59 protein-coding genes and 1 riboswitch (1 of these 60 only partly in view) are annotated in these 54,711 nt (G+C 72.0%); of the genes, 25 read left to right on the top strand and 34 right to left on the bottom strand.

Annotated elements, in window-relative coordinates; genetic code table 11:
* Both AB4030_RS18540 and AB4030_RS18535 read left to right on the top strand, forming a co-directional pair.
* Nucleotides 1-1,101: the 3' portion of an aminopeptidase C gene (locus AB4030_RS18540; RefSeq protein WP_442280688.1), read on the top strand. It extends 234 nt beyond the left edge of the window; only the last 1,101 of its 1,335 coding nucleotides appear in the window; its start codon lies beyond the left edge, outside the window; its stop codon occupies nt 1,099-1,101.
* Between the two features lie 24 nt (nt 1,102-1,125).
* Nucleotides 1,126-2,022, top strand: a complete 897-nt coding sequence (locus tag AB4030_RS18535) for an amidohydrolase family protein (protein ID WP_442280687.1) — start codon at nt 1,126-1,128, stop codon at nt 2,020-2,022.
* Here the strand turns inward: AB4030_RS18535 and AB4030_RS18530 are convergent.
* Nucleotides 2,015-3,103: an alpha/beta hydrolase family protein gene (locus AB4030_RS18530; RefSeq protein WP_442280686.1), complete on the bottom strand. Its 1,089-nt coding sequence runs from the start codon at nt 3,101-3,103 to the stop codon at nt 2,015-2,017. The two genes, AB4030_RS18535 and AB4030_RS18530, sit on opposite strands and share 8 nt — an antisense overlap.
* A gap of 168 nt (nt 3,104-3,271) precedes the next feature.
* A complete protein-coding gene (locus AB4030_RS18525) occupies nt 3,272-4,408 on the bottom strand; it encodes a glycoside hydrolase family 76 protein (protein ID WP_442280685.1) in 1,137 nt (378 codons plus the stop codon).
* A 151-nt stretch (nt 4,409-4,559) separates the two neighbouring features.
* On the opposite strand from AB4030_RS18525, the gene AB4030_RS18520 reads away from it, so the two are divergent.
* The 4 genes from AB4030_RS18520 (at nt 4,560) to AB4030_RS18505 (ending at nt 8,282) form a co-directional block, all read left to right on the top strand.
* On the top strand, nt 4,560-4,955 hold the full coding sequence (locus AB4030_RS18520; RefSeq protein WP_442280684.1) for a YciI family protein: 396 nt from the start codon (nt 4,560-4,562) through the stop codon (nt 4,953-4,955).
* Between the two features lie 3 nt (nt 4,956-4,958).
* The gene (locus tag AB4030_RS18515; protein WP_442280683.1) at nt 4,959-6,197 is read left to right on the top strand and encodes an RNA polymerase sigma factor; all 1,239 of its coding nucleotides are present in this window, start codon (nt 4,959-4,961) and stop codon (nt 6,195-6,197) included.
* Complete coding sequence (locus AB4030_RS18510; protein ID WP_442280682.1) at nt 6,194-7,102, top strand: alpha/beta fold hydrolase; 909 nt, start codon at nt 6,194-6,196, stop codon at nt 7,100-7,102. Before AB4030_RS18515 ends, AB4030_RS18510 begins: the two co-directional genes overlap by 4 nt.
* 73 nt (nt 7,103-7,175) lie before the next feature.
* Nucleotides 7,176-8,282, top strand: a complete 1,107-nt coding sequence (locus AB4030_RS18505; RefSeq protein ID WP_442280681.1) for an SGNH/GDSL hydrolase family protein — start codon at nt 7,176-7,178, stop codon at nt 8,280-8,282.
* A 38-nt stretch (nt 8,283-8,320) separates the two neighbouring features.
* Here AB4030_RS18505 and AB4030_RS18500 read toward each other — a convergent pair whose 3' ends face one another.
* Nucleotides 8,321-9,202, bottom strand: coding sequence for a DUF429 domain-containing protein (locus AB4030_RS18500; protein WP_442280680.1), 882 nt, complete (start codon nt 9,200-9,202; stop codon nt 8,321-8,323).
* A 267-nt stretch (nt 9,203-9,469) separates the two neighbouring features.
* Between AB4030_RS18500 and AB4030_RS18495 the strand changes: the two genes are divergently transcribed.
* From AB4030_RS18495 to AB4030_RS18485, 3 genes are read left to right on the top strand one after another with little or no spacing between them, the layout of a single operon-like run.
* Entirely contained in the window at nt 9,470-10,864 is a 1,395-nt protein-coding gene (locus tag AB4030_RS18495) for a sigma 54-interacting transcriptional regulator (RefSeq protein ID WP_442280679.1), read from the top strand.
* 9 nt (nt 10,865-10,873) lie between these two features.
* Nucleotides 10,874-12,877: a hypothetical protein gene (locus AB4030_RS18490; RefSeq protein WP_442280678.1), complete on the top strand. Its 2,004-nt coding sequence runs from the start codon at nt 10,874-10,876 to the stop codon at nt 12,875-12,877.
* A gap of 51 nt (nt 12,878-12,928) precedes the next feature.
* Nucleotides 12,929-13,693 carry a GNAT family N-acetyltransferase gene (locus tag AB4030_RS18485; RefSeq protein WP_442280677.1) on the top strand — a complete coding sequence of 255 codons (765 nt, stop codon included), beginning with the start codon at nt 12,929-12,931 and terminating at the stop codon, nt 13,691-13,693.
* Between the two features lie 139 nt (nt 13,694-13,832).
* Here AB4030_RS18485 and AB4030_RS18480 read toward each other — a convergent pair whose 3' ends face one another.
* Complete coding sequence (locus tag AB4030_RS18480) at nt 13,833-14,777, bottom strand: phosphotransferase family protein (RefSeq protein WP_442280676.1); 945 nt, start codon at nt 14,775-14,777, stop codon at nt 13,833-13,835.
* A gap of 186 nt (nt 14,778-14,963) precedes the next feature.
* On the opposite strand from AB4030_RS18480, the gene AB4030_RS18475 reads away from it, so the two are divergent.
* Complete coding sequence (locus AB4030_RS18475; RefSeq protein ID WP_442280675.1) at nt 14,964-15,350, top strand: iron chaperone; 387 nt, start codon at nt 14,964-14,966, stop codon at nt 15,348-15,350.
* A gap of 30 nt (nt 15,351-15,380) precedes the next feature.
* On the opposite strand, the gene AB4030_RS18470 is transcribed toward AB4030_RS18475, so the two are convergent.
* On the bottom strand, nt 15,381-16,052 hold the full coding sequence (locus AB4030_RS18470) for a class I SAM-dependent DNA methyltransferase (RefSeq protein WP_442280674.1): 672 nt from the start codon (nt 16,050-16,052) through the stop codon (nt 15,381-15,383).
* Nucleotides 16,053-16,180: 128 nt separating this feature from the next.
* Between AB4030_RS18470 and AB4030_RS18465 the strand changes: the two genes are divergently transcribed.
* Together AB4030_RS18465 and AB4030_RS18460 are read left to right on the top strand one after the other, a co-directional pair.
* Entirely contained in the window at nt 16,181-16,552 is a 372-nt protein-coding gene (locus AB4030_RS18465; protein ID WP_442280673.1) for a DUF6578 domain-containing protein, read from the top strand.
* Nucleotides 16,553-16,584: 32 nt separating this feature from the next.
* Nucleotides 16,585-16,893, top strand: coding sequence for a hypothetical protein (locus AB4030_RS18460; RefSeq protein ID WP_442280672.1), 309 nt, complete (start codon nt 16,585-16,587; stop codon nt 16,891-16,893).
* Here AB4030_RS18460 and AB4030_RS18455 read toward each other — a convergent pair.
* Genes AB4030_RS18455 through AB4030_RS18440 form a run of 4 tightly spaced genes read right to left on the bottom strand, consistent with a single transcriptional unit; the run spans nt 16,865 to nt 19,531 of the window.
* Complete coding sequence (locus tag AB4030_RS18455) at nt 16,865-17,467, bottom strand: dihydrofolate reductase family protein (RefSeq protein ID WP_442280671.1); 603 nt, start codon at nt 17,465-17,467, stop codon at nt 16,865-16,867. The genes AB4030_RS18460 and AB4030_RS18455 overlap by 29 nt on opposite strands.
* A gap of 17 nt (nt 17,468-17,484) precedes the next feature.
* On the bottom strand, nt 17,485-18,585 hold the full coding sequence (locus AB4030_RS18450) for a DNA glycosylase AlkZ-like family protein (protein WP_442280670.1): 1,101 nt from the start codon (nt 18,583-18,585) through the stop codon (nt 17,485-17,487).
* Nucleotides 18,586-18,623: 38 nt separating this feature from the next.
* Nucleotides 18,624-19,046 (bottom strand): hypothetical protein, encoded by a 423-nt coding sequence (locus AB4030_RS18445; RefSeq protein ID WP_442280669.1) that lies wholly within the window; start codon nt 19,044-19,046, stop codon nt 18,624-18,626.
* Nucleotides 19,043-19,531, bottom strand: a complete 489-nt coding sequence (locus AB4030_RS18440) for a DUF4440 domain-containing protein (protein ID WP_442280668.1) — start codon at nt 19,529-19,531, stop codon at nt 19,043-19,045. Before AB4030_RS18440 ends, AB4030_RS18445 begins: the two co-directional genes overlap by 4 nt.
* 249 nt (nt 19,532-19,780) lie before the next feature.
* Here AB4030_RS18440 and AB4030_RS18435 point away from each other — a divergent pair, with 249 nt between their 5' ends.
* Together AB4030_RS18435 and AB4030_RS18430 are read left to right on the top strand one after the other, a co-directional pair.
* The gene (locus AB4030_RS18435; RefSeq protein WP_442280667.1) at nt 19,781-20,239 is read left to right on the top strand and encodes an SRPBCC family protein; all 459 of its coding nucleotides are present in this window, start codon (nt 19,781-19,783) and stop codon (nt 20,237-20,239) included.
* 9 nt (nt 20,240-20,248) lie between these two features.
* Nucleotides 20,249-20,602 (top strand): cupin domain-containing protein, encoded by a 354-nt coding sequence (locus tag AB4030_RS18430; RefSeq protein ID WP_442280666.1) that lies wholly within the window; start codon nt 20,249-20,251, stop codon nt 20,600-20,602.
* A 53-nt stretch (nt 20,603-20,655) separates the two neighbouring features.
* Here the strand turns inward: AB4030_RS18430 and AB4030_RS18425 are convergent, their stop codons facing one another.
* The 5 genes from AB4030_RS18425 to AB4030_RS18405 form a co-directional block, all read right to left on the bottom strand.
* Entirely contained in the window at nt 20,656-21,534 is an 879-nt protein-coding gene (locus AB4030_RS18425; protein ID WP_442280665.1) for a methyltransferase family protein, read from the bottom strand.
* A 54-nt stretch (nt 21,535-21,588) separates the two neighbouring features.
* Nucleotides 21,589-22,608, bottom strand: a complete 1,020-nt coding sequence (locus AB4030_RS18420) for an alpha/beta fold hydrolase (RefSeq protein WP_442280664.1) — start codon at nt 22,606-22,608, stop codon at nt 21,589-21,591.
* A gap of 90 nt (nt 22,609-22,698) precedes the next feature.
* A complete protein-coding gene (locus tag AB4030_RS18415; RefSeq protein WP_442280663.1) occupies nt 22,699-23,583 on the bottom strand; it encodes an ABC transporter permease in 885 nt (294 codons plus the stop codon).
* Nucleotides 23,570-24,529, bottom strand: a complete 960-nt coding sequence (locus AB4030_RS18410) for an ATP-binding cassette domain-containing protein (protein WP_442280662.1) — start codon at nt 24,527-24,529, stop codon at nt 23,570-23,572. Before AB4030_RS18410 ends, AB4030_RS18415 begins: the two co-directional genes overlap by 14 nt.
* 17 nt (nt 24,530-24,546) lie before the next feature.
* A complete protein-coding gene (locus tag AB4030_RS18405) occupies nt 24,547-25,767 on the bottom strand; it encodes a hypothetical protein (protein ID WP_442280661.1) in 1,221 nt (406 codons plus the stop codon).
* A gap of 93 nt (nt 25,768-25,860) precedes the next feature.
* Here AB4030_RS18405 and AB4030_RS18400 point away from each other — a divergent pair, with 93 nt between their 5' ends.
* Genes AB4030_RS18400 through AB4030_RS18390 form a run of 3 tightly spaced genes read left to right on the top strand, consistent with a single transcriptional unit; the run spans nt 25,861 to nt 28,400 of the window.
* Complete coding sequence (locus AB4030_RS18400; protein ID WP_442280660.1) at nt 25,861-26,511, top strand: response regulator transcription factor; 651 nt, start codon at nt 25,861-25,863, stop codon at nt 26,509-26,511.
* Nucleotides 26,508-27,941 (top strand): sensor histidine kinase, encoded by a 1,434-nt coding sequence (locus AB4030_RS18395; RefSeq protein WP_442280659.1) that lies wholly within the window; start codon nt 26,508-26,510, stop codon nt 27,939-27,941. The genes AB4030_RS18400 and AB4030_RS18395 overlap by 4 nt, the downstream gene beginning before the upstream one ends.
* Before the next feature lie 24 nt (nt 27,942-27,965).
* Complete coding sequence (locus AB4030_RS18390; protein WP_442280658.1) at nt 27,966-28,400, top strand: VOC family protein; 435 nt, start codon at nt 27,966-27,968, stop codon at nt 28,398-28,400.
* Nucleotides 28,401-28,467: 67 nt separating this feature from the next.
* Here the strand turns inward: AB4030_RS18390 and AB4030_RS18385 are convergent, their stop codons facing one another.
* From AB4030_RS18385 to AB4030_RS18365, 5 genes are all read right to left on the bottom strand, one after another.
* Complete coding sequence (locus AB4030_RS18385; protein WP_442280657.1) at nt 28,468-29,595, bottom strand: VWA domain-containing protein; 1,128 nt, start codon at nt 29,593-29,595, stop codon at nt 28,468-28,470.
* A 1-nt stretch (nt 29,596) separates the two neighbouring features.
* Nucleotides 29,597-30,586, bottom strand: coding sequence for a VWA domain-containing protein (locus AB4030_RS18380; protein WP_442280656.1), 990 nt, complete (start codon nt 30,584-30,586; stop codon nt 29,597-29,599).
* Between the two features lie 38 nt (nt 30,587-30,624).
* Complete coding sequence (locus AB4030_RS18375) at nt 30,625-31,650, bottom strand: DUF58 domain-containing protein (protein ID WP_442280655.1); 1,026 nt, start codon at nt 31,648-31,650, stop codon at nt 30,625-30,627.
* Nucleotides 31,629-32,684: an AAA family ATPase gene (locus AB4030_RS18370; protein WP_442280654.1), complete on the bottom strand. Its 1,056-nt coding sequence runs from the start codon at nt 32,682-32,684 to the stop codon at nt 31,629-31,631. Before AB4030_RS18370 ends, AB4030_RS18375 begins: the two co-directional genes overlap by 22 nt.
* A 93-nt stretch (nt 32,685-32,777) precedes the next feature.
* On the bottom strand, nt 32,778-33,731 hold the full coding sequence (locus tag AB4030_RS18365) for a S1C family serine protease (protein ID WP_442280653.1): 954 nt from the start codon (nt 33,729-33,731) through the stop codon (nt 32,778-32,780).
* A gap of 106 nt (nt 33,732-33,837) precedes the next feature.
* On the opposite strand from AB4030_RS18365, the gene AB4030_RS18360 reads away from it, so the two are divergent.
* A complete protein-coding gene (locus AB4030_RS18360) occupies nt 33,838-34,767 on the top strand; it encodes a CHAD domain-containing protein (RefSeq protein WP_442280652.1) in 930 nt (309 codons plus the stop codon).
* A 51-nt stretch (nt 34,768-34,818) separates the two neighbouring features.
* Here AB4030_RS18360 and AB4030_RS18355 read toward each other — a convergent pair whose 3' ends face one another.
* The 4 genes from AB4030_RS18355 to AB4030_RS18340 form a co-directional block, all read right to left on the bottom strand.
* Nucleotides 34,819-36,339, bottom strand: a complete 1,521-nt coding sequence (locus AB4030_RS18355; RefSeq protein WP_442280651.1) for a sulfatase family protein — start codon at nt 36,337-36,339, stop codon at nt 34,819-34,821.
* Nucleotides 36,336-36,962, bottom strand: coding sequence for a DinB family protein (locus AB4030_RS18350; RefSeq protein WP_442280650.1), 627 nt, complete (start codon nt 36,960-36,962; stop codon nt 36,336-36,338). The genes AB4030_RS18355 and AB4030_RS18350 overlap by 4 nt, the downstream gene beginning before the upstream one ends.
* A 64-nt stretch (nt 36,963-37,026) precedes the next feature.
* Nucleotides 37,027-37,866 carry a membrane protein insertase YidC gene (gene yidC / locus AB4030_RS18345; protein ID WP_442280649.1) on the bottom strand — a complete coding sequence of 280 codons (840 nt, stop codon included), beginning with the start codon at nt 37,864-37,866 and terminating at the stop codon, nt 37,027-37,029.
* A 99-nt stretch (nt 37,867-37,965) separates the two neighbouring features.
* Nucleotides 37,966-38,307, bottom strand: coding sequence for a hypothetical protein (locus tag AB4030_RS18340; protein ID WP_442280648.1), 342 nt, complete (start codon nt 38,305-38,307; stop codon nt 37,966-37,968).
* Between the two features lie 172 nt (nt 38,308-38,479).
* On the opposite strand from AB4030_RS18340, the gene AB4030_RS18335 reads away from it, so the two are divergent.
* The 3 genes from AB4030_RS18335 (at nt 38,480) to AB4030_RS18325 (ending at nt 40,818) form a co-directional block, all read left to right on the top strand.
* Entirely contained in the window at nt 38,480-39,349 is an 870-nt protein-coding gene (locus AB4030_RS18335; RefSeq protein WP_442280647.1) for an alpha/beta hydrolase, read from the top strand.
* Nucleotides 39,346-39,912 (top strand): AAA family ATPase, encoded by a 567-nt coding sequence (locus AB4030_RS18330; protein ID WP_442280646.1) that lies wholly within the window; start codon nt 39,346-39,348, stop codon nt 39,910-39,912. Before AB4030_RS18335 ends, AB4030_RS18330 begins: the two co-directional genes overlap by 4 nt.
* A gap of 189 nt (nt 39,913-40,101) precedes the next feature.
* The gene (locus tag AB4030_RS18325) at nt 40,102-40,818 is read left to right on the top strand and encodes a potassium channel family protein (protein WP_442280645.1); all 717 of its coding nucleotides are present in this window, start codon (nt 40,102-40,104) and stop codon (nt 40,816-40,818) included.
* A gap of 6 nt (nt 40,819-40,824) precedes the next feature.
* Here AB4030_RS18325 and AB4030_RS18320 read toward each other — a convergent pair whose 3' ends face one another.
* The gene (locus AB4030_RS18320; protein ID WP_442280644.1) at nt 40,825-41,823 is read right to left on the bottom strand and encodes a TIGR00341 family protein; all 999 of its coding nucleotides are present in this window, start codon (nt 41,821-41,823) and stop codon (nt 40,825-40,827) included.
* 79 nt (nt 41,824-41,902) lie between these two features.
* On the opposite strand from AB4030_RS18320, the gene AB4030_RS18315 reads away from it, so the two are divergent.
* Nucleotides 41,903-42,439: a GNAT family N-acetyltransferase gene (locus tag AB4030_RS18315; RefSeq protein WP_442280643.1), complete on the top strand. Its 537-nt coding sequence runs from the start codon at nt 41,903-41,905 to the stop codon at nt 42,437-42,439.
* A gap of 204 nt (nt 42,440-42,643) precedes the next feature.
* On the opposite strand, the gene AB4030_RS18310 is transcribed toward AB4030_RS18315, so the two are convergent.
* The 8 genes from AB4030_RS18310 to AB4030_RS18275 form a co-directional block, all read right to left on the bottom strand.
* A complete protein-coding gene (locus AB4030_RS18310) occupies nt 42,644-43,714 on the bottom strand; it encodes an alkene reductase (RefSeq protein WP_442280642.1) in 1,071 nt (356 codons plus the stop codon).
* A gap of 251 nt (nt 43,715-43,965) precedes the next feature.
* On the bottom strand, nt 43,966-44,733 hold the full coding sequence (locus tag AB4030_RS18305; protein ID WP_442280641.1) for a CHAP domain-containing protein: 768 nt from the start codon (nt 44,731-44,733) through the stop codon (nt 43,966-43,968).
* 103 nt (nt 44,734-44,836) lie between these two features.
* Nucleotides 44,837-45,023: riboswitch (cyclic di-AMP (ydaO/yuaA leader) on the bottom strand.
* Nucleotides 45,024-45,297: 274 nt separating this feature from the next.
* Complete coding sequence (locus AB4030_RS18300; protein ID WP_442280640.1) at nt 45,298-46,107, bottom strand: sortase domain-containing protein; 810 nt, start codon at nt 46,105-46,107, stop codon at nt 45,298-45,300.
* 17 nt (nt 46,108-46,124) lie between these two features.
* Nucleotides 46,125-46,949 carry a hypothetical protein gene (locus AB4030_RS18295; protein ID WP_442280639.1) on the bottom strand — a complete coding sequence of 275 codons (825 nt, stop codon included), beginning with the start codon at nt 46,947-46,949 and terminating at the stop codon, nt 46,125-46,127.
* A 143-nt stretch (nt 46,950-47,092) separates the two neighbouring features.
* The gene (locus AB4030_RS18290) at nt 47,093-47,467 is read right to left on the bottom strand and encodes an iron chaperone (protein ID WP_442280638.1); all 375 of its coding nucleotides are present in this window, start codon (nt 47,465-47,467) and stop codon (nt 47,093-47,095) included.
* Nucleotides 47,468-47,651: 184 nt separating this feature from the next.
* On the bottom strand, nt 47,652-48,329 hold the full coding sequence (locus AB4030_RS18285) for an alpha/beta fold hydrolase (protein ID WP_442280637.1): 678 nt from the start codon (nt 48,327-48,329) through the stop codon (nt 47,652-47,654).
* 197 nt (nt 48,330-48,526) lie between these two features.
* Entirely contained in the window at nt 48,527-49,543 is a 1,017-nt protein-coding gene (locus tag AB4030_RS18280; protein WP_442280636.1) for a zinc-dependent alcohol dehydrogenase family protein, read from the bottom strand.
* 41 nt (nt 49,544-49,584) lie between these two features.
* Entirely contained in the window at nt 49,585-50,559 is a 975-nt protein-coding gene (locus tag AB4030_RS18275) for a pirin family protein (protein WP_442280635.1), read from the bottom strand.
* A 62-nt stretch (nt 50,560-50,621) separates the two neighbouring features.
* On the opposite strand from AB4030_RS18275, the gene AB4030_RS18270 reads away from it, so the two are divergent.
* Nucleotides 50,622-51,902, top strand: coding sequence for an MFS transporter (locus AB4030_RS18270; RefSeq protein WP_442280634.1), 1,281 nt, complete (start codon nt 50,622-50,624; stop codon nt 51,900-51,902).
* Between the two features lie 160 nt (nt 51,903-52,062).
* Here the strand turns inward: AB4030_RS18270 and AB4030_RS18265 are convergent, their stop codons facing one another.
* Nucleotides 52,063-52,731, bottom strand: coding sequence for a hypothetical protein (locus AB4030_RS18265; protein WP_442280633.1), 669 nt, complete (start codon nt 52,729-52,731; stop codon nt 52,063-52,065).
* 269 nt (nt 52,732-53,000) lie between these two features.
* On the opposite strand from AB4030_RS18265, the gene AB4030_RS18260 reads away from it, so the two are divergent.
* Together AB4030_RS18260 and AB4030_RS18255 are read left to right on the top strand one after the other, a co-directional pair.
* A complete protein-coding gene (locus AB4030_RS18260; protein WP_442280632.1) occupies nt 53,001-53,285 on the top strand; it encodes a hypothetical protein in 285 nt (94 codons plus the stop codon).
* A 1-nt stretch (nt 53,286) separates the two neighbouring features.
* Entirely contained in the window at nt 53,287-54,561 is a 1,275-nt protein-coding gene (locus tag AB4030_RS18255; RefSeq protein ID WP_442280631.1) for a hypothetical protein, read from the top strand.
* A gap of 10 nt (nt 54,562-54,571) precedes the next feature.
* On the opposite strand, the gene AB4030_RS18250 is transcribed toward AB4030_RS18255, so the two are convergent.
* The coding region (locus tag AB4030_RS18250; protein WP_442280715.1) for an integrase core domain-containing protein at nt 54,572-54,711 on the bottom strand (140 nt) is incomplete at its 5' end.

Below are 54,711 nucleotides of genomic sequence, written 5' to 3'. Positions count from 1 at the left end.
CTGCGGGCCGGAGCCCGGGAGAAGCTGGCGGTCAAGGACTTCGAGTTCTCGCAGAACCACCTGCTCTTCTGGGACAAGTTCGAGAAGGCGAACCACTGGCTCGAGTCGATCATCGCGACGGCCGACCGGGACGTCGACGACCGCACCGTCGCGCACCTGCTCGCCACCCCGGCCGAGGACGGCGGGCAGTGGAACATGTTCGTCGCCCTCGTCGTCAAGCACGGTCTCGTGCCGAAGGTCGCGATGCCGGAGACGAAGAGCTCGAGCAACACGCGCCTGATGAACCGCGATCTCAGCACGATCCTGCGCCAGGCGGCGCGTGACCTGCGGGCACAGGCGGCGGACAGCGCCTCCGAGGAGGACCTGCGTGAGACCAAGGAGCAGGTCCTCGCGTCGATCCACCGTCTCCTCTGCATCCACCTCGGCACGCCGCCGGAGTCGTTCGTCTGGCAGTGGAAGGACACCGACGGCGGCTTCCACCGCGACGGCGCGATGACGCCGCTCGAGTTCGCGGAGCGCTACGTCACCGTGCCGCTCGAGGACTACGTCTGCCTCGTCAACGACCCCCGCGCGACGAGCCCGTACGGCCACACCTTCACCGTCGAGCACCTCGGCAACGTCGTCGGCGCGCCCCCCGTCACCTACCTCAACGTCGAGTCGGACCTCATGAAGTCGCTTGCGGCGCAGGCGATCGCCGGCGGTGAGCCGGTGTGGTTCGGGTGCGACACCGGCCAGATGTCCCACGCCGACCTCGGCCTCTGGGACGCCGCGCTCTACGACCACGGCTCGATCTACGGCACCGAGCCGAGCCTCGGCAAGGCGGACCGGCTGCTGCACCACGAGTCGCTCATGACGCACGCGATGCTCTTCACCGGAGTCGACCTGCACGACGACGTGCCGCGGCGCTGGCGCGTCGAGAACAGCTGGGGCCCCGAGAAGGGCGACAAGGGCTTCATGACGATGAACGACTCGTGGTTCGCCGAGTTCGTCTTCGAGGTCGCCGTGCGCCGCGACGCCCTGCCGGCCGAGCTGCAGGAGGCGCTGCTCCAGGACCCGATCGTGCTCCCGGCCTGGGACCCGATGGGCGCGCTCGCCGACTGACCTACGTCACCTACGCTGCAAGGCGTGACGACGACGACGCCCGGGCCGGCGACGGATGCCGACGTGCCGGCATACGTCGCCTCGCTCGGACTCCCCGGGCTGGCCGACGTGCACGTCCACTTCCTGCCCGATGCCATGCAGCGCAAGGTGTGGGCCTACTTCGACGAGGCGGAGACGCACTACGGCGCGCCGTGGCCGATCACCTACCGCCTGAACGAGGAGCGTCGGCTCGAGACCCTGCGCACGCTCGGGCTGCGGGCGGTCCCGGCCCTCGTCTACCCCCACAAACCGGGCATGGCGACCTGGCTCAACGCGTGGTGTGCGGACTTCGCCCGGCGCGTGCCCGACGCCGTGCACTGCGCGACCTTCTATCCCGAGCCCGGCGTCGGAGACTACGTGGGCGCGGCGCTCGACGACGGTGCCCGCCTGTTCAAGATGCACGTCCAGGTCGGTGACTTCACCCCGGACGACGAACGCCTCGAGCCGGCATGGGCCCGGCTGGGGGCGGCACAGGTGCCTGTCGTCCTACACGCCGGATCGGCACCCATCCGCGGCACCCACACGGGGCCCGCGGCCGTGCGGGAGGTGCTGCGTCGCCACCCGGACCTGGTCCTGGTCATCGCCCACCTCGGGATGCCGGAGTATCACGAGTTCGCCGACCTCGCAGACGAGTTCACCGGCGTCCACCTCGACACGACGATGAACGGCACGGACTTCACCAACCGGTTCGCGCCCTTCCCGGACGGCTACGTCGACCGCCTCGCCGGCTTGCGCGACCGGGTCGTGCTGGGCTCGGACTTCCCGAGCATCCCCTATGCCTACGCCCACCAGATCGACGCGCTGGCGCGCCTGGGTCTCGGTGACGACTGGATGCGAGCCGTGCTGTGGCACAACGGTGCCCGGCTGCTCGGTCTCACTTGAGGTTGCGGGCCAGGAACGCCTCGGTGCGCTCGATCGAGGTGTCCCACTGAGGTGACGTCAGCGTGTGGCGGCCGGCGGGATAGATCTCCAGATCGACCGACTTGCCGTCGGCCCGGAGGGCTGCCACCGACTCCTGCGACCAGGCCAGTGGGCAGTCCTCGTCGGCCGTCCCGTGGTGGATGAGGAGGGGTTCGGTGATGCGGCCGAAGTAGGTTCGGGGGCTCGTCGCCGCCCATCCGGTCGGGTTGGCCTCCGGGGTGCCGAGTCGCGCGATGACGACGCGCGCCGCGCTCGAGCGAGACGCGTCGTGGCGGACCCACTTGTCGAAGTTGTCGATGCTGTCGGAGCTCACCGGCGCATAGGCCACGGCCGCGCGGAAGAGCCCCGGGCGTACGACCAGGGCGGTGTAGACGACACCGCCGCCCATCGAGCGACCGATGAGGGCAAGGCGGTTGGGGTCGACGAACCTGGCCTGCTTGAGCGCGAGTCCCGCGTTGATGGCATCGACGGTGTAGCCCGCGCGGAGGTTCGCGTCGTTGTTCGGGTCCTTGTCGGACTGCGCGTGGTTGCGATAGTCGATGTGCAGCGTCACGTAGCCATGGCGCGCGAGGTGGTCGCGCTCGCGAAGCATGGTCTCGCCGTTCGTGTAGACCGCAGGGTCGACGTAGCCGTGCGCCAGGACGACGGCAGGGAAGGGGCCCGCGCCGCGCGGGATGTTGATGCGGCCCGAGATCTTCAGGCCGTTGCTCTCGTACGTCACGAAGTACTGCCGGTACGCGTCCGTGCTGCCGCTCTCGCGCCCCAGCGTGAGGTTGCCGCCCTCGTAACGGGTCGCGATGAGCGCCTCGATCGACGCCGGGTCGGGTGCCGGCTTCCGAGCACTCGACGAGGGAGTGGGGGTGGGGGTGGAGCTCGGCGGCACGCTCGTGACGGGCGGTGTGGTCGTGCTGCTGCCGGCGTATGCCGTGGGGCCGGGGCCCGTGGTCCCGGCACCCCGGTCGTCGGTGGGCCCCACGGCCGTGCAGGCGCCGAGCAGGGCGCCCGCAGTCAGGCCGGCGGCGAGGGCTCGGGCGGTGTGCACCACTCGAGTCTCACCCGGGACCGCCGAGATTCCCAGCCCGCTCCCAGCCTCGTGGCCGATCCGAGATGTGCACGTGCCGACCGACGACCGTTGGTGGACGCAACCCACTGACACGCCGGCGACACGCCGGGAACGGGCGGAACGGCATACCAACGGTCGTCGGTCGGATCAGGCGAGCGTGGCGGCGGCCTCGAGGACGGTCCAGGCCTGCAGCTGCGGCGACAGCTCGAGCGGCGGCTGCGGGGCGGTCCCGCCGGGCTCGAGCGGGAAGACCGAGGGGTCCCGCTGCCCCGCGACGGTCAGGCTCCCGCGTCCACGCCACAGCGACTCCGCCGTGTTCAGGACGAGCCGTCGCGCGGTGGCCCGCGTCTGATCGGCGAGACCTGAGCCCGAGGTGGCTGCGACAGCGAGGTGACGCACGAGGATGCCGGTGAAGAGCCCGCCGTCGCCGCCACCGTGCGTCCGCAGCACCTGCGCGCCGCCGACCTCGACGGTCAGCCGGGCGTCGACCGCGGCGACGAGCGCGGCCGCGCGGGCGAGGCTCACGCGGTCACCGAGCGTCACGAGCGCGGCAAGCACCGTGCCCTGGTTGTAGGACCACACGTCCGGCACGAGGACCTCCTCGCCGCCGCGCAGCCGTATGCCGTCCAGCACGAGTCCGCTCTCGGGCGACCAGAGCCGTGCATAGAGCCAGTCGACGAGCCGGCGTGCCTCGTCGGTCTCGCCTAGACGGGCCAGGTGCAGGGCCGCGGGCGCGGTGGCGGGACTGTTCTTGAAGTCGCGGTCGCGGCTCCAGAAGAGGCCACCGCCGAGGTCGTCCGTATGGGCCGAGCGGAGCTGCGTCGTGAGGTGGCGGCCCGCCGAGCGGAGGCGTCGGCGCCGGGCCGTGCGCCCGAGCTGGCCGTGCAGGTCCTCGAGTCGACCCGAGGCGAGCGCGAGCCAGGCCATGTCGTCGTAGAAGTCGTTGACCCAACGGACCCGGTTGCGCAGCCGGATCGTCTGGAGCAGCCGGTCCCCCTGCGCGGCATGCCGATCGGCGCCTCTGCGGTCACCCGTCCGGAGCGCGCGGAGGCCTGCGTCGACGACGGCGTCGACGTAGTGCGCCTGCCACCAGTAGTGCCAGGTCCCGAGCAGACCTCCGAGCGTCCGTGACGCGGCGGGCGCGGGGTGCACGATGCGTGCGAGGTGCGTTCGCGGCATACCGCCGAGGGAGCCGGCGAAGAGCGCCGTCACGGACCGCTCGGCCTCAGCGGCGCGCTCGTCGAGGGCGGTCGGGAGGTGGGAGGGGACGTCGCCGGCGGACACGCAGCGACGCTACCGCGAGCCGATCCGCACGCCGGTGTGGAAGGGTCGGCAACGGTGTCGAGATCGTGCCGGCCGCTCCGACGTCCCGGACGTCCCGGACGACAGGACGATGCCGAGGCCGTGCGGCGAACGGCGTGACGAAGGAGTCGAGATGAAGTACCTGCTCATGATCTGGAGCAACCCGCAGACGTGGGGGCACCCGATCTTCCTGCGCACGCCCGAGGCCGCCGCCATGTCCGAGGACGCCCGCGCAGGGATGCTGCGCGACTTCGAGGAGCTCATGACCGAGATCAGCGAGTCGGGCGAGCTCGTGACCGCCCAGGCGCTCGCGGACCCGCTGACCGCGCGGAGCGTCCGAGTGCGTGAGGGCGAGAGCCTCGTCACCGACGGGCCGTTCATCGAGTCGAAGGAGCAGATGGCCGGCTACTTCGTCGTCGACTGCGCGACCCCGGAGCGCGCCGAGGAGATCGCCGGGCGCTTCCCCGACGCCCGGTTCGCAGCCGTCGAGGTGCGGCCGCTCATGGGCGGCTCAACCGAGGACCTCTGAGCCGTGGGCGGATCCGTCGTCACCGACGACCTGTGGCGCAGCGTGACGCCGCAGGTCATCGGTGCGCTCGTGCGCCGCTACCGCGACTTCGACCGCGCCGAGGAGGCCGCACAGGAGGCCCTGTTCGCGGCGGCCGCCCAGTGGCCCGAGGAGGGTGTGCCCGACGATCCCAAGGCGTGGCTCATCCGCGTCGGATCACGGCGCCTCATCGACGGGCTGCGCAGTGACGAGGCACGGGCGCGCCGTGAGCTCGCCGACGTGACGCGGGCGCCCGCTGACACCCTCGTCGCCCCGCCGCCGTATGCCGCGGGCTCGGCCGACCGCGACGACACCCTGACGCTCCTCCTCCTCTGCTGCCATCCTGCGCTCACCCCGCCCGCGCGGATCGCCCTGACCCTCCGGGCGGTCGGCGGCCTGACGACCGCGCAGATCGCGCACGCCTTTCTCGTGCCGGAAGCGACGATGGCCCAGCGGATCAGCCGTGCCAAGCAGCGGATCCGCGAGTCCGGTGCCGAGTTCCGGATGCCGCCGCACGACGACGTGCCGGACCGGCTGCGCGAGGTCCTGCACGTCCTCTACCTCGTCTTCACCGAGGGTCACACCGCCAGCAGCGGACGCGAGCTGCACCGGATCGACCTGACCGCAGAGGCGATCCGGCTCGCGCGTCAGATGCACGCGCTGCTGCCCGACGACGGTGAGGTGACCGGCCTGCTCGCGCTCATGCTGCTGACGGAGGCGCGACGGCCGGCCCGCACGAACGCCGCCGGTGAGCTCGTCCCGCTCGCCGAGCAGGACCGCTCCCGGTGGGACACGGCATACGTGAGCGAAGGGGTCGCTCTGGTCAGCGACGCGCTGACGCGCACACGGCTCGGGCCCTACCAGGTGCAGGCGGCGATCGCGGCCGTGCACGACGAGGCGCCCTCGGCGGCGGAGACCGACTGGGAGCAGGTGCTCGCGCTCTACGGGCTGCTCGAGCAGCTCTCGCCGGGGCCCGTCGTGACGCTCAACCGTGCGGTCGCGCTCGCCATGGTCGAGGGGCCGGCCGCCGGGCTCACGGTCCTGGACGACCTCGCTCAGGACAAGCGCCTCGCCCGGCACCACCGTCTGCACGCCGTGCGCGCCCACCTGCTCGAGATGGCAGGCGAGACCGAGCAGGCCCGTGACAGCTACCTGCTCGCGTCGCGCCTGACGACGAGCATCCCCGAGCAGGACCACCTCCGACGAAAGGCCGAAGCCCTGTGAGCGACACCCCGACTCCTCCTGTCACCGTCACCGAGTCCGACGTCGATCTCGGCGACGGGCACGTGCTGCACGCCTACGACACGGGCGACCCCGGCACCCCGGACGTCGAACCGCTCGTCGTCATCTGGCACCACGGGACGCCCAATCTCGGCGCGCCTCCCCGACCGCTCTTCACCGCCGCAGCTCGGCTCGGCGTCCGGTGGGTGTCCTACGACCGGCCTGGCTACGGCGGCTCCACGGCCCGACCGGGGCGCGATGTCGCCTCCGCCGCGCGTGACGTGGCGGCGGTCGCCGACTCTCTCGACGTGGGTTCCTTTGCGGTCATGGGTCACTCGGGCGGGGGCACGCATGCGCTCGCGCCCGCCGCGTTGCTCGGTGACCGGGTGCGCGGGGTCGTCAGCATCTCCCCGGTGGCGCCGTTCAGCGCGTCAGGCCTCGACTGGTTCGCCGGCATGGCACCGGGCGGTGAGGCGTCGCTGCGTGCTGCTGCTGCCGGGCGTGCGGTCAAGGAGGCGCACGAGGCCGCCGCGGGCCAGGCCGCCGAGGGCGAGATCGACTTCGGGTTCGTGCCGGCCGACGAGGCCGCCTTCTCCGGGCCGTGGGGCTGGCTCGGCTCCGTCGTCGGTCCGGCCATGGCAGCCGGCCCGGCCGCCCTCATCGACGACGACCTCGCCTACGTCTCCGACTGGGGCTTCGAGCCCGGCGACGTGGCGGCACCGACCCTCGTCGTGCACGGCGGCGCCGACCGCATGGTGCCGCCCTCGCACGGTGAGTGGCTCGCCGGGGCGATCGCCGGCGCGCAGCTGTGGCTGCAACCCCAGGACGGCCACATCTCGGTGCTGCGTACGGCCGAGGAGGCCCTCACCTGGCTCGCGGGAGCCGCCCGTGCGTCCGGTTCGAGGTGATCGCGGGAGCGTGACCTCATCGGCGGCGGCCTCGTTGTCCTTCGAGACCGACACCGGACGAAGGAGTCCCGCCGTGCCCCGTTCACCCCGAACACCACGCACCACCCGTCTCGCCCGCGCTGCCCTGGCCTTCGTCGCGGCACTCTCTGCCACCGCGACCGTCGCGTCGGTCGCACCCAGCGCATCCGCGACGCCCGCCCCGCATGTGGTCCAGCTCGGTGACTCCTACTCGGCCGGCAACGGCACGGGCACCTACGAGGAGCGCAGCTGCTACCGCTCGCCCGACAACTACGGCTCGCAGGTCGCGGCCTCGATCGGCGGCACCTACACCGACGCGGCGTGCAGCGGTGGCGTCGTCGCCGACATCCTCCATCCCCGTGATCTGGGCAGCGCGTTCCCCAAGACGGCGACCTACTCGATCGACCCGGCCCGCTACCCCGACCAGAAGAGCGAGTGGCTGCGGCGCGCTCAGACCGAGCGACTGTGCGGCGTGCCGGCGCAGCCCGACTTCTCCTACACCTACACGTTCGTCGCGGGGGCGGGCGTCAACGACGCTTACACCGGCACCGTCACGTGCCAGCTGAGGACCCGTCCGCAGATCGACTCGGTCACGCCGGACACGGACTACGTCTTCGTCACCATCGGCGGCAACGACATCGGCTTCTCGACCATCGTCGTGGACTGTCTGACCCTGCGGGACCCGTCGAGCTGCAAGCAGGCGCTGGACGCGGCCACTGCCAAGGCGCCCCCGATGGTCGAGAGCACCAAGGACGCCCTTCGTGCTGTCGAAGCCCGCTCGGGCGGACATGCGCAGGTCTACCTGCTCAGCTACCCGTTCCTCATCAACACCGAGAGCTACGGCATCCCCGAGGCGGCGCCTGTCTATGACGCGGGCACCGCACTCAACAACCTCCAGCGGCTCGGCGACGCCCTGCAGGCACGCGGCATCGCCGAGCTCAATGCTGAGCCCGGCGCCGACAACTACCACTTCGTCGACACCGTCAAGGCAGCCTGGGGCGGACGCGTCCACGGCCTCGACCCGCACGTCGTCGCCGACAACTCCAAGGCGTGGCTCGTTCCGGTCGGCACGCCCGGCCGGGACACCGCCGAGTTCGTCCACCCGACCCAGCCCGGGTGGAACGCCACCGCCGGAGCCCTACGCAGCGCCGTCACCGGCTGACCGTCGGAGCCCGCACGGTTGTTGCCGACGCGGGTGGTTCAGGCCCAGATGGCGGCGGGGATGCCGTCGGAGAAGACCTCCGGCGGATCGGGGACAGGCCTCGCCAGACCGGCTGCGTGCCGGGCGGCCGACCATGCGACCGCACAGGCGTCGAGGACGTCGTCGGCGGCATACCCCTGGCCCTGGAGGACCGACGGCCGGGCGATGCCCGCGGCAGCGAGGGCATCGAGGCGCCGGTCGCGGCCGTCGTCGGTCCTCTTGCTCGCGAGGATCGGAGCACCCGTCATGGCCGCGAAGGACACCTCGGGGTGTGTCTCGAGGACGGTCACCGTCGGTCGGGTGCGCAGCCAGGCGTCGACCTCGACGATCTTGTCGCGCAGCGCGAAGGCCTGCGCGCCGACGCCCTGACCGACGAGGTCGCGGTTGACGCTGTCGGCCTCGAGACGCGTGGCCGCGGCATACGCGGAGCGGGTCAGCGTCGAGAAGACCGACGACGCCTTGCCGGGGAGTGCCCGGCGAGCGAGGACGTCGGCCTGGCGAATCGTGTTGTCGGGCAGACCGATCGGGATGTCGATGCCGACGACACGGATGCCGGTGGACTCGCGGACCATGGCCACGAGGTCGGTGATCGTCGGTGCCACGAGGATGCGCGGCCGGGGTGCACCGGGCTCGAGCAGAGCACCGACCCAGCCGGCGGCGCAGCCGTCGACGCCGAGCACCGGCGCGACGAGCTCGACCGGTGCGGGCCTGTCGGCCATCGCGCCGGCGTCGGGCGCTCGATCGAGGAGGTCCGCGAGGCGGCGCAGAGCCGCGACGCTCACGGCTACCGCGGTCCTCACCTCGTCATCGGCGGCGCTCGAGAGCCCCGCGGACAGCTCCTCGGCCAGCTCGCGGATCCGTCGCTGCGCGTCCTGGTCCATGACCCCAGCCAACCCCATCCGAGAAGACAGGTCTCCGCCGGTGGCTGGGCGGCGGCTCACTGTCACCGCGCCGAGCCGTCGATTTGCCCGAATCGAACATTTCGATCTGAAGGCGCCAAACGCCCAGTGTCAGCCAACGATCCCCACGTCAGTGCTCCGCTGGGCGCAGCAGTGTCCTTGCGGTCCGGGACGGCACCGCGGCGCGGACCGACGCACGCGGCATACGCACCCTTCGACAGTGTCGGGAGTCGGACGTAGCGTGAAGCAATGACCCACCCCGACACCGGTGCCACCACCCTCGGCGAGCTGCGTGCCTCCGGCCACGTCCACCGCAGCGTCAAGAGCGAGATCCGCGAGAACCTGCTGGCCCGGCTGCGGGCCGGTGAGGAGGCGTTCCCCGGGATGGTGGGTTTCGAGGAGACGGTGCTGCCGGAGCTCGAGACGGCGCTGCTCGCAGGACACGACCTCGTGCTCCTCGGCGAGCGTGGCCAGGGCAAGACCCGCCTCATGCGCACGCTCGCAGGGTTGCTCGACGAGTGGAGCCCGGTCGTCGAGGGCTGCGAGATCGGTGACGACCCGCACCAGCCCTCGTGCGTGCGTTGCCGGCGGATGACCGCCGAGCTCGGCGAGGACCTGCCCGTCGCGTGGCGCCACCGCAGCGAGCGCTACACCGAGAAGCTCGCTACGCCTGACACGAGCGTCGGTGACCTCGTCGGCGACGTCGACCCGGTCAAGGTGGCACAGGGCCGCACTCTCGGCGACCCCGAGACGGTGCACTACGGCCTCGTGCCGCGCAGCAACCGCGGCATCTTCGGGCTCAACGAGCTGCCCGACCTCGCGGAGCGCATCCAGGTCGCCCTCTTCAACGTGCTCGAGGAGCGCGACATCCAGATCCGCGGCTACTCGCTGCGCCTGCCTCTCGACCTCCTTCTCGTGGCCACGGCCAACCCCGAGGACTACACCAACCGCGGCCGCATCATCACCCCGCTCAAGGACCGTTTCGGCGCCGAGATCCGCACCCACTACCCGACCGAGGTGAGCGACGAGGTCGCCCTCATCGCCCAGGAGTCCGCGCTCGTCGCCGACGTGCCCGAGCACCTCCTCGAGGTCATCGCGCGGTTCACCCGTGGGCTGCGGGAGTCCTCCGCGGTCGACCAGCGGTCCGGGGTCTCTGCGCGGTTCGCCATCGCCGGGGCCGAGGGCGTCGCCGGCTCCGCGCTGCGTCGCGCTGCCCGGTCGGGGGAGGCGTATGCCGTCGCCCGCGTCTGCGACGTCCCCACCGTCGTGCCCACCCTCCTCGGCAAGGTCGAGTTCGAGATGGGCGAGGAGGGGCGCGAGCGCGACGTGCTGACGCACCTGCTGCGCCTCGCCGTCGCCGAGACCTACCGGTCGCGGCTGTCCGGTCTCGACCTCACTGGCTTCACCAACCTCTTCGCCCAGGGCGCCGTCGTCGAGACGGGTGAGCTCGTCCCGGGCGCCGACCTGCTGGCCCAGGTGGGTCCGGTCTCGGGGCTGTCGAAGGTGCTCGACCGGCTCGGCCACGGCGACGACGCGACCCCGGGTCAGGTCGCGGCCGCCATCGAGTTCGTCCTCGAGGGGCTGCACCTGACGCGCCGCATCGACAAGGACTCCGTCGCCGGCCGCACCGTCTACGGGGCCTAGGTCGTGCCGATGACGCCGCGGGGCCCGGGCGAGGGCGGGGACGTGCACGGGCGCTTCCGCTACACGCCCTGGCACGGCGGACCCGATCCGCTCGCGCCGCCGTTCGACGTGCGGTCCGCCCTCGACGAGGTCGGGCAGGACGTCCTGGCCGGTGGCTCGCTGCGCGAGGCGCTGCGCGAGCTCATGCGCCGCGGGATGGACGGGCGGCGCGGGCTCGACGACCTCGCCGACCGCGTACGCCGTCTGCGGGAGGCCGCCCGTCGGCGGGGTGACCTGGGCGGCACCCTCGACCAGGTGCGGGCGATGCTCGACCAGGCGCTGGCCGAGGAGCGCGACACGCTCGCGGGTGAGTCCGGCGACGACGCCCGACTGGCGGAGATGGACCTCGCGACGATCCCCGACGACGTCGCCGGGGCCGTGCGGGCGCTCGGGGACTACGCGTGGCACTCGCCCGAGGCGCGCGCCACGTACGAGCAGATCCAGCAGATGCTCCAGCGTGAGGTCGTCGGGGCGCAGTTCGAGGGGCTCAAGCAGGCCCTGTCGGGCAGCGACCCTCAGGCGATGCAGGCGGTCAAGGACATGCTCGCCGACCTCAACCGGCTCCTCGCCGCGCACGCGCGCGGCGAGGACACCGAGGACCAGTTCCGCGACTTCATGGACAAGCACGGTGACCTCTTCCCCGAGCAGCCTGAGAACGTCGACGAGCTCATCGACGCACTGGCCCGCCGACAGGCGGCGGCCGAGCGGCTCATGGCGTCGCTGACCCCCGAGCAGCGTGAGCAGCTCGGCCAGCTCATGTCCGACGCCCTCGGCGACCCCGACCTCGCCTCGCAGATGGCGCAGCTCGCCGACAACCTCCGCGCATTGCGGCCCGGGCTCGACCGTCGCAGTCCCGTGCAGCAGGGTCAGGGCGGCGAGCCGATGGGCTACGGCGACGCCGTCGGCGCGGTGGCGGAGCTGGCCGATCTCGAGCAGCTGGGAGAGCAGCTCGGACAAAGCTACTTCGGCGCGACCCTCGACGACGTCGACGTCGAGCGGCTCGAGCAGTACCTCGGCGCTGACGCTGCTCGGGACATGGAGGCCCTGCGCCAGCTCGAGCGTGAGCTCGAACGCCAGGGCTACGTCTCGCGTGGTGACGACGGCCTGCGACTCACTCCTCGGGGCGTGCGACGGCTCGGGGAGACGGCGCTCAAGCGGGTCTTCGAGAGGGTCGAAGCCGCCGGCCGCGGCGGCCACGACGACCGCGCCGCAGGTCAGGCCGACGAGCTGACCGGGCTGAGTCGGCAGTGGGAGTTCGGCGACGAGCTGCCCATCGACACGGTCCGGACGGTGTCGAACGCCCTCCAGCGAAACGCCCGAGGGGGCGGACGGATGCACTCCACGGGTGGGGTGGAGCTGCTCGTCGAGGACTTCGAGGTGGCCGAGACGGAGCGACGTTCGGTGGCGGCGGTCGCGCTGTGCGTCGACATGTCGTTCTCGATGCTCCACGAGGGGCGGTGGGGGCCGATGAAGCAGACGGCGCTAGCGCTCTCGCACCTCGTACAGACCCGGTTCCGACACGACGCCCTGCAGATCATCGGTTTCAACCTCGCCGCCCGGAGGCTCACCCCGACCGAGCTCACCGAGGCCGAGCCGGAGTGGGTGCAGGGCACGAACCTCCAGCACGCGTTGATGCTCGCGTCGCGGCACCTGCGGCGCCACCCCGAGGCCGAGCCGGTCGTGCTCGTCGTGACCGACGGCGAGCCGACGGCCCACCTCGAGGTCGACGGACGGCCGACGTTCCACTGGCCGGCGACCCAGGAGACCGTGCGGGCGACGGTGGCGCAGGTCGACGAGCTGCGGCGCTCCGGTGCCCAGCTCAACATCTTCATGCTCGGCGACGACCCGGGGCTCGCACGGTTCGTCGACGCAGTCGCGCGACGGGCCGGCGGTCGCGTCTTCACGCCCGACATCTCGCGGCTCGGCGAGTACGTCGTCGCCGACTACCTCCGAACCCGCCGCGGACGGCGCTGAGCCTGCAGAAATCGGTCGCTGGCGGTGGCCACCGACTGCCATGGTGGCGCGATGGGGCGAACTCCTGACGCGCGGCTGGACCGCATCGAGGCCTACTACGACTGCGTCCCGCGCGCGGTCGCCACGGTCGAGCACGTCGGCCCCTTCACGCTGTTCGTCGCCGACGAGGGCACGGGGTGGCAGTTCTACGCGCGGCCGCGGCTGGGCGGCCATGGCGTCTTCACCGCTGAGGACGTATGCCGTGTGCTCGAGCGCCAGCAGGCCCTCGGGGTGCCGCGGGCCATCGAGTGGGTCGACGCGGTGACACCGTCGTTGCTACCGGCCGTGCGTGCGGCGGGTCATGAGCCGCACCGCTACCCGTTGCTCGTCATGCCCGGCAACGTCCCGGTTGCCGCTGACCCGCGGGCTCGGGAGCTGCATCCCGCCGAGCCGCACCTGTCGCTCGCTCTCGGGTCGGTGTCGGCGGGGTTCGCCGGCCACGACGAGGTGCTGCCCAAGGACCCGGGCCGGCAGCCGGAGCTGATGGAGCGCGGCGACCTCGTCGTCGTGGCGTCGTTCGACGGCAACCGCCTCTGCGGCGCCGGGTCGGCGGCACCCCGGGGCGACGTCGCCGAGCTCATGGGCATCGCCGTGCCGCCCGGTCACCGCGGCCGCGGGCACGGCACCGCGATCACGAGCACCCTCGTCGCCGCCTGCCGGGAACGCGGCGTCGAGACCGTGTTCCTGTCGGCGGGGTCGGACGCCGCGGCAGAGATCTACCGACGCGTGGGCTTCGTGGACGTCGGCACCGCGTGCATCCTCGAGCTCGACGACTGACCTGCCCGACTCAGTGACTCGGCTCCGGCAACGGCCCTACGTCAGTGCTGCGTGGAGCGCAGCACTGACGCAGGCCCGTGTCGATGGCGAGATCGACCGCCGGTCCGCGCAACGACCAAGGAGTCGACAGCGCCTGCCGTCAGCTCGTGTGGTCGACTGCGTCGGCGAGGTAGGCGCGGAGGGACTCGGCCCATCTCGCGCTGGTCGCCGGAAGGGTCGGGAGGCTCTGAGGGGCGGGTTCAGTCGACCTCGACACGAACGACATGGCCGCGGCCGCAGCGAGGGCGAGCAGGTCTGCGGGGTCCCGTTCGCGCAGCACAGGGTCGGTGCGCGCCAGCTTCGCCGTTGACGTCTCGCTGCCGCTCATCGAGCAGTCGAGCGCGAGCATCGCGTGGTCCATCCAGGCCGCACCGCGTCGCGCCTGGCCCCAGTCGACGAGGACCGTGCGATCCGCTGTCAGCACGACGTTGTCGGCTCGGATGTCCCAGTGGACGACGGCGTCACCGTCGATGAGGCCCGCAGCACGCTCGGCATGGTCGGCAAGCGCATCGTGGTGATCGGCCCACCAGGGGTCGACGAGGTCGAGCCGGTCAGCCAGCTCCCGCCACCGGGTCAGGAAGATGGGCGAGGAGTCCCGAGCCGACGGCAGGTCCTGGAGCTCGACAGCGTCCAGCACCGACCGCACGTCGGCGAGCGCCGCGCTCACACGGGCCAGGTCGGCGTGACGCCACGGCGCTGGCGGCGACGCCCCGGGCAGGTCCTCGATGAGCAGGACGACCCAGTCGCCGTCATCGTGGACCTCGAGCAGGCGCGGGAGGCTCGGGTGCTCTGGCAACGCGGCCAGCACTCGCGCCTCGGCGCGCAGCAGCACCGGAGTGTTCGGGTTGAGGTCGGTGCCGCACGCCTTGACGAACGCGGCGGCCCTCGACGCGGTCCGGACGCGTGCGGCCGGTCCGGGCGACATCCCCCCGATGCAGTCGACGACCTCGGCAATCTCGCCGCCGAGCCGGCCCTCGACCCACCGCTGCACCCGAGCCGGGGCCTGTGCGTAGGGAATCCGGACTCCGACGGCGTGACCACTCATCGGCCGAGCATGCCGACTCGGGCGTGGGGGCTCAACCCCATATGTCCAAGTGGTCATCGTGCCACCCGTCCCCTGACGATCGGCTCGCTGCAGGGACGCCCCACGCGGCTTTCCGGGGAATCGACGTGGGCGCGCTTTCGGCCGGTCACACTGAGTCGATCAGACAGCGAGCACCCAGGGACGGCGATGAGCGAGCCGGTGACCACACCCACGGCGAAGGTCATGGGTGCGCCGGCGACCGTCGACGCATACGTCAAGGGCTTCCCCGACGGGCAGCGGGAGGTGCTCGAGCAGGTGCGCGCAGCGCTGCGTCGCGCGGTGCCGGGTGGCGAGGAGAAGATCCGCTACGGCATCCCCGCGGTGATGTTCACCGACCGCTACGGCATCCACTTTGCGGGCTGGAAGAAGCATGTCGGGCTCTACCCCGTCGGTGAGCTCGACCCGGACCTCGAGGCCGAAGTGGGGCCGCACCGGGCGAAGAAGGACACGGTGCAGTTCTTCTATGTCGACGGCGTGCCCTTCGACCTCATCGAACGGATTGCGCGCGCGCTCGCGGCGCGCCACCGTGCCTGACCGGGACCACCCCGTGGAGTCACGGTCGTCTCAACCTCGACGGCGGGCGAGGAGGAAGGCCTGCGGCGTCTTCTCGTAGTCCTGAGCGGCGCGCTCGGTGTGGACGGTGACCCGGAAGCCGGCATCCGCGAGCTGTCTGGTCACGTGATCCGGGTCGTGCCGGTGCGCCTCGAAGGTCACCTCGTGACCGTATGCCTGCTCGTGCCGTACCGAGAACCCTCCGGCCTGGAAAGCCAACAACAGCAAGCCGTTCGACCGGACGACACGGTGCAGCTCGGCGAAGACCTCGGGCAGCAGCGCGGGCGGCGTGTGGATGATGGAGTACCACGCGACGACACCTCCCACCGATGCGTCGGCGAGGTCGAGCGAAGCCAGGCAGCCGGTGCGGAAGGCGATGTCGGGATGCCGCCGTTGCGCCTCAGCGACCATCCCCGGCGAAAGGTCGATGCCGCTGACCTCGAGACCGAGGGTTGCGAGATATCCGGTGATCCGGCCCGGCCCGCAGCCGACGTCGACGACCCGCCCGCCGCCCTCGAGGCCGACGAGCTCGGCGAAGTGCCCCAGAAGCGCGCGGTCGAGCGGGCTGCGCGCGAGCTCGTCTTCGAGCAGGCGCGCGTAGTCGACGGCCACCGTGTCGTACGCCGTCCGCGTCTCCGTGACGTGCAGGGGCTCGCTCATGCCGTCTGTGGGCGGCACACTCATGCAGGCTCCTGGGTGGTCGAGGCGGGACGGGGCGGCACAGGTGACGGTACGTCCCGTCATCGCTTCCCAACGGCCCGCCGCGCGGAAACATGTTGGCCCGGCTGGGACTCGAATCGGCAGAGTGGGGCATGCGGTACGTCGTGTGGGTCGATGCCTGGCAGATGCAGTGCTGCGGCGAGCCCTTCGCGGCCGGTGACCGGGTCGGGTGGACGCTGCGCGACCTACCCCGGGGGTGCCTCTTCGACGATGTCGTCGGCAGTGAGGTCGCGGCTCGCATCACGCACGCGGAGGAGCACCACGGCGCAGTGCCGGAGGACGCGCCCGTGGTCCACGGCACGGTGCGGGCGATCGTCGCCGCGCACGCCCGCTACGTGCGGGAGTCACGATGGGTGCCGGGTGAGCTGCGGACCGTCCGGTCCGCCGACGGCACGGACGAGGTGTCGGGGCTCAGCTTCAACGGCTACGTCGTCGACCTCGATGTCGCCGCGCCGACGTCCTGAGCCGGCTGCGGGGACGTGCCTAGGCTGGGCCCATGGCTGAGCTGCCCAGGAGCGTGCGGGGGAAGTGGTCGATCGCGTCGCGGGACTCGTTCCTGTCGATCGGGTCGACGGGGTCGGTGCTCTCGATCGGCAGCGTCGGGTCGGTGCTGTCGATCGGCAGCGTCGGATCATTCGCCTCGTTGCTGTCGATCGGGTCGTCGATGAGCGCGCTGTCGCTGCTGTCGAGCATGTCCCGGCTGTCGGTGCTCTCCCACCAGAGCGACGGATCGCTCCTGTCCGCGCAGTCGAGGCGGGCGGTGCGCGGCTACCGCGTCAACGGGACGCTGGGCCGGCGTCCCTAGGGCGGTAGACGAGCCAGAGTGCGCCGGTCGGTGTCGGCGTCGCGCTGACCAGCGTCAGTCGCTGCAGGTCGGTGGCGCGCTCGAAGAGCCGACGGCCCTCGGGGTCGACCGCGGGCGCCACGGCGAGGTGCAGCTCGTCGACGAGGCCTTCGGCGATCAGGGACTGGGCGAGCTCGATGCTGCCGTGGACGCCGATGTCGTTGCCGGGCAGCGCTTTGAGCTCGCGGACGATGTCGGCGAGCGAGCCCTGGACGGCCTCGGCGTCGCCCCACCCCTTGATGGACGACGTGGGGAGCGGGGTGGACGTGACGACGTACTTCTTGACGCCGTTGATGAAGTCGGCGAAGGGCTGGACGTCGGAGGTCGGCCAGTAGTGCGACCACGCGTCGTACATGTGGCGGCCGAGGAGCACGGCGTCCTGCTGCGCGATGAGCGCGTTCTCGCGCTCGATGAGCTCGTCGTCGAAGGTGGGCGGCTGTGGCTGGTCGGGGTCGACATCGGCTGGGAACAGCCGGTTCGGGTCGTCGACCGACCCGTCGAGCGAGGTGATGACGTAGACGACGATCTTGCGCATGTGTCTCCCAGGGTCGGTCAGGGGGCGGCGGGGCCGCTGAGGGTGAGGCCGAGCCACGCTGCGAGGTCGGTGATCTCGCGGTGGACGGCGGTCGTGGTCGCCTTGGTGAAGCGGACGTCCTCGTGGATGGCGTTGACGACGAGCGTGCCGGCCTTGCGGTCGGCCTGGGCGTCGAGCTTCCCGACGAGCCGGTCGTGGTGCAGGATCGGCAGCGCGAAGTAGCCCCACCGGCGCTGGTGCTTGGGCTTGTACATCTCGAGGATGTACTCGAAGCCCCAGAGCTGCTCGGCGCGGACGCGGTCGTGGATGAGGCGGTCGAACGGGCTGAGCAGTGCCGTGCGGCCCTCGAAGTCGCCCGCGACGTCTAGGTATGCCGGGTGGACGCGCCACGTGCCCGGCACCCCTTCGACCTCGGCGGGCTCGCCGGCGTCGCCGGCGAAGGGACCCTCGCCCGGCATCACCGTGCCGGTGGGGCGGGCGATGCCGAGGGCGGCGAGGCGCCGCTCGTTGCGGTGCGCGATGGCCTCGTCGAGGGTGAGCGTCGGCAGGTCGGGCGGGTAGACGCGCTCCGGCAGGTCGAAGTAACGCTGGCGACCCTTGCGCCCGGCGATGGCGACCTCGCCGCGCAGGGCCAGGGCCTCGAGCATCTTGGTGATGTTGCGGTTGTTGGTCCAGCCGGTCGAGGGCCACGGGACGACGCTCGTGTCGGCGATGTCGCGCGAGAGCAGTGGCCCGTCGGCCTCGAGTCTGGCGAGGATGTCGCGGCGGAAGGAGTCGTTGGCCTCGAGCCAGTCGGCCATGAACGGGTAGGGCTCGGCCTCGCGGACCTCTGCGAGGACGGCCGGGACGTCCTTGGGGCTGCGCACGTAGGCGACGGTCTCGACGAGGGTGCGGTCGTGTTCGATGGCCGTGGTCAGGTGAGCGGGGTCGTAGGTGCGGCCGAGCCGGCTCCACAGCACGAGGTCGGCGCTGGGCGCGACGGCCGCCGTCGGGTCGATCTGCAGGATGGTCAGCCGCTCGACCGTCGCGACGAGGTCGGTCGGACGCGATTGGTCGAGCAGCTGCGCGTGCACAGCGATGCGCCGTGCGTGCTCGACTGTGAGCTGGTGGACCACCATGTCGCCGACCCTAGCCACCACCGCCGACACGTGGCGGCCTAGCGCGCCGCCCAGCCCGTCACGTCAATGATCCGCAGCACGAGGACGCGGTCGAAGGGCCGATCCCGGTACTGGGGATAGCGGGCGGCCAGCAGTGCGACCAGGCCGTCCTCGCGCTGCGGCCAGGGGTCGGGCTCACGTTCCATCGAGGCGCGCACCCACCACAGTCGCGACCAGTCGTCTGGGTCCCAATGCTCGACGAGCAGCGTTGCGCGCGGGTCGGACTCGAGGTTGCGCTCGCGCTGGAGTCGGGTCGACGACTTCGGCTTGACGCGGTCGACGGGCACCCCGACGAAGCCGTCGGCATCGACGGCGAAGACGCACGGCACTGCGTCGACCCCGCGCGTGGCGTGGACGGTGCAGAGGATGCCGTGATCGTGGGCGACGAGCCGCGACATCGCCTCGCCGGGGCCGAGCTTCATCGCCGGACGGAGGCCGCGGGCAGCGTCAGGCCGTCGCGTTCGTCGTCCCACGCGGCAGCGCTGATGCGCCAGCCCTCGGCGGTACGGATGAGCTGGATCGACTTCATGCCGCGCCCGGTGAACGGCACACCGTCCTGCAGGCCCGCCTTGGCGTAGCTGCCGAACCAGTGCGCGATGTCGCCGAACACCTCGGTGCGGCCCGCGACCAGCCACTCGCGGAAGTCCGTGAGCGACTCGCCCGTCAACAACGCCTCGCGCGGCGCGATGAACTCCTCGACGGTCATGACGGAGGGTTCCAGGCCACAGGTCCGCACGACGACGGCCCGCGGGACGAAGAGCTCGCGCAGCTCGGTCATCCGCGCAGCGCAGCCGGGGCCGGAGACGAAGGCCCCGAAGAACGCGTCGACCACCGACCGGATCATGGCTTCGTCGTCGGTGTCGGTGTCCCTCTCGGCGTCGGCTCGTCCAGGCTGCTCGGTCGTCACGGCACCACCGTAGCGATGGCACGGGCGCGTCCGGCCGAACCGACGACGGTGAGAGCGGCGGCTCGCGGCAGCGGTTGGGCCTGGTACTTCGACAGGACCCAGGCGGTGGGCACCCGGGCCGGAGGGCACCCAGCAGCAGCACGGTCACGAGCACCCACAGCAGCCCGGCCAGCCCGGTGAGCAGCCACGCCACGGCTCCGAGCACCCAAGGGGTTGAGGTTGCCGGTGTGGCGGCTCATGCTGAGGACCATGGGAGTCGTCGACTTCGAGCTCGAGCGCAGGATCCAGGCGCCACCCGGCGACGTCTTCGCCCGGCTCGCCGGGATCGAGGCGTACGACGAGTGGATGCCCGCGAAGGGCAGTATCAGGCGGCATACGCGGCAGACGTCGCCGGGAGAGCCGGCGCTGGGAACGACGTACGTCGACGAGACGCGCTTCGGCCCGACCCCCGGCGAGATCGTGGAGTTCGATGCGCCGCACACGTTGACGTATCACTGGTGGAGCGGTTCGAGGTCCGGCAAGCTCAAGACGGAGGGGTGGCCCGGCTACTCGTTGGAGGCCGCGGACGACGGCACGACGCTGGTGCGCCACCACGCGAAGCTGCACACCTACGGCTGGTACCGGCTCGCCACGCCGGCACTGGGATGGATGGCCCGACGCGAACGCACCGCCACCGTCGATGCGCTCCGGGCCTCGTTCGAAGGATGAGAGGAACCCATGTCCGCCAAGCAGAGCATCGACGCCCCCCACGAGCGGCGGCCCTTCAAGGCCCACGGCCACATGGACGTGGTCACGTTCGGCGACTTCACCCTCGGCCGGGGCGTGTTCGAGCCGGGCTGGCGCTGGTCCGACGACGTCAAGCCCATCGCCGGCACCGACTCCTGTCAGACCCACCACACCGGCATCTGCCTGTCGGGCAGGATGACCGTCCGCTTCGACGACGGCACCGAGATCGCCATTGGGCCCGGCGACGTCATGGACCTCGCCCCCGGACACGACGCGTGGACCGAGGGCGACGAGCCGTGCCTGCTGCTCGACACCGGCATCAAGGCGTATGCCAAGCCCGAGTGAGGATCTCGCGGGTCGAGAGCGGTTCGGTATTGGAACCAGCGCTGCGCGTTGGGTCACCCAGCGTCTGGTGGGGTGTCGGCGGCTACGTCAGTGCTCCGGTGGGTGGAGCAGTGACGTAGCGCGCCCTCGACGACAGTGGGACTCGCGGCGCCTCGCCTCCGGCGGAGTCCGGGCACAAGCGCGGGGACGAGCGCGGGGACGAGCGCGGGGACGCGGGAGGCGTACTCGTCGTACGACGCCCCGAACGTCCGGCGGAGGTCGCGCTCCTCGAACACGATCCCGACGCCGATGTAGGCGGTGGCGGCAACGGTGAACAGCAGGTGGGGTGCGCTCATCCGAGGGGTGGCCCAGAAGGCGAGCACGAGCCCCGTCATCAACGGGTGCCGCACGAAGGCGTAGAGCCCGTCGACCTGCAGGTCGGAGGACGGCCCCGTGTCACGGGTGCTCGCCCAGCCGGCCTGGCGGAGCCCGACGAGCTCGAGGTGGTCGACGGCGAAGGTCGACGCGATCGCGAGGACCCAGCCGGACGCGCAGAGCGCCCAGAGGACGGCTGCGGCCGCGCCGTCGACGCGCCAGATCTGCTCGTCCCACGGTTGCCAGAGCGCCAGCAGCAGCGCGAGACAGAGATTCGTGGCGAGGACGTAGGTGGTGCGCTCCAGCTCGACCGGGACGAGTCGACGGAGTCGGGCCTTCACCGCGCGACGTGCCATCACCGAGTGCTGGACGGCGAAGAGCAGCAGGAGTGACAGGTCGATGGTGACCGCCCAGAAGGTCGTCGTGTGCGGTGGGCCGTCGACCGTGCGGTTGAGCGCGACTCCGGCGAGGAAGGCCATGGTCCACACGATGATCGCGAGGAACCCGCACCACGCGATGCCGGACAGGACGAGGTATGCGTGGCGGTATGCGTGGAGGTATGCGTGGCGTCGGGTCATGTCTTCATGCTGTCGGCGCAGGGTGGCCGGCACAGCCGTGGAACTACCCCACTTCTAGGCCTGGTGCGCGACGTACCAGACGGCCACCTGCGCGCGGGAGGTGAACCCGAGACGCAGCCGGATCCGCTCCAGGTGCGACTCGGCCGACCGCTCGGAGATGCCCAGCCGCTCTGCGAGCTGACGGTTCGTGAGGCCCTCGGCTACGAGTGCCGCGACCTCCGTCTGCCGCGCGGTGAGCCCGGTCGACACGGCTCGATGCAGCGGCGTCAGACCGAGGAACCGTCGCACGTGGTCGACCACGGACTGCGCGTCGCCGCTCGCGGGAAGGTGCGAGCGGCCCTCGAGCTCGACGAGCTGCGCCCCGGGGATCGCCCGCGCGAGCATCCGGCCTCCGCCCGGCGGGGCGGCCCGGTCTCCGCGCCGGTGCAGCACGAGCGTCGGCGCCTGGACCCGCCCGAGGCTCGGCGACACGTCCAGCTCGTAGGCGAGCCGCAGCAGCGCGACCGCGGTGTCGGCCGACGAGGCAGCGCGTTGGTAGCGCGCAACGATCCGACGGGTGCCGGCGTCGGCCTCCGGGGCGAAGAGCTCGGTGAGCACGTCCGAGCCCAGGCCCCAGTGGGTCGCCAGCAGGCCGAGCAGGTGACGCCTGCTGTCCTCGTCACCGAGCGAGCCCCCGGTGACCCAGCCGCCGTAGAGCACGAGCCGCGAGACCGTCTCCGGTCGCTCGGCCGCCCACTGTGCCGCCACCGGGGCACCCAGTGACCAGCCGAGGACGTCGAAGCGCGAGGCGCCCACCGCGTCGGTGACGGCGGCGATCGTCTCGAGCTCGAGCGACATCGTGCGGGGACCCTCGTAGGCGTCGGACAGGCCGCACCCGGGACGGTCGTAGCGCACGAGGGTGCGCCCCGACGACAGCGCCTCGTGGAACGTCCGCTCGGCGGGAATGGCCCACCCCATCTCGAGGTGACTGAGCCAGCCCGGCACGACCAGAAGGTACGGGCCGCTGCCCGTCAGGGCGTATGCCACGCGCGCGCCACTCGCGAGCGGCGCCCTTCCGAGGTGCTGCACTGCCACACCACCAGTGAACAGCCGGACGGGGTCAGCTGGTGATGTGAGCTGGTGATGTCAGCTGGTGATGTCAGCTGGTGATGTCAGCTGGTGATGTCAGCTGGTGATGTCCTTGCCCGCGAACCGGGCCCAGGCGAGCGACCCGAAGACGACGGCATACGCCAGGTCGACCCACAGGCCCTGGCTGACGTTGTCCCAGAAGGGCGGGTCGCGGAGCAGGTCGCCGAACGCCATCCACTGGTCCACGAGGAGCCACGGGTGCAGCCAGGCGATCTGGGGGACCGAGTCGGCGATCCACGACAGGATGGTGAAGATCATGAGCGCGACCGTGGCGGCCAGCGGCTGCTCGGTCAGCGTCGAGATGAAGAGGCCCACGGCGCCGAGGGCCGCCAGTCCTGCCGCGATGTAGAGGCTGACGAGCACGACCCGCCAGACGGCCGAGCCGAACGGGATCTCGGTGCCGGACAGGGTCAGCATCGGTCCGGTGCCGAAGAGGGCGATGCCGGCGACCGTCCCGGCGAGGACCACGACGGCGACCCCCCACAGCGCGCCGATCATGAGGGAGACGTACTTCGTGACGAGCAGCCGGGTCCGGCCCACCGGCACGGTCAGCAGGTAGCGGAGGGTCCCGAGGTTCGCCTCGCCGGCCACCGAGTCCCCCGCGAGCATCGCGATGGCGAGGGGGAGGAAGAGCCCCAGCTCGACACTGAGGGCAGCGAGCGGCACGAACAGTCCGTTCGAGGTGATGGAGGACAGGAAGTCCGGCCCCCGCCCTTCGCGTGGCGACGAGATCCGCACCGCGACCGCGATGAGGACGGGCACGGCGGCCAGGACGAGCAGCCCCATCTGGTTGCGCCGGCGGCCGGCGATGAGGCGCAGCTCGGACCGCAGGAGCCGCGTGGACAGCCGCCGCCTCGGTGGCGCGCCGGCCGGGCCGGTCGTGGCAGGAGCGTCGGTGAGGACCGGCTCAGTCGCTGACATCGAAGCCCTCCCCGGTGAGGGACAGGAAGAGGTCCTCGAGACTGGGGCTGGTCACGGTGAACTCCTTGACGCCGACGCCGCCCTCGACGAGCGATGCGACGATCTTCTCCGGTGCGATGCCGTCCGGCGCCCCGCGGACCCCGCCGGGCACCGCCTCGACGCCGCTGAGGCCGAGCTGCGACATGATCTCCGCCGCGACGGTGGGCTGTTCCGTGAGGACCCGCGCCGTCGGTGCCGCCCCGCCGCGCACCTCGGAGGCGGAGCCCTGGGCGACGAGCCGACCGTCTCGCATGACGCCGAGATGGGTGCACATCTGCTCCACCTCGGACAGCAGGTGGCTCGAGACGAAGACCGTCGTGCCGTCCGACGCCAGCGACGCGACGAGGTGGCGCACCTCGCGAGTTCCTTGTGGGTCAAGGCCGTTCGTCGGCTCGTCGAGCACGAGCAGCTCCCTGGGCCGGAGCAGGGCGGCGGCGATGGCCAGCCGCTGGCGCATGCCCAGGGAGTAGGCGCGGTAGCGCTTGCCCGCGGCTGCCAGCAGCCCCACCCGATCGAGTGCGGCGTCGATGCGCTGCCTGGCGGTTCGTGGGTCCGCAGTGAGGTCCGCCGCGTCGAGCCGTTGCAGGTTGGCCGGGCCGGACAGGTAGGGATGGAAGGCAGGACCCTCGACGAGGGATCCGACGCGGGGCAGCACGATTTGGCCACCCTGCGGGATCCGTTCGCCCAGAAGGCTGCTCGTGCCGGCGGACGGTCGCACGAGACCGAGCAGCATCCGGATCGTCGTCGTCTTGCCCGAGCCGTTCGGCCCGAGGAAGCCGTACACCGAGCCCCGTGGCACGACGAGGTCGACGGCGTCCACGGCGGCCTTGCCGCCGAAACGCTTGGTCAGCCCCCGGGACGCGATCGCGAGATCGGGCCGGTTGGTCCCGGGGGCAGACGTCCGCACCGCCTCGAGTGGTCGGGTCACTTCGCCGCCAGGGCCCGGTACAGCTGGTCCGGAGCGACGGCTCCGACGGCGACCCGGCCGTCGTCCGTCAGGACGAGCGTGAACAGGGTGCCCTCGAGCACGTGCCCGCGGCCCCAGGTGCCAGACGTGGTGGGAAGGGCCTTGAGTATGCCGTTCAGCTGGGCCGCACTGTCAGCCGCCGAACCGCCGGCGCCCTTCTGCGAGGTCGACGGCGAGCTCGACGTCGAGGTCGGGAGGGCGAACGGGGCCACGACGACCGTGCTCCACCCGGAGCCGACGATCCGCGGGGACCCCGACGCCTTGGGCACGGCGCCGGACGAGGGCGCGGTCGGCTTGGTGCCGGCGCCCTCGCGCCGGGGGGTCGCGGCGTCGGACTGGGTGACCGTCGTGCCGGCCGGCGGCGTGAACGCGAACTGGCGAGCGTCCGGCTTGGCGAAGTCGACGGCCGTGAAGCCGACCTCGAACGCCGGGTTCGTCCGCTTCGTCGAGTAGACCTGGACGCGCAGCGGGACGTGCTCCTGGCTGTCGATGGCGATCCGCACGGATCCGACGAGGGTGGTCCTGTCCTTCGGGGTGAGGACCAGCTCGTACGCGGAGCGGCCCGCGACCGACGCCGTGCCCGACGTCGTCACCGCCGTGTCCTTGCCCATCACGGCGAGGGCCGCGGCGGCCGCCTCGTCCGGCGTGCGGGGAACGCCGGACGGCAGCGGACCCGGGACTCCGGCCGAGGGGGCGTTCTCCGGGTGCTTGCCGGTCGCGCCGGCGCGCGCCTGGTCGGCATCCAGCGTGTGGTGCACCGCAGACTTGTCCGCGCTGGACCACAGCCAGACGTCCGCGCCGTTGTGGATGACGTCGGACTCGCCGTTGCCGCCGATGAGGGCGAGCCGCTGGCGAGTGGGGCCGTCGAGCCAGATCCGCCAGGTGTGCGTGCCGGAGACGAGCGAGGTCATCGAACTGCTCGCCGAGCCCGGCCGCCCCGAGCCGGCCAGGCCCGGGATCTCGGGCAGACCGAGATCCGAGCTCTGCACGACGGTGCCGGAGAGGCTCGAGACGTTCGCCGTGCGAACGTCCGCGAGCAGCTGGGCAGCGGTGCGGGACGGCAGTCCGCTGTCGGCGTTGGCCGTCTGGTTGACGGTCAGGGCCACGGCGCCGATGACACCCACCGCTGCGACGGGCAGCGCCCAACGGGTCCGGGGGTGGTCGAGGAAGATGCTCATGGGTCCATCGTGCGTGCCGGCTGCTGAGAGCCCCCTGAGACCGCGCATCCGCGACGAGCCGCACGTCGTCTCGCCCCGTGGCATCGTGGCAGTGTGCGGGTGCTGCTGGTGGAGGACGAGGCCCGGATGGCCGCCGCCGTCGTGCGCGGGTTGACGGCCGAGGGGTTCGTCGTCGACCACGTCGCGGACGGACAGGCTGGCCTCGAGGCGGCGCGTTTCGGCACCTACGACGTCGTCGTCCTCGACATCATGCTGCCGCTGATGTCCGGCTACACGGTCGTCAAGACGCTTCGGGCCGAGCAGAACTGGGTGCCGGTGCTGCTCCTCACCGCGAAGGACGGGGAGTACGACGAGGCCGACGGACTCGACTACGGCGCGGACGACTACCTGACCAAGCCGTTCTCCTTCGTCGTCCTCGTGGCCCGGCTCCGGGCCCTCGTCCGCCGTGACCCGACGCCTCGTCCGGCGGTGATCGAGGCCGCCGGCGTGACCCTCGATCCGGCGGCCCACCGGGTCGAGGTCGACGGCGCGGAGGTCTCGCTGGCTCCCCGGGAGTTCCTCCTCCTCGAGCACCTCCTGCGTGCGCATCCCGCCGTCGTCCCCAAGGAGGACCTCCTCCTGAAGGTCTGGGGGGACCTCGATGACGCCAACGTCGTCGAGGTCTACATCGGCTACCTGCGCCGCAAGCTCGGCAGGACGCGGATCGAGACGGTGCGCGGCGTCGGCTACCGGATGGCGACGTGACCGGCGAGCCCGGCGAGCCCGGCGAGCCCCGTGACTCCGGCGACTCTCCCCGCAGGTCGGTGCGGCACCGGTTCGCCAGGCTGAGCATCCGGGCCCGCCTGCTGCTCGTCGGGATCGCAGGCCTCGCCGCCGCGCTCCTCATCGGTGGCCTCGTGCTCTACGCGGTCCTCACCGCCTCGCTCGGTCGCTCCATCGAGGGTTCGGCCCGGGCCAGCGCCCAACAGGTGGCCCTGCTCGTCGATGCGGGGCGCATGCCCGACCCGGTGCCGGTCTCCGGGTCCCAGGTCGTCCAGGTCCTCGATGCCCAGTCACGCGTCGTGTCCGGGTCGGTGACGGCGGACCGGTTGACCCCGCTCGTCACGCCCGACGAGCTGCGGCGCGCCCTCGCCGGCGAGCAGGTGATCGTGCCGGGCAGCCGCTCCGGCCTCTCCGGCCGTCTGCAGCTCGCGGCGGTTCCGGCCGGAGCGGCCGTGGCGACGGGCCGTGAGTACGCCGTCGTCGCGGCGGCGCCCACCGGGGACATCGAGCAGAGCGCCAGGACGCTTCGCACCCTGCTGCTGTGGATCTTCCCCCTGCTCCTCGCAGTCCTGGCCGTCATCGCCTGGCGCGTCATCGGAGCTGCCCTCGCGCCGGTCGAGGCGCTCCGACGCGGCGCCGAACGGATCGACGAGTCGTCCTCGGAGAGCGAGCGGCTGCCGGTGCCACCGACGCGGGACGAGGTCAGCGCCCTGGCGGCGACGCTCAACGCGATGCTCGACCGGATCACGGTCGCCCGGCGGAAGCAGCGCTCCTTCATCGCCGACGCCGCCCACGAGCTGCGCAGCCCGCTCGCCAGCATGCGCACCCAGCTCGAGGTGGCTCATCGGCTCGGTGAGGGTGGCGACCTGCCGGTGGGGCTGCTGGCCGAGGTGGACCGCCTGACGGTGCTCGCGGACGACCTGCTCCTGCTGGCGCGGGCGGAGGACGCCGCGACGTCTCGCCCGTCTGCCGGCGTCGACGTCACCGCGCTCCTCTCGGACGTCGCCGACCGGTATGCCGGCGCTCGTGTCCCGGTGCGCACGTCGCCCGGGCTGGCTGGTCGCCGGCTGCGGACCCTCGCGCCCGCCGTCGACGTGACCCGCGCCCTGACGAATCTCGTCGACAACGCGGTCCGGCACGCGCGCAGCCTGGTCGTCCTCGACGCCACGGCCGTGGGACACCAGGTCGAGGTGACCGTCACCGACGACGGGCACGGCATCCCGATCGAGGACCGCGACCGGGTCTTCGACCGGTTCCTGCGGCTCGACGAGGCTCGCGACCGGGACAGCGGAGGCAGCGGACTGGGCCTGCCGATCACGCGGGCGCTGCTGCGGCGCAGCGGTGGCGACGTGCGCCTCGAGGACGCCGGACCGGGTCTGCGGGCCGTGGTCTGCCTTCCGCCCGACCGCTGACCCGAACACCCCTAGGGTGGAGCGATGGCGACGGTCAGGCAGGTCCAGGTCACCTTCGACTGCGCAGCACCGGAGCGCGTCGCTCGTTTCTGGTGCGAGGTGCTGGGCTACGTCGTGCCTCCCCCGCCAGAGGGGTACGCCTCGTGGGAGCAGCTCGACCGGGAGCTGCCGGCGGAGCGCCAGGGCTCGGCCTTCGCCTGCATCGACCCCACCGGGGTGGGGCCGCGCCTCTTCTTCCAGCGCGTCCCCGAGGGCAAGGTCGTCAAGAACCGGGTGCATCTCGACGTCCGGGTGGGCACCGGCCTCGTGGGCGAGGAGCGTCTGGCCGCGCTGGAGGCCGAGTGTGCACGACTCGTCGCGCTCGGTGCGGTGCGCGAGCGACTGATGCGCGCCGATGGCTTCAACGAGTCGTGCATCGTCATGCAGGACATCGAGGGCAACGAGTTCTGCCTCGACTGAACCACCGTCGCGGAAGAGGACCGACGTCCTGTGCCGCCCCGCGTGTTTCTGCGCGGCGCAGCGGTGCTCAGAGGGGGCGGTGGCGACCGATCGAGAGCGCGAGGCCCGTCAGCAGGACGAGGGCGGCCAGCAGGCCGAAGGCGGCGCTGAGGTCGATGTCCTGCTCGCTCACCGTGACGTGCTTGGGGAGGTCGGCCAGCACCTTCGTCAGGCCGTCGGCGTCGGTGGCGGCGAAGTACGTGCCACCCGTCTTGTTGGCGACGTTCCGCAGGGCGGCCTCGTCGACGACGAGGAAGCTGCGGCCGCCCAGCGCCCCGGCCCCGGCACCGGTGAGGTCGCGGTTGCTCGGGACGGAGAAGCTGCCGTACTGGTCGCGCGTGCAGGCCATCTGGGTCGGGTTCGTCGTGCCGAAGCCGATCGGATAGACCCGCACCCCGCGCGCCGCGGCCTGCTCGGCCGCCTGGGACGGCGTCACGCCACGGGTGTTCGCCCCGTCCGTGAGCAGCACGATGATCTCCGGCGCCACGTCCACCGCTCCACCAGCGGGCCCACCGGCGGGCCCACCGGCCGTCGACCTCGGTGTGGGCGTCGGGCCACCGATGCCGGGCCCGTCCGTCGTCGGCTCGTCGACGGGATCCGACGGCGCCACGTTCGGGTCCAGCTCGGCGATCGCGTCGATCGACCGCAGGATCGCCGATCCGATCGTCGTCCCGCGGCCCGTCGTCACGGCATCCAGGGCCGCCAGGAGCTCGTCCCGGTGGGTCGTCGGCGCCACCGCCAGCTGGGCGAACCCGGAGAACACGACGAGGCCGATCTTCGTCTCCCCGTCCTGCCCCTGCACGAACGACCGCACGGCCGCCTGCGCGGCGCTCAACCGGTTCGGCAGGACGTCCGTCGCGCACATCGACCCCGACACGTCCAGGGCGAGGATGACCGTCGAGCTCGACGCCGGCACCTCGGCCCGCACGGTCGGCCGGGCGCTCGCCGCCCCCAGCAGTCCCAGGGCACCCAGCACCAGGACGACCGGCACGTGCCGCCGCCATGACCGGGCCCCGACACCCGCAGTCCTCAGCAGGGCGACGTTCGAGAAACGGACCGCCTGCCGACGTCGACGCCGCAGCTGCCACACGTAGACGCCGAGCAGCACCGGGACGAACCCGAGCACCAGCAGCATCCACGGCAGCCCGAACGTCACGTCAGATCACCCGCCCCTGTCGCAGGACCGACAGCGTGGCCCCGCCGAGCAGCAGGGCGGCACCGAGCGCCGCCAGCCACGAGGTCACCTCGTGCGGGACCGTCCGCGCCGTCCACGTCAGCTCGATCGCGTCATAGACCGCCGCCAGGGACGCCGCGTCCGACGCTCGCCGGTACGTCCCGCCAGTGGTGGCCGCGATGGCCTGCAGGGACGACTCGTCGAGGGCCGTCGCGATGCTGAAGCCGTCCACCTCGATCGTCGTCCCGTTCGGTGTCCCGAGCCCGATCGGTTCGATCCGGACTCCCGCCGCCGACGCGAGATCGGCCGCGCCGGAGGGCCCGGTGTCCGACGTGTCCTCGCCGTCGGTGAGCAGCACGATCGCGGTCCCGCCGTGGTAGCCGATCGGCGTCTCCCCGTCCGTCCCCTTCTCCGCGTCGCCGGGCGGCTTGACCGGCCGGCCGACGATCGCACCGAGCCCGCTGAGGATGCCCTGACTGAGCGACGTGTCCCCCGAGGGCTTCAGCCGCGCCACGGCGGCCAGCACCGCGGCCCGGTCCTCGGTCGGCCGTTGCGTCACGAGCGCGGACCCGCCGAACGCCACCACCGCGATGCGCACCGATGACGGCTGCTTCGCGACGAACGATCGCGCCGCAGCCTTCGCCGCCTCCAGCCGTGACGGCAGCACGTCCGTCGCGGCCATGCTGTTCGACACGTCGAAGGCGAGCACGACCGTGCCCTCGCGGTGCGGCTCCGCGATCGAGGCCACCGGCCGCGTCAGCGACAGCGCCATGACGGCCAGGGCCGCGATGAGCAGCGCGGGTCCCACGTGCCGCCACCGTCCGCGAGGCGGCGGCACCACGAGACCCTGTGCCGCCAGCTCCCGCCGTCGCGCCTCCGCGGTCTGCAGGGCCCGCCGGTAGGCGACGACGAGCAGCGGCACGACGAGCAGCCCCGCGAGCGCCCAGGGCCACGTCAGCGACACCCCGCTCATCGCCGTCTCCTCATCGCCGTCTCCTCATCGCCGCCACCTCATCGCCGTCTCCGGCGCCGCAGCTCCGAGATCCGCATGAGTGACCGCACGAGGTCGTCGTCAGTCCGCAGCGGGCACAGGTCGACACCGACCTTGCGCGCCCGGGCCTCGAGGTCCGCCTGCCGCGCCTCCGCCGCCGCGGCCAGCCGGGCCCGGAAACCGACGTCGCTCGTGTCGACGAAGATCTGCTCGCCCGTCTCCGCGTCCTCGACGTAGACCCCGCCCGCGTCGGGCAGCTCGCTCTCGCGCGGGTCGATGACCTGGATCGCCACGACCTCGTGCCGGCGCGCCAGTCGCGACAGCGGGGCCTCCCACCCGTCCGTCGTGATGAAGTCCGACACGACGAGCACGAGCGACCGCCTGCGCGCGATGCCGTATGCCGTCGCGAGCAGCGCCCCGAGGTCCGTGACGGCCCCCGAGGGGGCTGGGCTTCGGACGCGTCCTCGACGACCCGGCACACGGCGCACGCCCGGAGGGTTGGGCCCGGCGGTCTCCGCCCGGCGTGGGCCCCGTCGACGCTGGGGGGTCGCCGGCTCGAGAGCAGCGGCCCGGGCCTCGCGCCGGTCGAGCAGGGTCTTCGCGATCCGCAGCACCTGGTTGCGGCCCGACGCCGGCGGGATCACCGCGTCGACGCCGGTGTCCATGATGATCGCGCCGACCCGGCTCCCGCCGCGGGTCAGCACGTGTGCCAGCGTCGTCGCCACCTCGGCGAGCACGAGGTCCTTCTGCCGGTCCACCGGTCCGAAGCCCATCGACGCCGAGTGGTCGAGCAGCAGCCACGCCGTCAGCTCGCGGTCCTCGACGAACTGCCGCACGTAGGGCTCGTCGAGCCGCGCCGTGACGTTCCACTCGATGTGGCGCAGGTCGTCGCCCGGCACGTACTCGCGCAGGTCGGTGAAGTCGAGCCCCGATCCGCGGAAGAGGGTGCGGTAGTCGCCCTGGAGTCGCCCGTCGAGTCGCCGCACGACCCTCCACTCGAGGCGTCGCAGCAGGCGCTCGGCGCTCAGCGGGGCGGTCGCGCCCATGTCGAGTCCCCAGCAGCACCAGGCAGGCCAGCCCCGTCGAAGCCGCTCGTCCGCTCTCCCAGCGGCGCGGTCGGCACGGGCACGGCCTCGAGGAGCGGCGCCAGCAGGTCGTCGGGCGACAGGTCCTCGGCCAGCGCCTCGTAGGACAGCACGATCCGGTGCCGCAGCACGTCCCGAGCGAGGTCGCGCACGTCGCCGGGCAGGGCGTAGTCCCGTCCTCGCAGGAACGCCAGCGCCCGAGCGGCGAGGACGAGGTTGATCGACGCCCGCGGGCTCGCGCCGTAGGTCAGCAGCCGGGCCAGGTCGTGCCGGCCGATGCCCGCAGGATCGCGGGTCGCGGTGGCCAGCCGGACGGCATACTCGATCACCGCGGGGTCGACGTAGACGGCGTCCGCCTCGCGCTGGAAACCGCGCAGCATCTCCGGGTCGAGCACCTTGACCGTCGCGACGGCGGCGGCGATCTGCCGCTCGACGACGACGAACTCCTCAGCGGCAGAGGGATATCCGATGAGCACCTTGAGCATGAAGCGGTCGACCTGAGCCTCGGGAAGCGCATACGTCCCCTCCGACTCGATGGGATTCTGGGTCGCCATGACGAGGAACGGGTCCGGCGCCGGGAAGGTCTCGCGCCCGATCGTCACCTGCCGCTCCTGCATGACCTCGAGCAGCGCGCTCTGCACCTTCGCCGGCGCGCGGTTGATCTCGTCGGCGAGCACGAGGTTGGCGAAGACCGGCCCGAGAGAGACCTGGAACTCGCCCTCCTTCTGGTTGTAGATCCGCGTCCCGACGAGGTCGGCCGGCACGAGGTCGGGGGTGAACTGGATCCGCTGGAAGTCGCCGCCGATGGCCTGCGCGAGCGTCTTGACCGCCATCGTCTTCGCCAGCCCCGGCACGCCCTCGACGAGCAGGTGCCCCCGCGCGAGCAGCGCCACGAGCATCCGCTCGACGAGCACGTCCTGCCCGACGATCGTCCGCTTCACCTCGTAGAGCGCCTGCTCGAGCGCGTGCCGACCAGTAGGTGCGTCGCCGTCCATGCCGTCCTCCTGGTCGTTGCCGAGTGTGGTTCGCGTATGCCGTGTGGTTGTCCGTGTGGTTGTCCGTGTCGTCGCCCGGCCGGTTGGGTCGCCTCAGCGGGGCGGGCTGCCCGCCGCCCCAGCCGCCGTCGCGATCGGGACCGCGAAGCCGATGCCGACGAAGAGGCTCTGGTCGGTGGGGTTGGCCAGCCCCGTGACGATGCCGACGACCTGCCCGGCCTTGTTGAGCAACGGGCCGCCGGAGTTGCCGGGGTTGACGGCTGCGTCGATCTGGATGAGGTGCTCGAGCTTGCGGTTGCCGGTGACGCTCACCGTCCGGTCGAGCGCCGAGACGACCCCGGCCGAGAGCGAGTCGACGAGCCCGAGCGGGTGGCCCACGGCGAAGACCGGCGCCCCGACCGCCACCCCCGCGCCGAGCACCGCCGGCACGACCGTCTCCGGCAGGGTGGCGGGGGTCAGCGTCGCGATGTCGCTGTCCGGTCTGCGGCTCGCGATCCTCGCCGGGGAGGTCGTGCCGTCGGCGAAGGTGACGGTGATCGCGCTCGCCCCGTCGACGACGTGCAGCGCCGTGAGCACGGTGCCGTCGGCGTTGACGACCACACCGGCGCCCGTGCCCTCGGCAGGGCGGCTGTCGACGGTCTCCCGGGTCTGGATGAGCACGAGCGAGGGCGCGATCGCCGCGTGCGCGACGGACCCGTCGGCCGGGGCGGCCGCGTCCGCCTCGGCCTGCTTCGCGATGCCGCGCTGGACACTCGTGTCGACGTCGCGCTGGGTGAGGACGGGCGGTCCCGGAGGTCGCGTGACGGCATACGTCGTCACCAGCGCGACGACGACAACGAGCGCGACGAGACCCCACAATGCCCTGCGTGGCACCCGGGCCAGCCGGGCGCGGACGCGGTCCCACCGGCGGGGCGGCGGAGGTTCGTCCCGCTGCGGGGTGGGAGCGAGCAGGGGAAGCCGGGCACCGGCGGCGGCAGTGTTGGCGGCGGTTTCGACGGCAGTGTCGACGGCAGTGTCGCGTGCGGAGGGAGCGGTGACCCGTGCCACCTTCTCGACGATACGTTTCATCGACCGGGGCGGAAGGGGCTTGTCGAGACTTCACAGGATCACGCGAAGCAAGGACGCCGGCCCCGGCACACGGTAGATAAGGGGTATGTCGTCCGTCGGGACCCTCGTGCGTCAGCGCCTTGCCGACCAGCGGGATGCCCTGCGGCTGGCCGAGACGGCCGCTCGCGGGGGTGGTTCGTCGGGTGTGCACGACCTCCGGGTGGCGATGCGGCGCATCCGGTCGGTGCTCGCGACCTTCCGGCCGGTGTTCGACACGTCCGTGACCGAGCCGCTCCGCGCCGAGCTCAAGGCCGCGTCCGTGCAACTCGGGCAGTCCCGGGATGCGGAGGTCGCGGCCGAGATCACCGACCACCTGCTCGACGACCTCGCGCTCGCGGGGCGGGACGAGGATGCCGCCGTGGCCGGTCTGCGCGCCCGGCTGCGCCTCGACGCGACCGCCGCCGGCGACGTCGTCGACGAGACGCTCGACTCCACCGCGTATGCCGCCCTGATCATCCTGCTCGACGAGGTCGTCACGCACCCGCCCCTCACGGACGTGGCGCTGCGCGACGCCCGCCCGGTGGCCCGCAAGCGGGTGCGCCACGAGGCCCGCCGCTTCGCCCGGCTCGCGGGCGCAGCCCGGGACGGCTCAGACGGCGACGTCCGGGGAGCGACGGGGGAGCACGGGTCGTCGCCGCACGACGACGCCGACCGTGCCGCCCGGCTCCACGAGGTGCGCAAGGCGGCCAAGCGGCTGCGCTACGCGGCCGAGACCGCGCGCCCCGTCGGGGGCAAGCGGATGGGGCGGATCACCGACCTGTCCAAGGCGGTGCAGATGGCCCTCGGCGAGCACCACGACGCCGTCATGACCCGTGCGACCCTGCGCCACCTCGCCCTCGACGAGGCGGTCGGGGAGGCAGCTGCCTTCCTCCTCGGCCATCTCGACGCTGACGAGCAGCGCGCGATGTCGACCCTCGAGAAGCACGCCTGGCACTCGATCGACGACCTCCTGGACGAGATCGACGTCACCGCCTGACCGTTCTCCACCGCCTCGTCCGCGAGCCGGCACGAGTGGCTGGGAGCTGGCTCAGGGGTGTTTGCGGTTTCCAGCTGAGACGAGGCGCGGGACGGGCTGGTCCGGATGGGGGTCGTCGCCGACCTCCTTCTGGGCCAGCCACATCCGTGCCTCGAGCTCGTCGCGCACCTGCGCGTAGGCCGGGTCGTCGGCGACGTTGAGCAGCTCCTCCGGGTCGGCCTCGAGGTCGTAGAGCTCCCACTCCTGGGCGAAGCGGCGGTCGGAGCAGCCGGGCAGCCCGAGCCCGTCGTTGTAGAAGAAGATCAGCGTGTAGCGGTGCGTGCGATAGCCGTAGTGCGCCCCGACCTGGTGGCTGCGGTCGTCGTGCATCCAGTAGCGGTAGTAGAAGCCCTCGGTGTCCCGGTCCCGATCGCTCTCCCGATCGGCCTGCCCCTCAGCCGCGCCCGTGACGTCGCGCCAGAACGACCGCCCCTGCATGCGCGGCGGCACCTCGACCCCGGCCGCCTCGAGCAGGGTCGGCGCGATGTCGACGTTGGTGACGATCCGGTCGAGCGACTGCCCCGACTCGACGGCTCGCGGGTAGGAGAGCACGAACGGCATCCGGATGGACTCCTCGTACATGAACCGCTTGTCGAACCAGCCGTGGTCGCCGAGGAAGAAGCCCTGGTCGGAGGAGTAGATGACGATCGTGTCGTCGAGGTCGCCGCGCTCCCGCAGCCAGTCCGTGACGCGGCCGACGTTGTCGTCGACGGAGGCGACGCACGCGAGGTAGTCCTCCATGTAGCGCTGGTACTTCCACAGCGCTTCCTCGTCGTGGGTCAGCCCCTCGGGCACGGGCTGCTTGAGGTCCGCGGCCGTCAGGTGGTCGGCGACGCGCATCGCCGCCCGCCGTGCCGTGTCGGAGCGGCCGGCGAGGTCGTCGGTGAACGTCGCGGGCACCGGGATCGGCGCGCCCCCGAGGGCCCCGCCCTCGGCATACAACCCCTCGTGGGCGGCGTCCGGTTCCCACGGACGATGCGGCGCCTTGTGCCAGACGAGCACGCACCACGGCTCCTCGCCCGAGCCCTCGTCACCTGCGAGCGACTCGACCCAGTCGATCGCGAGGTCGGTGATGAGCTCGGTGGCGTAGCCCCGCTCAACCCGCAGCCCGTCCGGGGAGAGGAAGCGCGGGTCGTGGTACTCACCCTGGTCGATGAGCGCGTCCCACCGGTCGAAGCCCTGCGGGTCGTGGTCGACCCCGTCGGTGCTGCCCTGGCCCATGTGCCACTTGCCGACGAAGGCCGTGCGGTAGCCCGCCTCGCGCAGCGCCGTGACGAAGGTCGGCTGGGAGGCGTCGATGAAGGTGTCGAGCGTCGTGACGCCGTTGACGTGGCTGTAGGTGCCGGTGAGGATCGAGGCCCGGCTCGGCGCGCACAGCGAGTTGGTGGCGAAGAGGTTGTCGAGACGCACACCGGCGCTCGCGACCGCGTCGATGTGCGGCGTGCGGTTGACGACCGAGCCGTAGTTGCCGATCGCGTGCGCGGCGTGGTCGTCGCTGAGCAGGAAGACGATGTTGGGCCGGCGCGTGCTCATGAGCCGTCTTCCGTCGCAACGCTGCCCGTCCGGTAGGCGTCCGCGGCGGCCCGGATGCGCGCCACATACGCGGTCCACCACGCGTCGTCGCCCATCTCGTCGTGGTCCCGGCCGCCGCGTCCGTCGATCGACTCGCGCAGGACGTCGGCGTGCCCGGCGTGCTGCGACACCTCCGCGACGCACCGCACGAGCAGCGAGCCCAACGTCGTCTGCCGCCGCTCCTCTGGCCACCATGCCACGCTCGCCGGGGCGTCGAGCGGCAGCTCGCGCACGACGGCGTCGCAGTGCGCCCACACCCGGCGGTAGAGCGCGACGAGGTCCTCGCGCGACTCCTCGGCGGTCGCCCACATGTCGGCGGAGTCCCAGATCGAGCCGTCCTCGACCCACGGCAGCCGCTCGCCCGAGGGTCGGCCGAGGGAGTCGCCGAAATAGGCGAGCTCCACCCCGGCCACGTGCTTGACGAGGCCGAGCAGGTTCGTGCCGCTCGGCGTCAGCGGGCGGCGCACGTCGTAGTCGCCCAGCCCGTCGAGCGACCGCAGCAGGGCGTCGCGGCCCTGCTGGAGGTAGCGCAGGAGCTCATCGGTCATCCCCGCATCGGCGGGTGCGTTCGTCGTCGCGCTCACCCCACCCACGCTAGACGCCGCCGCCGACGACGCGAAGAGCCGGCGTATGCCGGGTGGCTGCCACTCAGGACGTCGCGCCTTCCAGCGCCCTGCCCTCGCGACGCGCCGCCGCCGGCGAGCCGGGGGTCGGTGCGAACCGCCAGATCAGGCCCTGCTGCATGAAGGTCCACGCGTTGTTGAAGAGCCAGTAGACGACGAGCCCCGCCGGCACGAAGACTGCCGCCGCGAGCACGCCCACGGCGCCGAGCCACGGCATGAGTCGCTGGACCGTCGCCATCCCCTCGGGCAGGTCGGCGACATCGGTCATCGGCAGCACGAACCAGCGCTGCGCGAGCAGGCTGAGCAGTGCCGCGCCGCCGGCCAGCGCCACCATGACGAGTCCCGCGGGAAGGCTGGCCGAGAGCGTCGAGCCGAGGTGGCTCGTCAGGTGCAGACCGGCGATCGAGGCCGTGGCCGCCGAGGCGACGAGCCCGGCGTCGAGCGCCCCGACCGCGTGGCCGGACGTGAGGTCGGAGAGGACCCGGTAGAGCGCATAGAAGAGCGGCAGCTGGAGCATCGCCGGCGCTAGGCTCCACCCCGAGACGCCGTGCTCGGCGTGGATCGCCTTCTGCTCGGCCCGCATCGCGGTGAGCTGCTCGAGGTCGCGGCTGCCGGCATACCTCTGGCGCAGCTCGCGCAGCTGGGGTGCTGCATGGGCGCGGGCGTGCGACGACCGGACCCCGTGGATGGTGACGGGCAGCAGGATCGTCCGGACGGCGACGACGAGCAGCAGGACGGCGAGCAGCCAGGCGCCCGCGGAGCCGGGGCTCAGACCGATCGCGGTTGCGACGTCGTGAGTGACCGCGAGGACCGCGGCGACGGCGTCGGTGACGGGGGACAACAGGGCAGGCAGGAAGTCAGGCATGGGTGAAGCTCCTCGGCTCGGCCCGCCCGTGACGGTGCGGGCCAGTTCTCGAACTGGGTCAGGGCAGTGCCCCGAACGCCGCGGGTGCGGCGGACGGGGTCAGTACCGACCCGGCGCTCGAGGACGCTGGGGACAGCTCGGTGCGTCGAGGGCGCACCAGTACGCCGTCGACGCGGGCACCGCGCCCGCCACTCCCGAGGGGTGGGCGCGCACCGGCAGCGGCTGCACCACGTGGTGACCGGTCGAGGCCAGCAGGGCCGTGAGCACGCCGACCGCGGCAGCGGTGAGGAGCACCTGGCCGGCGCTCGCGTCGGTGACCGAGCTGGTCAGTGACCCGAGGAAGACGACGACGGTCGCGGCGAGGCTCGCCACGAGGGCGGGCAGTGACGAGACGACAGGTGATGCGGTGGTGGACGACGCGCGGTCGCGCAGGACGCTCATGCGTCGCCTCCCTCCTCACCGGGGGCGGGCCCCGGAGTCACCACGAGCGTACGTCACCCCGCCTCCTCGACCACGACACTCGGCATACGAACGGATCCGGGTGCCCCGGGTGGCCCGGGTGCCCCGGGTTAACCGGTTGCCCGCGGTCTCGCGGGTCCGTACGTTGCGGCGCATGGCTACCCGTGTGCCGTACCGACCGCTGCCGATCGACCAGACGGATGTCGTCTACGACCACGGACCCGACTCGGTCCGGCGCGACGGCGTGCCCGCCGGGGAGACTCTCGAGCTGCGGATCGACGACAGCGCCACCTACCCCGGGACGTCACGGACGGTCTGGGTCCACGTGCCGGCCGCCTGTGACCCGGCCGTGCCCGCCTCGCTCATGGTCTTCAACGACGGCTGGTGGTACCTCGACCCGGAGGGTGAGGTCCGCGGCGGGATCGTCCTCGACAACCTCGTCCACACGGGTGAGATCCCGGCGACCATCGGGGTCTTCGTCGATCCGGGCGTCTTCGAGGACCGCGAGGACCCCGACGAGCGGAAGAACCGCAACGAGGAGTACGACGCCTTCGACGACCGCTACGTCACGTTCCTGCTCGACGAGGTGCTCCCGCTCGTGACGGCGCGCTGGGCCGTGAGCGAGGACCCCGACCGCTGGGGCATCTGCGGCGGGAGCAGCGGCGGCAACGGCGCCTTCACCGCGGCCTGGCTGCGGCCCGACCGCTTCCGCAAGGTCGTCGCCTACCTCTCGAGCTTCGCGCAGATGCCCGACGGCAACCCGTATCCCGCGCTCCTGCCGACCGTCCCACGCAAGCCGCTGCGGGTCCTCCTCCAGGCCGGCCACCGCGACCTGAACTGGGCCCAGCCCGAGTGGAACTGGCTCGCGGAGAACCTTCGCACCGCAGCGGCGCTCGCCGAGGGCGGCTACGACGTCCGCCTGGTGCTCGGCGACGGCGGCCACAGTGCCAACCACGGCGGCGTCCTGCTCCCCGACGCGCTGCGGTGGGTCTGGCGTGCCGGTGATTCGGACGGCGCCGCATGACCGCCCTCGACCGGGGCGCCGCTTGCCTGCTCGTGACGGGTGCACCCGGGGCCGGGAAGTCGACCGTGACCCGCCTGGTCGCGGCGACCCTCAGGCGCTCGGCCCTGCTCAACGGGGACGCCGTGCACGGCCTCGTCGTGAGCGGCCGCGTCTGGCCGCTCGGTGAGCCCGCCGACGAGGCCGCTCGGCAGGTGCGCCTCGGCAACGCGAACCTCTGTGCGCTCGCTGCCAACCTCGCTGACGCCGGCTTCACGCCCGTCATCGACTGGATCGTGCCCGACCGCGCGCAGCTCGACGGCTTCCTCACGGCGCTCGCGCCGCGCCGCGTCGTCCTCGTCGTGCTGGACCCGGGCGCCGAGGCCTGCCGGCAGCGCGACGCCGCGCGTCATCCCGACGAGCAGTTCGCCTTCGACGGCCACGAAGCGCTCACTGCGACGATGCGCGATGGCTACGGCGGGCTCGGCTGGTGGCTCGACACGTCCGCGCTGACGCCCGAGGAGACCGCCGAGCGGGTGGTCGTCCACGCATACGCCCTCGGTGGTGTCCCGGCCAGCGGGCGCTGACGAGCTCTGGGCTCTGGCAACGTCCGGACGCGGCCGGTCCCACCGTCCTATCCTCGGGACAGGGCGCATGTCCCGCGACCCTCGAGGAGGGCAGCCATGGCGGAGTCCGGCACCGAGCCCGGCCCGAGGCCCCGGCGCTCCCGGCCCACCCGGGCGGACCGTGGTGCGCAGCCCCCCCGAACGCCCCTGATGTTCGACCGCTTCGAACTCGTCCTCCTCTTCGTGATCATCACCATCGCCGTCCAGGGGCTCGTCGACGTGAGCGGTTCGGCGCTCGCCCGGACGTTCGCGCACGCGATCACGGGACTGTCGCTCCTCGCTGCAGTCCGCGCCACCGGTGCACGCCGGCAGTGGCGCCGCGCCGTGGACGTCCTCGTGGTCCTCGTCCTCGCCGTCAGCGCTGCTTCCGTCGCGGTCCGCTGGGGCAGCAACGAGTCGGCCGTGCCACCCGAGACGTCGTGGCTGATCGCCGCCGCGCTGACTCCGGTCCTCGTGGCCCGCCGCCTGCTCCAGCATCAGGTGGTGACGCTCCAGACGATCATGGGAGCCGTCGCGGCCTACCTGCAGATCGCCGTCGCGTACGCCTTCCTCTTCCAGACGGTCGACGCCTACAGCGCGACGAACTTCTTCGGCAAGGACACCCCGACGACGACGTACATGTACTTCAGCCTCGTCACGATCTCGACGGTCGGCTACGGCGACTTCGTGGCCGTCACCAGCTTCGGCCGGATGGCCTCGGCGAGCGAGGCGGTGCTGGGGCAGGTCTTCCTCGTCACCTTCGTGGCGCTCATCGTGTCGCGCTTCGGGGTGCACCTGCCGCTGGGTCGGCACGCGGACGACCCTCTCGGGCCCGTCGGCGAAGCAGCCGACGAGCAGTCCGACGCAGACGCTGACGGCGGGACGTGAGCAGGCTCAGGTGGTGGTGCCGAGGTCGATGCTCTCCCCGACCGACCGCTCCAGCACGACGGGTATGCCGGCCGGCAGCCTGCCGCTGAGTTCGCTCATGAGCGTCGTGGTCGGGGGCAGGTCGAGGGGGGCCCTGACCTGGATGACGAGGCTGAATCCGTGGTTCGTCACGTCGACGATCTCGGCCCCATGCGTCGAGGCCAGCCAGGTGCGCGTGCTCTCCGTGCCGATCGCGGTCAGCTTGTCGACGGCGAGCGCGATGAGCGAGTTGAGGACGACCGGCACGAGGACGAGCACGACGAGGATCGCGAACGTCACGCGCACCTTCCGTCGCGGCGGCCCGCCCTGCTGCTGGATCGACCTCGTGTAGCCGAGGGTGGTGAAGACGAGGCTCCCGGCGAAGACGAGCGCCAGGAAGTTGGAGAGGAAGAGCACGAGCGCGCCGAACGCCAGGCTCACGCTGCCCTCCGCCAGGCAGATGCCGACGACGCACAGCGGGGGGACGAGCGAGATCGAGATCGCGACTCCCGGCAGGATGGCGGCCACGTCGCGGCGCGCCAGCGCGATCGCGCCGGCGAACCCGGTGGCCAGCGCGCTGAGCAGGTCGACGAGCCGCGGGCTCGTGCGCGAGGCCACCTGCGGGTTGCCGAGCAGGTCGTAGGGGCTCGGCAGCAACAGCGAGAAGAGCGCCCCGACTGCGATGACCAAGAGCCCGCCGAGCACGACGAACCTCACGGCTCCGGTCCGCTCCCGCTTCACCAGGGCCAGTGCGGTCCCCATGATCGGCGTCGAAAGCGGAGCGATGATCATGGCCCCGATGACGGTCGCGGTCGAGTCCGCGATGATCCCGGCGCTCGCGATGCAGGCCGCGAGCAGCAGCATGGTCCAGTACGCCGACCGCTTCGAAAGCAGGTCGCCTTCGTTGAGGTCGAGATCCGAGGTGAGCTCTTCGAACGTCCGGCGCTGGTTGGCCGGGAGCACTCGGGCCCGGATGGCAGTGAGCATGGCGCCAGTGTGTCGGAGGGCTGCGGATGCCAGGAGCCGTTCACGGGACCTAGCACGGGCGCGGCCTACGATCGACCGCATGCCTGACCCGCTCGTGCGTGACGCCACCACCGACGACGCCGCCGCGTGCGCGGCGATCTACGAGCCCTACGTCACCGGGACGACGGTGACCTTCGAGACCGACCCGCCCGATGCCGCCGAGATGCGGCGCCGCATCGCCAAGGCGCAGGCGAGGCACGCCTTCCTCGTCCTGGAGGAGGACAGCGCGGTCGTCGGGTACGCGTATGCCGGCCCGTTCAAGGAGCGGGCCGCCTACCGGTGGTCGTGCGAGGTGTCCGTCTACCTCTCGCCGGACCGGCACGGGCGCGGCGGTGGTCGACGGCTCTACGAGGCGCTGCTCGCGCAGCTCAAGGCGCGCGGCTACCGGATGGCCGCCGCCGGCATGACCCAGCCGAACGAGGCGAGCGCACGGCTGCACGCGGCGATGGGTTTCGAGCCGATCGGGACCTACCGCGGCATCGGCTGGAAGTTCGGTGCCGCGCGAGACGTCACGTGGGTCCAGCGACCCCTGGGCGACCCGGTGACCCCGGGGCAGGACCCACCCGAGCCAACCTGACACTCGCGCAAGTCCGCCGGGGTGGACCTGGTGAGCTCGGGAGGGGCCAGATCACCGCATCAAGTCCGCCGGGGTGGACTTGCGCGAGGTCGGGGGGCCAGATCACCGCATCAAGTCCGCCGGGGTGGACTTGCGCGAGGTCGGGGGGCCAGATCGCCGCGCCAAGTCCGCCGGGGCGGAGCTGGCGCGGCGATCCAGGCGGTCTCAGGGGAGGGTGGGGTAGTCCGTGTAGCCCTCGGCGCCGCCGCCGTAGAAGGTCTGCGGGTTCGGCTCGTTGAGCGGGGCTCCCTCGCGCCAGCGGCGGACGAGGTCCGGGTTGGCGAGGAACTCGCGGCCCACCGCCACGACGTCACCGAGGTCGCGCTCGAGGATGTCCTCGACCTCCGCGAGGTTCGTCACCGACGAGAAGCCGGTGTTGAGGATGATCGGCCCGCCGAAGCGCTTGCGCAGGTCGCGGACGATGTCGGACTCCGGGTCGCCGAGGATGCTGAGGTAGGCGAGCCCGAGCGGCGCGATGCCCTCGACGAGGGACTCGTAGGTGGCCGCGGTGTCGGCCTCGTCCTCCTCGAGCACGCCCTGGATGTTGTGGGCGGGCGAGATGCGGATGCCGACCCGGTCGGCGCCGATCGCCTCGGCCACGGCCTTGGTGATCTCGACGACGAGGCGCGCACGGTTCTCCGGCGAGCCGCCGTAGGCGTCGGTGCGCTGGTTGCTCGACGGCGCGAGGAACTGGTGCGGCAGGTAGCCGTTGGCGGCGTGAACCTCGACGCCGTCGAGCCCGGCCGCGACGGCCTGGCGCGCAGCGTGGACGAACTCCGCCACGAGCGCGGGGATCTCGTCGGTCTCGAGGGCGCGCGGGACGGCATACGCCTGCTGACCCTTCGCGGTCACGATCTCGCCCGGCGCGGCGATGGCGCTCGGGGCGACGCTCTCGAGGCCGCCCTTGTTGTCGGGGTGCGCGATGCGACCGGCGTGCATGAGCTGGACGACGACGTGGCCCCCGCCTGCGTGCACGGCGTCCGCGACGAGGCGCCAGCCGGCGACCTGCTCGTCGGAGTGGATGCCGGGGGTGTCGAGGTAGCCCTGGCCAACGGCGCTCGGCTGGGTGCCCTCGGTGATGAGAAGGCCGGCGCTGGCGCGCTGGCCGTAGTACTCGGCGTTGAGCTCGGTCGGCGCCTGGCCCTCGCCCGCGCGGTTGCGCGTCAGCGGTGCCATGACGAAACGCTGGGGGAGGTCCCAGCGGCCGATGCGGATGCTCTCGAAGGCCGTGGACACAGGCCTGCTCCTCACTGTCGGTGACTCTTGGGTGACTCGTTCGGTGGTGGTTGGCCGCAACCACCCGCAGCGGGTGGAGGTTTCAACTACTTGGGCGACAAGGCGCAGAGCCGGAGGAACATTCCCGTTTGTCCAGGGTTGCCGGGGGTTATCGAGGGGTTGGCGGGGGTATGCCGAAGGGGAGGATGCCGAGGCATCCTCCCCTTCGTACGGGCTCAGTCGCGGAGAACTCCGCGGTCACGCCCCGTGGGTCACGGCGCGTAGATGAAGCTCATGCCCCCGCTGAGGGTGACGGTGCGCGTGTCGTAGTTGTAGGCGCCGGCCGTCGCGTTCATCTCGATGATCGTCACCTGGTTGCCGTTGACGGCCGTGACCCAGCCGACGTGCCCCACGCTGGAGGAGCCGGCGACGCCGGGCTGCATGACGATGATCGAACGCGTCCGCGGCATGCTGCCCACGGTGTAGCCCGCGGACCGGGCGCCAGAGGCCCACGCCATCGCGTTGCCGGTCCAGCCACCGGGGTAGTAGCCCTCGGACTGGTACCACTTGTTGAGCGCGCCCCACGTGCACTGGCCCGGGGTGGCCCAGTTGTGCGACGAGCGCATGCCCGACGAGGCGCCGGGGACGGCGGTGTTGCTGCTCGACTTCGTCGACGAGGTGCTCGTCGTGAGCGTCGTACGGGTCAGGTCGCGCGAGGCGCGTGCGGCAGCGGCCTGGCGGGCGGCGGCAGCGGCCTGGCGAGCGGCCGCAGCCTGGGCGGCAGCAGCCTCACGTGCGGCCTTGACCTGGATGTCCTCGATGACCGTCGGCGCCGTCTTGGCGCCACGCTGGGCAGCGACCTGCTGCGCCGCGGGGGCGTAGCCGATCTTCGACAGCGCGGTCGGTGCGGCCGCAGCAGGCGCGTGGGCCGGGCCGACGGCGGCCGGGGCGGCGACCGTCGACAGGGTGTCGGCGCTGGCCGGGTTGGCGAAAGCGGCGACGAGGCCGCCGGCGGCGGCCACGACGGCTCCGGCCTTCATGGCCGGCTGAGCCGACTCACGAGCGAGGAGCCTGAGTTCGTAAAGGGAGTTGTGACGGCCCGGTGCACGGTGGCGGCCGCGGATGTTCTCTGAGTTCACGCTTGATGCCTCTCCGCGCCTACGAAGTTAGCTGTCGGGTTCGGGCGGAAAGGTGCCCGGGCTGCCTCCACCTCACGATCAGGTCGTGCGGCGGTGCGGTCTTCACCCCAAGGACATCCGAAATCGTTGCGTCGGACGTCCGGAGAAACGTGTGGTTCCTCCGCTCCTGTCACAAGGTTTGATCTCCCTCGCCAGGCGGTGACAGGACTAGGCGGTCCACCTCGCGAGAGCCCGACCTGGTGGCCGGGCTCCCGGAAGACTAAACGAGTCGACTGGCAAATGTCACGCCACGGTAACGACGCGGCGCCGGAGAGATCCTTGAATGTCCTCTTTGCAGGTCTTTGCCGCGGCTTTACCCGTCGCTGAATGAGACGTAGGTCACATGTAAACAGGCAACGGGGCGAGGGCCCACTGATACGTCGCTCCGTCCCCGTCCGGCGCATGCCGCCAGATAGGACGTGGCTCTCAGGTGACGGTGGAGAGGTGGCCGAAGACGACGACGTTGTCGCGGTACTCGTTGCGGCTGTCGGTCGGTCCGCCGCAGGTCACGAGACGGATCTCGGCCCGGGTGAAGTCGCCCTTGTAGACGAGCTCGGTCGGGAACTGCGTCTTCTTGAAGGCTGCGACCCGGTCGACCGTGAAGGTCAGGTGCGAGCCGTCGCGGCGGGAGACCTTGACGACGTCGCCCGCCTTGACCCGGCTCAGCTCGTAGAAGATGCCCGGCACCCCCGAAGGCGTGTCGACATGGGCGGCCAGGACGGCGGGTCCGAGCTGGCCCGGGGTGGGCCCGGCGCCGTAGAGCCCGACCTCCTGTGCCGTTCCCGGGACGGAGATCGTCCCGTCCCTCTGGATGCCGAGCGGCACGAAGTGTGTCGAACGCACGCCGATCGACGGGATCTCGATCCCGGTCGGCTCGGAGGCCTCGAGGAAGTTCCCGATGCCGCTGGCCCCACCCCTCGCGGGCGATGACGTACCAGGCACCGAGCGGGGTGCCGCTGGCGCGCCCGGCCCACCGGAACCGGGGGTCGCCGTTGGACCCGCGTCGATGGGGGCGGGAGGTGCGGATGCCGTGGGCACCGCGCTCCTCGCTCCCACCGCTGCGGGCTGCGGCCGACCAGGCGTTCCCCGGAGACCGAGCGTGAGCGCGACGATCCCGACGACGAGCAGGACGGCGGTGACGGCGAGGGCCGCCGCGGCACCGTGGGTGATCCGGTTGGTGATCCGGCCGGTGACGCGGCGACCGCTCGACGACGGCCGCTCGGGCTGGTCAGGCATCGAGCCGGCCCGGTCGCTCAGGCGCGCGTCCGCGCGCGACGGGCGGCGAAGACGCCGGTCCCGGCGGCCGCGAGCAGGGCTGCGCCACCCACGAGCATGAGCGCCTCGTTCTGGCCACCGCTCGTCATGCCGACGCTGTTCATGCCGACGCTGTTCATGCCGCCGCTCTTGAGACCGTCAGCGGCGAGGCCGCCGCCGGTGTGCATGCCGCCCGCGGGCGCGACGCGCAGCGCGCCACACAGGGCCGGGTCGGTGGCCTCGGTGGGGAGCGAGGGCATGAGGTCGCTCTTCGTGTCGCCGGAGTACTTGCCGTCCTTGTTGTAGTCGACGCCGTGGATGACGACGACGGACTCTCCGGCGGAGATCGCCTGGGCGACGTCGCTCGAGACCGCGATGCTCCCACGCTGGTAGGTCAGCTTGCCGCCAGGTGCGGTGTCGAAGCGGTCGATGGCGAGACCCGACTTCGGGCTCGTGTCGCCGGTCTTCGTCAGCGAGACGACGATGTCGCCGTAGGCGGGGCCGCCCTCGGTCGTGTTGAGGTGGCCGTCGCCGTTCTTGTCGTCGGACAGGCCGGGGCACTCGTGACGGGCTGCAGCGGCGAAGTGGATGTGCGCGGCGTGCGGGCTGTCGGCGAGCAGGCCGTTGGCGGCCATCGTCACGGTGATCTGGTTGCCCTTGACCTCGACCATGGCCGTGCCGCTTCCGTTGACGCCACTGCCGGCGACGGGCTTGAGGTTGGCGCTGACGAAGCCGTCGGCCGCGAAGGCAGGGCCGACGCTGAGGGCCAGGGCTGCGGCTGCGACGAAGCTCGCGCCGGCGATCCGAGTGGTGGTGGTGCGCATCTGTTTCCTCCTTGACGAGGAGATGAACCGTCCATTCCTGCTCTGCTTCAGACGGGGGTCGTCGTCGACCGTCTCCGCGCAGGGGTTCGCCACGGCAGGTCTGACTGGATTGGCGTTCCACCGAAATGTTTCGGCGCCGGGGCTCAGCTGTCGGACTGCTCCGACGCGGCAGCGCGACGCTTGAGGCACAACGCGGTGATCTCGGCGATCAGCTCGAGGGGCACCGGACGGTTGATCGGGAATCGCACGGTGTCCTTGGCACGTCGGTAGGGGCCGATGGCCTCCTCGAAGGCCGCGTCACCCGTCGGGACGGGGTAGAGCCCGACGTGGTTCTTCCAGCCGGCGTAGTAGACGAGCGGCTTGCCGTCGACGGTGAAGGTCGCCATCCCGTAGCTGATCTTCTCGCCCGCGTGCGGAGCCGCTTCACGAATGGCGCAGCGAACCCCCTCAAGCTGGGTCCGCGTCTCCTCGGGGTAGGAGGCGATGTAGTCATCGACGGACGCAAATCTCGGGGCCAATCCTGGTCCTCACCTAGTTCCGGACCGGTCTTGGAGGGGTCTAATCCGACTGTATTGGGCCAATGGGACGACCGCAAAAGCAAAGGGCACCAGACGAGTGAACGGTGAGACGACGACGAAATGTGCGGTGACTCGCCAGTCCCAGACATCCCCCAGACGCCCCTCGGACGAGCCTCAGAAATCCTCAGACGTCGACCCACTCCTCGCCGGCCAGGACGCGGCCGACGACACCACCCCGCCGGCGCCCGAGCAGGGTCGCGGTGGTGAAGTCGGCGGCCAGCCCGTCGAAGACGTCGTGGCGGCGCAGCATCGCGTGCTTGCCGCCCTCGACGGTGACGTAGCCGACCCGCTCGGCGGTCCGCGCGAGATCGCGTGCCACGGAGGCCGAGTTCGTCGGGCGGGCGACGCGGTCGTGGTCGCCGTGGACGACGAGGACCCGGCGGCCGGTGAGATCGAGGCGTCCCTCGGTCGGGTAGACCCACGGGTTCAGCGCGACGGCGCTGCGCACGCGCCGCTCCCCGGCGGCGAGCAGGGCCGCGCGTCCGCCGAGCGAGTGCCCGACGAGTCCGACCGGCAGGTCGGGTCCGAAACGGTCCGCGACCTGCTGCAGCGCCCAGCGAACGTCGTCGACGGGAGTGTGGTGCGCGTCCCAGCCGCGCGTCGAGTTGAGCAGCCGCAGGACGGCGAGCTCGCCCTTCGCGGCGCGGGCGATCCGGCTGGCGATCGGCACCATCCGCAGGACCGACAGCTGGGTCGGGCTCACCCGCATCGGGCGGCGGCGCGCCGCTCCGCCGTGGAGCACGAGCGCGATGCCGCGCGGCGCGCTCGGCGCCGCCGTGTCGATGAGCCGCGCGTGCGTCACGTTCCGCTCCGTCCTCCGGGGTGCGATGGGGTATGCCGTGTGCTGGGGTTCGTGGGTCACGTGCGGGGTTCGGAGACCGCGCGTCCACGGCTGGGTGCGCTCACGGCATACCCGATCGGTGTCGCCGGCAGGCGGCTGTCGAGGGTTGCTCAGGGGTTAGCTCAGGGGTTAGCTCAGGGGCTTGCTGACGGGCCAGCTCAGGGGCGCAGGAGCACCTTGATGGCGCGACGCTCGTCCATGGCGCGGTAGCCCTCGGCCACCTGGTCGAGGGGCAGCGTCAGGTCGAAGACCTTGCCGGGGTCGATGCGCCCGTCGAGGACGCGCTCGAGCAGGTCGGGCAGGTAGGTGCGGACGGGCGCCATACCGCCGGCGAGGCCGACGTTGCGGACGAACATCTGGCGTACGGGCAGCTCGACGCCGTGCGGGGCGCCGACGAAACCGACGGTCGAGCCGGGTCGGCCGATGCGGAAGGCGGTCTTCATCGACTGGTCGGTCCCGACGCACTCGAGCACGGAGTCGGCCCCGACCCCGTCCGTGAGCTCGAGGACGGCCTCGACCCCGGCGTCGTCGCGCTCGGCGATGACGTGCGTCGCGCCGAAGTCGCGAGCCAGCGCCTGGCGCGGCTCGTGGCGCGACATCGCGACGATGCGCTCGGCGCCGAGCTCCTTGGCGGCGATGACGCCACAGAGGCCGACGGCGCCGTCACCGATGACGACGGCGGTGCCGCCGGGGCGCACGCGCGAGGAGACGGCGGCGTGCCAGCCGGTCGCCATGACGTCGGCGAGGGTCAGCAGCGACGGGAGGAGGGCGTCGTCGGGCGCGCCGTCGGTCTTGACGAGGCTGCCGTCCGCCTGGTTGACGCGGACGAGCTCGGCCTGGCCGCTCTCGGTCCAACCCTGGTGGTCGCAGACGGACGTCATGCCGGCGCGGCAGTGCGGGCACGTGTTGTCGCAGTGGACGAACGGGATGACGACGAAGTCACCCTTCTTGATGTCGCGCACGTCGCCGCCGATCTCCTCGACGACGCCCACGGCCTCGTGGCCGATCGTCGAGCCGGGCGTGATCGGGTTGGCGCCGCGGTAGGGCCAGAGGTCCGAGCCGCAGATGCAGCCGGCCACGACGCGCACGATGGCGTCGGTGGGCTCCTCGATGGTCGGGTCGGGGACGTCGGTCAGGCGGATGTCGCCGGGGGCATGGATCGTCGTCGCGCGCATGGCGCCCATCCTTGTCCCGATCGGGACTCCGACTCAAACCCTCAGCCGCGGGAGCGCAGGCGCAGGTTGGGCAGGCCGGGGGCGGGGAGGGTGTGGTCCCAGGCGTCCGGGAAGGTGCCGTAGGCCTCGGAGCCGCCCGTCTCGCACGCCTGCTGCCACGCCTCGCGGAAGCCGACGACCTCGTCGTGGCTGCGGCCGATGAAGTTCCACCACATGACGATCTGCTCACCGAACGGCGCTCCGCCGAGGACGAGGAAGCGCGCCGGCTCGTCGGGGCCGGCCTCGACGGTGATCCGCCGGATGCCGCTGGCATGGAAGACGATCTCGCCCGGCTTGGCCGTCGCCTCGCCGACCGTGAGCAGCCCGGTGTCGCAGAGCAGCCCGTGCTCGTGCGCCGGATCGACCTCGAAGGTCAGCGTGGCCCCGGCGTCCAGCGTCACCTCGGCACCGACGAGGTCGGAGAACATCGTCACCGGCGAGGTCTGGCCGAAGAGCGTGCCGAGGAAGACGAGGACGCGGGCACCGTCGACCTCGGACACCGGCGGTGCGTAGTGCTCGAAGCCCGGGGCGGTGAACCGGTCGGCGTCGGGCAGCGCGACCCAGAGCTGTGCGCCGTGGAGGACCGTCGTCCCGGGCGTCGAGTACTCCGAGTGGGCGATACCGGACCCGGCGGTCATGATGTTGAGCTCGCCGGGGCGGACGAACGCGTGCACGCCCGTGGTGTCACGGTGCTCGACCTCGCCGGTGAAGAGCCATGAGACCGTCTGCAGGCCGGTGTGCGGGTGGCCGGGCACGACCATGCCGCCGGTCTGGGAGACGTCGTCGGGTCCGTAGTGGTCGACGAAGCACCACGCGCCGATCAGGGAGCGCTCCCGCTGGGGAAGGCTGCGGCGGACCGGCATGGCGCGCGGACCGCCGAGCGGCACCTCCCGGAAGGGCAGCACGACGGCGGTGGCAGGGCCCGAGCCGTCGGCGCCGCAGACGACCTCGGTGGGGTGCCGCTCTGGATTGCTCACTCGATCAGGCTAGGCCGCGCTCGCGGATCGGCGCTCGCAGATCAGGTTGGTACCTTCGCCGCATGACCGACCCCACCGCCACCGCTCCCGCCACCGAACGCTGGTCGGCGTGGCGAGTCGTCTGGTGGTTCGGCTTCGTCAGCCTGGCTGCCGACATGGTCTACGAGGGCGCGCGCTCGATGTACGGGCCGCTGCTGGCCTCCCTCGGGGCGACCGCGCTCGTCGTGGGCCTCGTGACCGGGGCCGGCGAGGCGATGGCTCTCGTGCTGCGCCTGGTCTTCGGGCCGCTCGCCGACCGGACCGGGCGCTACTGGGGCCTGACGATGGCCGGCTACGGCCTCACCGCCGTCTGCGTGCCGCTGCTCGCCGTGACCCCGTTCGTCGGCGGTGCGGGCCTCGTGCTGGCCTCCGTCCTCATCCTCCTCGAGCGCTCGGGCAAGGCGGTCCGCAGCCCGTCGAAGTCGGCGCTCCTGGCCCACGTCGCGTCGGCGGTCGGTCGCGGTCGTGGCTTCGGCGTGCACAAGGCGCTCGACCAGGTCGGGGCCTTCGCCGGGCCGCTGCTCGTCGCCGGAGTCATCGCGGCGACGGGCGCCATCTGGCCGAGCATGGCGGTCCTCGCCATCCCGGGAGCGGTGGCCATGCTGCTGCTGGTCGTGATCCGCTCCCGCGTGCCCGACCCGTCCGTCTACGACACCGAGACGGGAGTGTCGGACAGTCCTGCGGCACAGCCGGTTCCGGCCGGCCGGGGGCTGCGCGGGTGGTTCGCCGACGCTGTCGGTTCGGGGCTGCCGGGCGAGTTCTTCGGCTACGCGCTCGCGGCCGGCCTCATGACCGGTGGGCTCGTCACCTTCGGGATCATCGGCTACCACCTCACCGTGGAGGGGCTCGTCCCCGTCGCGACCGTCCCCGTCGTGTATGCCGGCGCGATGGCCGTCGAGGCGCTCGCCGCCCTCGGGGTCGGGCTCGTCTACGACCGCCGCGGCGGCGCCGTGCTGTATGCCGTGCCGGTGCTCGTCGCGCTCGTGCCCCCGCTCGCCCTGTCGGGCTCGGTCGTCCTGTCGCTCGTCGGGGTCGCCGTCTGGGGCCTGGCCTACGGCGTGCAGGACTCGACGGTCAAGGCGCTCGTCGCGGAGGTCGTGGAGGCGCCGAAGCGGGCGACGGCATACGGCGTCTTCGCGGGGGTGCAGGGTGCGTTCGCGATCGTCGGCGGCCTCGTGGCCGGGTGGCTGTACGACCGGTCGGTGCCGGCGCTCGTCGTCGTCGTGGCGGTGAGCCAGCTCGTCGCGCTCGTCCTCCTGGCGCGCACCGTCCGCTCCGTGCGCCACCTCCCCCGCCCCGCCTGACCCACCCAACCCCCTGACCCACCTGACCCACCTGACCCCTGAACCGCAAACCCCGATCGAAAGAGCGATCCGACCGGACGGATCGCTCTTTCGATTGAGGGTGGGGGGTTTTGGGGTCTTGGTGGTGCTGGGTCAGTCGCCCTGGAGTGACGAGGGCAGGTCAGGCGGGCTCGGCCTGCCGGGTCAACGGCCCGAGCGCGATGAGGAGAAGCAGCGAGCCGAGCGGCCCGAGCCCCCACGGGAGGAGCAGCACTGCACCGGCCAGGCCGGCGAGCGCGAGCGAGCCAGCCGGCAGTCGCCCCTCGAGGGTCAGGGCGATGAGCGCGATCGCGAGAGCCACGCCGGTGAGTACGGCGCCGCCCGAGGACAGCGCCGAGGGGATCGTGTCGCCGAGCAGGCCGGCGAGGTGTCCGAGCCAGACGGCGCCCGTGGCGCCGGCGCCGAACGCGGCCAGCAGGACCGTCGGTGTCGCGAGCGGCAGGTGACGCAGGCGCGCGCAGAGTCCGGCCGTGAGCCAGGCGAACCCGCCGACGGACAGGACGAGGAGCGCACCCGCCGTGACGGACAGCGCACTCTGGTCACGGGCAGCGGCCAGGCCGCCCAGACCACCCAGGCCGCCCAGACCACCGAGGGGGCTGGTGTCGTCGAGCGTGTCGAGACCATCGACCCAGGCGACGATCCCGTGGGCGAAGAGCAGGAGCGGCGCGAGCAGCGCCAGGAGCGGAAGATGGTCCGCGGTCGTATGCGTGGTCGCCCGGCCCGGCGCCCGCGTGCTCGTGGAGGGCGCGAGGCTGGCGGGGCCGGCCGGGTCGAGCGTGCTCGTCGTCATGCCTCCAGCGTGACGGTGAGTGCGGACGGTGCCCATCGGGGTCGACCCCGAGACGCCCCCGAGCGTCCCCTGAGCGAAGCGCGCCGGAGGAAGCGAGCTTTTGCTCCATTTCAGAGACTTTGACCGTTTTTGGTCGTAACGTGCCGCTGAGGGGGCCGAGGTCTGGTTCCCGTCCGACTCTGATCAAAGGGGTAGAGATGTCGGTGCGCTTCAACGCTCCTCCGGGATGGCCGGTTCCGTTGCCGTCCTGGGCTCCGGGTGACGACTGGATGCCGGACCCGAGCTGGCCGGCCCCGGCGCAGGGGTGGACGTTCTGGGTCGTCGTCGAAGAGCAGGCCGTGCCGGATCTCGGCGAGGCCGACAGCGCCTACGGCACCGATCGCGAGAGCTGGCTCGCGAGCCTGCGCGTCCAGGGCTCGGGCGACGCACTGGAGGTGTCAATGTCCGGCGGCGCTCCCGAGCCGCCCCTGTCCCAGGCCCTGCTGTCTCAAGGAGATCCGGACGGCTCCTGGCAGCGGGACCTGCTGCCGGCACCGGCCGGGCTGGACCTCTGAGATGGACGTCCTGCTCAGGGTCGCACCCGAGGTGCGGCTCAGCTCCTCCACGTCCGGACTGCGTGCCTCTCTCGAGGGCAAGGGGACCAGACGCGAGACCGGAGTCGGGTCGCGCCCTGCCTCTGGCGAATCCGGCCACACCGCTGGCGAGCACCTGACCCTGACCGATCTCGAGGCTCGCGCCCGACAGGCCCAGGAGTCCGGCGACCTCCCTGCGCTCCGCTCGATCGAGGAGACGCTTCGCTCGCTCCACCTGGAGAACCACCCGCTGCGTCGCCGACCCGAGCCGCCGGACGCCGGCGGGCTCCCCGCCAAGGAACGGGCCATGCTCCAGCGCGCCGCGTTCCAGGCGGCGCTGCCCCGGGTGTCGGTGTTCAAGCGAGCGGCGCGCAATCAGGCCCGTGCCGTCGCCGAGACCGAGGCCGACAACTTCGCCCGCGCCCTCGACGTGGCGCAGGTCGTCATCGCCCAGCACCGGGCTGCCACGGTGGACGACCAGTGGAGCGCCCTCGCCGAGCACGACCACTGCGCGGTCATCGCCGAGCTCGACGCCGAGTTCGCCGCCGCCGGGTGCGGCTGCACCTGCATCGACGCCGGGTGGGACGCCGAGACGTCGCGGGGTTACGTCACCGTCGTGACCCGCTATCCCGACATCGACATCGTCGCCGAGCGTGGGCCCGGCTTCTCGTCGAGCGGCCGTCCGATGCTGCGCCGCCGCACCCGGGCCGAGCGCAACTCGCGCTACCTCAGTGGCCTCGCGTCGTTCGCCCTCGCTGCCGCCCGCCGGTCGATCAGCGTCGCCGTCGCGGCCGACGACGTCCACCTCGTCGTCGTGCGTCGGAGCGGTGAGGGTCTGGAGCCGATCTACGTCGGCAGCCTGAGCCGCGAAGCCATCACCCTGCGGCCTGCGCTCGCAGACCCGGTGCCGCTCCTGCTCGGGTCAGCGGTGCGTCCGCTGCAGTTCGACGGCCCCGCCCACGACCTCGTGGCCGTCACCCCGCATGACGACACCACCGACATCGTCCGACGGTGCGTTGCTGCGCTCGACGCCGAAGCCCTTGACGTTCGAGCCCTTGACGTTCAAGCCCTTGACGTTCAAGCCCTTGACGTTCAAGCCCTTGACGTTCAAGCCCTTGACGTTCAAGCCCTTGACGTTCAAGCCCTCGACGCCGAGGCCCTCGACGCCGAGGCCCTCGAGAGCGATGTCATCGCTGGCGAGGACTTCGAGCACTGGGAGGCCCACGGCATACGTCCTCGTCGGCTGCAGAGGGACTAGGTGTACCCGGTCACGACGTTGGTGACAGACGGCTGATCGGGGGGAGGCCTTTCAGGGCGGTGTGGCGTCGTCGAGTGTTGTACTCATGCAGCCAGGGTGCAAGGGCGGAGGCTCGCTCGTCGTTGCTGGTGAAGACCTGGCGGTAGGCCC

The organism is Terrabacter sp. 2YAF2 (assembly GCF_052114705.1).
Lineage (GTDB): Bacteria > Actinomycetota > Actinomycetes > Actinomycetales > Dermatophilaceae > Terrabacter.
The sequence above is the reverse complement of the archived record's forward strand: the minus strand, read 5'-3'. Positions and strand labels throughout refer to the sequence as shown.

What these genes read in the sequence shown, in the direction of transcription:
- AB4030_RS18265 (WP_442280633.1), bottom strand. Translation starts at nt 52,731, where the DNA reads ATGACGACGAGCACGCTCGACCCGGCCGGCCCCGCCAGCCTCGCGCCC.
- AB4030_RS18520 (WP_442280684.1), top strand. Translation starts at nt 4,560, where the DNA reads ATGAAGTACCTGCTCATGATCTGGAGCAACCCGCAGACGTGGGGGCAC.
- AB4030_RS18320 (WP_442280644.1), bottom strand. Translation starts at nt 41,823, where the DNA reads ATGCTCACTGCCATCCGGGCCCGAGTGCTCCCGGCCAACCAGCGCCGG.
- AB4030_RS18305 (WP_442280641.1), bottom strand. Translation starts at nt 44,733, where the DNA reads ATGAAGGCCGGAGCCGTCGTGGCCGCCGCCGGCGGCCTCGTCGCCGCT.
- AB4030_RS18375 (WP_442280655.1), bottom strand. Translation starts at nt 31,650, where the DNA reads ATGGGCGCGACCGCCCCGCTGAGCGCCGAGCGCCTGCTGCGACGCCTC.
- AB4030_RS18260 (WP_442280632.1), top strand. Translation starts at nt 53,001, where the DNA reads ATGCCGGACCCGAGCTGGCCGGCCCCGGCGCAGGGGTGGACGTTCTGG.
- AB4030_RS18255 (WP_442280631.1), top strand. Translation starts at nt 53,287, where the DNA reads ATGGACGTCCTGCTCAGGGTCGCACCCGAGGTGCGGCTCAGCTCCTCC.
- yidC (WP_442280649.1), bottom strand. Translation starts at nt 37,866, where the DNA reads ATGCCTGACTTCCTGCCTGCCCTGTTGTCCCCCGTCACCGACGCCGTC.
- AB4030_RS18480 (WP_442280676.1), bottom strand. Translation starts at nt 14,777, where the DNA reads ATGAGTGGTCACGCCGTCGGAGTCCGGATTCCCTACGCACAGGCCCCG.
- AB4030_RS18390 (WP_442280658.1), top strand. Translation starts at nt 27,966, where the DNA reads ATGGCGACGGTCAGGCAGGTCCAGGTCACCTTCGACTGCGCAGCACCG.
- AB4030_RS18270 (WP_442280634.1), top strand. Translation starts at nt 50,622, where the DNA reads ATGACCGACCCCACCGCCACCGCTCCCGCCACCGAACGCTGGTCGGCG.
- AB4030_RS18490 (WP_442280678.1), top strand. Translation starts at nt 10,874, where the DNA reads ATGACGCCGCGGGGCCCGGGCGAGGGCGGGGACGTGCACGGGCGCTTC.
- AB4030_RS18340 (WP_442280648.1), bottom strand. Translation starts at nt 38,307, where the DNA reads ATGAGCGTCCTGCGCGACCGCGCGTCGTCCACCACCGCATCACCTGTC.
- AB4030_RS18485 (WP_442280677.1), top strand. Translation starts at nt 12,929, where the DNA reads ATGGGGCGAACTCCTGACGCGCGGCTGGACCGCATCGAGGCCTACTAC.
- AB4030_RS18465 (WP_442280673.1), top strand. Translation starts at nt 16,181, where the DNA reads ATGCGGTACGTCGTGTGGGTCGATGCCTGGCAGATGCAGTGCTGCGGC.
- AB4030_RS18475 (WP_442280675.1), top strand. Translation starts at nt 14,964, where the DNA reads ATGAGCGAGCCGGTGACCACACCCACGGCGAAGGTCATGGGTGCGCCG.
- AB4030_RS18370 (WP_442280654.1), bottom strand. Translation starts at nt 32,684, where the DNA reads ATGGACGGCGACGCACCTACTGGTCGGCACGCGCTCGAGCAGGCGCTC.
- AB4030_RS18500 (WP_442280680.1), bottom strand. Translation starts at nt 9,202, where the DNA reads ATGGACCAGGACGCGCAGCGACGGATCCGCGAGCTGGCCGAGGAGCTG.
- AB4030_RS18470 (WP_442280674.1), bottom strand. Translation starts at nt 16,052, where the DNA reads ATGAGTGTGCCGCCCACAGACGGCATGAGCGAGCCCCTGCACGTCACG.
- AB4030_RS18380 (WP_442280656.1), bottom strand. Translation starts at nt 30,586, where the DNA reads ATGAGCGGGGTGTCGCTGACGTGGCCCTGGGCGCTCGCGGGGCTGCTC.
- AB4030_RS18330 (WP_442280646.1), top strand. Translation starts at nt 39,346, where the DNA reads ATGACCGCCCTCGACCGGGGCGCCGCTTGCCTGCTCGTGACGGGTGCA.
- AB4030_RS18435 (WP_442280667.1), top strand. Translation starts at nt 19,781, where the DNA reads ATGGGAGTCGTCGACTTCGAGCTCGAGCGCAGGATCCAGGCGCCACCC.
- AB4030_RS18495 (WP_442280679.1), top strand. Translation starts at nt 9,470, where the DNA reads ATGACCCACCCCGACACCGGTGCCACCACCCTCGGCGAGCTGCGTGCC.
- AB4030_RS18405 (WP_442280661.1), bottom strand. Translation starts at nt 25,767, where the DNA reads ATGAGCATCTTCCTCGACCACCCCCGGACCCGTTGGGCGCTGCCCGTC.
- AB4030_RS18430 (WP_442280666.1), top strand. Translation starts at nt 20,249, where the DNA reads ATGTCCGCCAAGCAGAGCATCGACGCCCCCCACGAGCGGCGGCCCTTC.
- AB4030_RS18300 (WP_442280640.1), bottom strand. Translation starts at nt 46,107, where the DNA reads ATGCCTGACCAGCCCGAGCGGCCGTCGTCGAGCGGTCGCCGCGTCACC.
- AB4030_RS18455 (WP_442280671.1), bottom strand. Translation starts at nt 17,467, where the DNA reads ATGCGCAAGATCGTCGTCTACGTCATCACCTCGCTCGACGGGTCGGTC.
- AB4030_RS18415 (WP_442280663.1), bottom strand. Translation starts at nt 23,583, where the DNA reads ATGTCAGCGACTGAGCCGGTCCTCACCGACGCTCCTGCCACGACCGGC.
- AB4030_RS18280 (WP_442280636.1), bottom strand. Translation starts at nt 49,543, where the DNA reads ATGCGCGCGACGACGATCCATGCCCCCGGCGACATCCGCCTGACCGAC.
- AB4030_RS18460 (WP_442280672.1), top strand. Translation starts at nt 16,585, where the DNA reads ATGGCTGAGCTGCCCAGGAGCGTGCGGGGGAAGTGGTCGATCGCGTCG.
- AB4030_RS18335 (WP_442280647.1), top strand. Translation starts at nt 38,480, where the DNA reads ATGGCTACCCGTGTGCCGTACCGACCGCTGCCGATCGACCAGACGGAT.
- AB4030_RS18445 (WP_442280669.1), bottom strand. Translation starts at nt 19,046, where the DNA reads ATGAAGCTCGGCCCCGGCGAGGCGATGTCGCGGCTCGTCGCCCACGAT.
- AB4030_RS18325 (WP_442280645.1), top strand. Translation starts at nt 40,102, where the DNA reads ATGTTCGACCGCTTCGAACTCGTCCTCCTCTTCGTGATCATCACCATC.
- AB4030_RS18295 (WP_442280639.1), bottom strand. Translation starts at nt 46,949, where the DNA reads ATGCGCACCACCACCACTCGGATCGCCGGCGCGAGCTTCGTCGCAGCC.
- AB4030_RS18360 (WP_442280652.1), top strand. Translation starts at nt 33,838, where the DNA reads ATGTCGTCCGTCGGGACCCTCGTGCGTCAGCGCCTTGCCGACCAGCGG.
- AB4030_RS18450 (WP_442280670.1), bottom strand. Translation starts at nt 18,585, where the DNA reads ATGGTGGTCCACCAGCTCACAGTCGAGCACGCACGGCGCATCGCTGTG.
- AB4030_RS18425 (WP_442280665.1), bottom strand. Translation starts at nt 21,534, where the DNA reads ATGACCCGACGCCACGCATACCTCCACGCATACCGCCACGCATACCTC.
- AB4030_RS18355 (WP_442280651.1), bottom strand. Translation starts at nt 36,339, where the DNA reads ATGAGCACGCGCCGGCCCAACATCGTCTTCCTGCTCAGCGACGACCAC.
- AB4030_RS18315 (WP_442280643.1), top strand. Translation starts at nt 41,903, where the DNA reads ATGCCTGACCCGCTCGTGCGTGACGCCACCACCGACGACGCCGCCGCG.